We start from the raw sequence: 44,859 nt of genomic DNA, 5'->3' as shown, positions 1-44,859 counted from the left end.
AGAGCACTGTTTCGGCTAGGGGGTCATCCCGACTTACCAAACCGATGCAAACTCCGAATACCTGGAAGTGCCGAGCATGGGAGACACACGGCGGGTGCTAACGTCCGTCGTGAAAAGGGAAACAACCCAGACCGTCAGCTAAGGTCCCAAAGTCATGGTTAAGTGGGAAACGATGTGGGAAGGCTTAGACAGCTAGGAGGTTGGCTTAGAAGCAGCCATCCTTTAAAGAAAGCGTAATAGCTCACTAGTCGAGTCGGCCTGCGCGGAAGATGTAACGGGGCTCAAACCATGCACCGAAGCTACGGGTATCACTTAGGTGATGCGGTAGAGGAGCGTTCTGTAAGCCTGTGAAGGTGAGTTGAGAAGCTTGCTGGAGGTATCAGAAGTGCGAATGCTGACATGAGTAACGACAATGGGTGTGAAAAACACCCACGCCGAAAGACCAAGGTTTCCTGCGCAACGTTAATCGACGCAGGGTTAGTCGGTCCCTAAGGCGAGGCTGAAAAGCGTAGTCGATGGAAAACAGGTTAATATTCCTGTACTTCCGGTTATTGCGATGGAGGGACGGAGAAGGCTAGGCCAGCTTGGCGTTGGTTGTCCAAGTTTAAGGTGGTAGGCCGAGATCTTAGGTAAATCCGGGATCTCAAGGCCGAGAGCTGATGACGAGTTGCCTTTAGGCGACGAAGTGGTTGATGCCATGCTTCCAAGAAAAGCTTCTAAGCTTCAGATAACCGGGAACCGTACCCCAAACCGACACAGGTGGTTGGGTAGAGAATACCAAGGCGCTTGAGAGAACTCGGGTGAAGGAACTAGGCAAAATGGCACCGTAACTTCGGGAGAAGGTGCGCCGGTGAGGGTGAAGGACTTGCTCCGTAAGCCCATGCCGGTCGAAGATACCAGGCCGCTGCGACTGTTTATTAAAAACACAGCACTCTGCAAACACGAAAGTGGACGTATAGGGTGTGACGCCTGCCCGGTGCCGGAAGGTTAATTGATGGGGTTAGCTAACGCGAAGCTCTTGATCGAAGCCCCGGTAAACGGCGGCCGTAACTATAACGGTCCTAAGGTAGCGAAATTCCTTGTCGGGTAAGTTCCGACCTGCACGAATGGCGTAACGATGGCGGCGCTGTCTCCACCCGAGACTCAGTGAAATTGAAATCGCTGTGAAGATGCAGTGTATCCGCGGCTAGACGGAAAGACCCCGTGAACCTTTACTATAGCTTTGCACTGGACTTTGAATTTGCTTGTGTAGGATAGGTGGGAGGCTTTGAAGCGTGGACGCCAGTTCGCGTGGAGCCATCCTTGAAATACCACCCTGGCAACTTTGAGGTTCTAACTCAGGTCCGTCATCCGGATCGAGGACAGTGTATGGTGGGTAGTTTGACTGGGGCGGTCTCCTCCCAAAGAGTAACGGAGGAGTACGAAGGTGCGCTCAGACCGGTCGGAAATCGGTCGCAGAGTATAAAGGCAAAAGCGCGCTTGACTGCGAGACAGACACGTCGAGCAGGTACGAAAGTAGGTCTTAGTGATCCGGTGGTTCTGTATGGAAGGGCCATCGCTCAACGGATAAAAGGTACTCCGGGGATAACAGGCTGATACCGCCCAAGAGTTCATATCGACGGCGGTGTTTGGCACCTCGATGTCGGCTCATCACATCCTGGGGCTGAAGCCGGTCCCAAGGGTATGGCTGTTCGCCATTTAAAGTGGTACGCGAGCTGGGTTTAGAACGTCGTGAGACAGTTCGGTCCCTATCTGCCGTGGACGTTTGAGATTTGAGAGGGGCTGCTCCTAGTACGAGAGGACCGGAGTGGACGAACCTCTGGTGTTCCGGTTGTCACGCCAGTGGCATTGCCGGGTAGCTATGTTCGGAAGAGATAACCGCTGAAAGCATCTAAGCGGGAAACTTGCCTCAAGATGAGATCTCACTGGAGCCTTGAGCTCCCTGAAGGGCCGTCGAAGACTACGACGTTGATAGGTCGGGTGTGTAAGCGCTGTGAGGCGTTGAGCTAACCGATACTAATTGCCCGTGAGGCTTGACCATATAACACCCAAGCAATTTGCTGACGCAGATGGCGGTGGTGAAGACGCAACAGCCGAAGATTCGCAAGACCACAAATGCACATATCCGAATTGACTGGAGTGTCCAACAGGACGTTCTGGTAACAGAATTTCTTGACGACCATAGAGCATTGGAACCACCTGATCCCATCCCGAACTCAGCAGTGAAACGATGCATCGCCGATGGTAGTGTGGGGTTTCCCCATGTGAGAGTAGGTCATCGTCAAGATTCATTTCGCAAAACCCCTATCTGCGCGAGCAGGTAGGGGTTTTGTCTTTTCCGGGGTTTGAAGGGCAGGGCTGCACCCTCAGCTGCCGAGCTGGTCTGTCTCTGTGGGAGCGGCCTTGTGTCGCGATGGGCTGCGCAGCGGCCCCCTAGCAGGACATAAAAGCCTCGCGGCCCTGTCCATGGTCCGGTGGCGTAGAGCTCGCCCTACATTCGGGCGGGAGTCACCCCCGCGCCAGCTCCGTCAGATGCGCTGCCGCTTCCTCGCTTTTGAGTACCAGTACATCGCTCTCCAGCGAATCGAGCACCACCTCAGCGGTATTGCCGATCAAGGCTCCGGAAATGCCGGCACGTGCCACAGTGCCGATCACCGTCACCACGGCATCGTATTTCTTGGCGGTGAAGGGGATCAGCACGTCTGCAGGCCCTTCGGCGATATGCAAGCGTTCATCGCTGATATCGAACTCAGCCTGGAATGCGCTGCATTCCTCACGATAGCGTTGTTCGATGCTTTCCTTGAGCTGGTACACCGGGTCTGCTGACGAAAGCATGGGCGAGGGGTGGGCACTGATCACGTGCAACTCGCCCTTGGCCAACGCGGCTATGTCATAGCCATGGTCGATGATATTGGCATGCAGCAGACGATGGGCTTCATCATGGTTACCCACATCGATGGCTGCCAATATCACGCCACCGGTCCATGGGCGTTCGGTTTTGACCATCAGCACTGCGCACGGGCACTGGCGCAGCAGTTTCCAGTCGCTTGGGGTCAGCAATGCTTTTTTCAGCGGATTATCCGGGCGATGTTCCTTTATCACCAGTTCACAGCCTTCGGCTTGCTGCACAGCGACGATCGATTCGTGCAAGGTGTCATGCCAGGCCTGTTCCTGGGTGACATTGTCATAACCATCATCATGTAGCTGACTGCAGAGCAGGCTGAGCAGGGCGCTGTGGTCTTGCTTCTTGTCGCACATCAGCAAGTGCAGGCGTGCGCCGGTGACGCCCGCAATCAGTTTGGCCCTGGTCAGGGCACGGCTATGGGCGTGCTCGGGATCGAGGACGACGAGAATGCTGCGGACGGTTTGCATGGACGAGTGCTCCCTTTGGAAATGACGGCCAATGCCTGACTATAGTCGGCGCCCCTCTGAGCGTAGTTTGATACACATCAAAGCATAGCCACTGGTGATCGGCGTCGCCCCCGGTATAATCGCCGGTCCTGCCGATGGCCTGTGTTTGTGAGTTTATGTACCTGACTGCTGAAATCGACGCCTTCCTGGGTTGCCGCACCCCTGATGCCTGGATCGAGGCGGCGCTTGCCGACCAGGAAACCCTGCTGATTGACCACAAGAACTGCGAGTTCAAGGCGGCTAGCACGGCCTTGAGCCTGATCGCCAAGTACAATACCCATCTCGACTTGATCAACATGATGTCGCGCCTGGCCCGGGAAGAGCTGGTGCACCATGAACAGGTGCTGCGTTTGATGAAGCGACGCAAGGTCCCACTGCGTCCGGTCTCGGCAGGGCGTTATGCCTCCGGCCTGCGCCGACTGGTGCGCGCCCATGAGCCCGTCAAGCTGGTGGATACCCTGGTGGTTGGCGCATTCATCGAAGCGCGCAGCTGTGAGCGTTTCGCCGCGTTGGTGCCACACTTGGACGAAGAACTGGGCAAGTTCTACCACGGCCTGCTCAAGAGCGAGGCGCGCCATTACCAGGGTTATCTGAAGTTGGCCCACCAGTATGGTGACGAAGCGGACATCGCCCGTGTCGTGGAACAGGTAAGGGAGGCCGAAGCAGAGTTGATTTCGACACCGGACAACGAGTTCCGCTTCCACAGCGGTATTCCTGTCCTGAAATGAAGTAAAAGGAAGCGGGCGCAATGCCCGCTCCCTGTGATGTACCAGGGGACGTACTAGGGTTAGTTGCGCCGCCCCAGCAGCAGCCCCACCACCAGCCCGAGCCCTGCGGAAATGGCCACCGTTTGCCACGGATGATCGCCGATATACTCCTGAGTAGCTTCGACCACCGGTTGTGCCTTGCTGCGCACGCCATTGACCGCATCGCGGGCCTGGCTCAGTTTCAGACTGATCTGGGCGCGCAAGGTCTCGGCTTCTTCGCCGACCAGCGATGCACTGTCGTTCAGCAGCTTTTCCGACTCTTCGATCAACGCCTGCAACTCGCTGAACGCTTGATCCTTGATCTGTTCGCTTTCGGTTTGCACGGTGGTTTTCCTGGCCATGGACGCGTCCTCGTAGGGATGATGGTAATGAGCAGTGGATGCCGGCGGGTCTGGAAAGTTGCAGCGGCGTACCGAACGGTGACCGCTACAGTGTAAGATAGCCCCCATTTTCCAGCGGTAGGAACATCCCCATGAGTTTCAATCTGGCCAACAGGAGCTTCGCCGAACGCGCGCAGATCGAATCAGAGAAGGCCCGCCTGTTCGAGCTCTGGCAGAACAACCTCGGCAAGGCCAAGGGCGAAGCAGCCCGGCTGATTTCCGAGAAACCCCGGCGCAAAGGCAAGTGGGCCGAATGGGTCCGGGCTGAGCTGGACGGCATGTCCCCGCCCGAATACGCCAACATGGTGCGCAGTGAAGTCAATAAACTGATGGCAGCCGCGAACAACGCCAGCAGGTAGTTCAAGCAAACATCTCCAGGGCTGCTGCCCCAGACTTCACCACGTGGAACTGCCGCCTTGGGGCAGGTCCAGTTTTCCGCGGTCGGTGAAGCGTACGGTGCCCAAAGGGCCGCTCGCCAGCTTGCCCCGCAGCACGTAGGGCAGACCCTGCAGTGACTCCAGGCGACTCAGGCCATAGGCCTGGCGCAGCACGGCAAATGCCGTGACGCTCACCGGCACCACCAGCACCTGCTCGTCATAACGGTCGATACGCCCTTGCTGGTCGCTGACCCCAGCGGCCAGCTGTTGGCCATTAACTTCTAGATTGAGCGCGATGCCGTTGTAGTCGATCGGGGTTTCATTGGGGTTCTGTACGCGGATCTTCACTGCCATGCGCAACTCCAGTTCCTGGCCGGGCAGTGGCTCGATGCCGATCACGCTGATGTTCAGCGGATCACGGGCCTGGAACAGGGAGCAGGCATTCAGGCCGCCGGCCAGCAGCAGGAGCAGGCAGAAGCGGATGAAGCGGTGCAGTGGTACGGGCATGTGGGCAGGCCTTGACGAGAGGGGGACGTCGAGTGTGGCAAATGCACGGCGACGTTGAAAGTGCGGGCCATAATGAAAGATACTGTTTCTCATTAACGCCCGATAATTCCTCTTACTGGCCTTCCACTTATTCATGCTGACGTCCCCCGTGTCCGGTCTGCTGGCAAGCTTCCAGGAGCACTATGATGACCTGCTACAGTTCCTGACCCGGCGCATGAACGATCGTCAGCGCGCAGCCGACGTCGCCCAGGAAACCTACCTCAAGCTGGTCAAGATCGAGCAGCAGGCGGTACCGGTGCTGCATGCGCGCAGTTTCATCTTCCGTGTCGCTGGCAACCTGGCGATCGATGCCCTGCGCCGGGAGCAACGCCAGGCAGCCAACCTCGGCGACAGCGAGTTGGCGGGGGAGGTAGCCTGTCCGGCTCCGGCACCCGAGGCGGCATTACTGGCCAGCGAACGCCTGGAGATGCTCGACGAGGCCCTCCTGCAACTTTCCGACAATGCCCGCCAGGCCTTGCTGCTCAACCGCATCGAAGGCCTGACCCAGGCGCAGATCGCACAACGGTTGGGCGTTTCCGACAGCATGGTGGCAAAATACATCGGCCAGGCCTTGCGCCATTGCCGCGACTGGCTCAAACACAACCATGACTGATGCCCTTGCCATGTCCGTGCCGCAGCCGATGAGCGACTTGTCCGATGATGCCCTCGATTGGCAGGTGCTGCTGCACTCCGGCAGTGCCACGGCCAGCGACCGTGAGCGCTACCTGCGCTGGTGCCAGCTGAGCCCGGCCCATGGCGAGGCGGCCCGTGAGGCAGAAGCCTTGTGGCAGGATATCGGCCAGACCAACAGCGCCCATGCCTTTCGAGCACCTTCGGCACCGCGTCGGCGACGTTGGGGCACGGCGCTGGCTGCTTGCCTGGTGTTGGCGGTGGCAGGCTACAGCGGCTGGCAACAGGCACCGGCCTGGCTGGCTGACTACCACACCAGTGTCGGTCAGCGGCAGAGCATCACCCTGGCGGATGGTTCGCGGGTCACCCTCAACAGCGGCAGCGCCCTGTCGGTCGCCTTCAGCGACAGCCAGCGCAAGGTCGTGCTCAAGGCCGGCGAGGCCCTGTTCGAGACCGCCAGCGATCCCCGTCCCTTTGTCGTCGATGCGGGAGGCGAGCCCGTGCAGGGTGACATGGCTGTGTTCAGCGTACGTCGCCAGGCTCAGGGCAACACGGTGGTGCTAGCCCAAGGCGAGGCCCGGGTCGGCGAGCGGCGGCTGCAGGCGTCGCCCGATGCCCGGGCCTTGACCGCCTGGCAGCGTGGCAAGCTGATCTTCAATGGCAAACCGCTGGCCGAAGTGCTGGCAGAACTCGAGCGCTACCAGCACGGGCGCATCCTCATTTCCGATCCGAAGCTGGCGGCGCTGAAGGTCAGTGGCGTGTTCGATCTCAATGACCCCGAAGGGCTGCTGCGTACTTTGGAGCAGCGGTATGCCCTGAAAGTGACCTACCTGCCTTGGCTGGCAGTGGTCTACTGACACCCGGGGCTTGCAGTCTCAGCATCCACGCAGCGGTCCTGAAGTCGACATCCGAAAAATCTGAAAAAAATTCTAACCGGCACTGCAAGTTCCTAAGTGCCAGATCGTCGTAGTGAGACTGATCAGCAACCTATTCTCATTTACGACTTGTCTGGATGCTTATTGTGAAGGCTACGCTCAAGCCCCTGCACCGCTGTGGCGGTTATTTCAAACATGCCCTGTTGTCTTGCACTGCCGTTGCCACGCTGGCCGGTCCATTGCTGGTCCAGGCGGCCACGCCTGCCGTGGATGCCAGTGTTCAGGCGCGCCAGGTCCAGGTGGACCTGCCCGCCCAGTCCCTCGACCAAGCCCTGACCGAGTTTGCCGACCAGGCTGGACTGCACTTGCTGTACACCACCAGTGATGTGGCCGGCTTGCAGAGCCAGGCCCTGATCGGCAACTACAGCATCGAACAAGCCTTGCAGCAGCTGCTGGCCGGCAGCGGCATGAGTTGGCGCTTCAGCGACAGCAAGACCGTGATCTTGCGCAAGGCCCAGCCGGCGACGCAGAGCGTCAACCTCAAGCCGATCGAGGTCAGCGTGGCCTCGCGCACCAGCACCGCGATCAGCGAGATCCCCGGCACTGTCTGGGTGGTCGACCAGCAGCAGTTGCGTGAGCAGATCGACAGTGGCGTGAGTCTCAAGGAGGCCATCGGCAAGCTGGTGCCCGGTCTGGATTTGGCACCGGAAGGGCGTACCAACTACGGCCAAAACATGCGTGGCCGCAATGTCCTGGTGATGATCGACGGCGTCAGCCAGAACAGTTCGCGCGGCCTATCGCGCCAGTTCGACAGCATCTCGCCGTTCAACGTCGAGCGGGTCGAGGTGCTGTCGGGTGCCAGCGCTATCTATGGTGGCGGTGCCACCGGCGGCATCATCAACATCGTGACCAAGAAAGGTGAGGCTGGCCCTGCCCGGTTCGAGACCCAGTTGGGGGCCAGCAGTGGCTTCAACAACAGTGACGACCTGGCCACTCGCATTGCCCAGTCGATCAGCGGCGGCAACGAACGGGTCAACGCACGCCTGGGCATTTCGGCTGAACAGAACGAGGCCTTCTACGATGGGGCCGGGGATCAGATTTTCATCGACAACACCCAGACCGACCTGCAATACAACCGCACCATCGATGTGCTCGGCAGCCTTGGCATCAAGCTCACCGATGAGCAGAGCCTGGACTTCCTGGCCCAATACTATGACTCCGGCAACCATGGCAGCACCGGCATCTATTTTCCCAACCTGAACCACAACGCGCCTTCGGATCTGGAAGACGCCGAGCTGCGCAGCGGCTACTCCTCGGACCTGGAGCCGCGCACCCGGCGCCTGCTCCTCAATGCCAACTACCATCACGCCGACGTACTGGGCCAGGACTTCTACCTGCAGGCCTCGTACCGTAAGGAAGACGACAACTTCTATCCGTTCCCTTACTACAACAGCGGCACGCCGACCGGGTCGCGCGGGGTGTACTTCGCTGCCTCGCAGCAAAACTTCGAGGTCAGCAGTCTCAAGGCGCTGTTCGCCAAGCAGTGGGATACGCTCAAGCTGACTTATGGTGTCGACCTGGATCGTGAACGTTTCAATGCCGAGCAGACCACCTTCGACGCCCTGACTTCGTCCGAGAGCGGTGGCTTGGACCTGGTCAAGCAAAGCAAGGCGCCGCGTTATCCCAGCTACCGCGTTGACGGTGTTTCGGCCTACGCTCAGCTGGACTGGCGGGTGACCGACAACCTGACCCTGTCCGGTGGCGCCCGGCGCCAGCAGATGGACGTGGACGTCAGCGACTTCAAGGGCGTGCCGGGCGGGAGCAACGACTACCAGGTCAATCTGTTCAATATCGGCGCCATCTATGACTTCAAGAATGGCCACCAAGTGTGGACCAACTACGGCGAAGGTTTCGACCTGCCGGACCCCGCCAAGTACTACGGCAAGCCGGGCCTGAGCGTCGAAGACAACCCGCTGGCCGGGATCAAGAGCCGCCAGGTCGAGCTGGGCTGGCGCTATGCCGACCTGGACTGGGATGCCCAGGCGGCGGTGTACTACATCTGGTCGGACAAGGTCATCACCACTGATTCGGCGACCTTGACCATCGATGTCGAAGAGCAGAAGAGCCGTGACTTCGGCTTCGAGGGTGCCTTGACCCGTCACTTCCAGAGCGGCTGGGAGGCCGGCGGTAGCCTGCACTTGGTGCGTTCGGAAGAGGAAGATGCCGACGGTGACTGGATCAAGCGCGATGCTCGCTACGCCTCGCTGTCCAAGTCCACCGCTTTCGTCGGCTGGAAGGGCGATGGGCGCAGCGCACGCCTGCAGGCCAACCATGCCTTCACCTTGAAGGACGATGCCGACCACAAGATCAGCGGCTACACCACCTTCGACCTGTTGGGCAGTCAAGATACCCGTTTCGGCACCTTCAGCGCCGGTATCCAGAACCTGCTGGACAAGCAGTACAGCACTGTCTGGGGCCAGCGTGCGACGTTGTTCTATTCACCGACCTATGGGCCGGCCTACCTCTATGACTACCAGGGACGCGGGCGTACCTACACCCTGACCTGGAACCTGGCCTACTGATTCAGCTGAAGGCCGCCAGCAGGTCGTCATTGAATGCCTGCTGGGCCTCGCTCGGAACCTGGGCTCGGTGGCGGGCGAGGGTGAAGGGCACGCTGAAGTCCAGGGCGGGGTCGAGCGCGCGCAGCAATCCCCGCTCAACCCAGGGCTCGGCGGCGTGGCAAGGCAGGTAGCCGATGTGCCGGCCAGAGAGGATGAAGGTCAGGGCGCTGTCGATCTGTTCGGCCAGTGCCGAGCTCTGACGGCTCTGGAAGGGTTCGCCGCTTTTGAGGAAACGGTAGGGGTGGCGTACCTGGTCGGTATCGAGCAACTGCTCAGGGTCGATCTCGGGGCAGTCGAACAATGGGTGGCCGGGAGCGCAGAACAAGCGCTGGGTCTCCTCGAACAACGGTTGGTAATCGAAGGCCGCCTGGCTGCCGGAGAAGTAGCTGATCGCCAGGTCCAGGCGCTGTTCCAGCAGCAAGCGTTCCATCTCTGCCGGCGGCGCGCTGATCAGCTCCAGTTGCACTGACTCCTCGCGCTGGCGAAAGCACTCGATGGCCTTTGCCAGGCGCAGGGTGATCGCACTGTCCTGGTTCTCCGCGATGCCGATGCGCACCCGGCCAAGCAGGCGGCCCGCCACGCCATTGGCCTGGCGCCGGAAGCTCTCGATCTGCACCAGCAGTTCGCGGGTCGCCTTGAGCAGCACTTCACCCTTTGCTGTCAGACGGAATCCGCTCTTGCCCCTGCTGCACAAGCGGTACCCCAGGCGAGTCTCCAGGCGTGCCATCTGCTGGCTGATACTTGGCTGGCTCAAGCCCAGCACGCCTTGGGCGGCGCTGAAGCCACCGGCCTCGACTACAGTGACGAACAGCCGCAGCAGGTGCAGGTCGGGGTCGTGCAGTTGTCCGAGCATCACACATTGCTCCTGATGAATGTCAGCTTGAGTGACTTGCCATTTTTGTAATGTACCTCGCCAGGCATGCTGTCGGTATCCGCCCACTCAAGAGGTGTCCGATATGCGCCTGTCGCTGTGTGTTCTGTCCCTGGTGTTGGCCTTGCCGGCCATGGCCGAGGACAAGGTCGTCAACCTGTACAGTTGGGCCGATTACGTTGCCCCTGAAACCTTGCAGCGCTTCGAGCAGGAAACCGGCTACAAGGTGCGCTACGACACCTTCGACACCACCGAAGTCCTGGAAACCAAGCTGCTCACCGGCGGCAGCGGCTATGACGTGGTGGTGCCGTCCTCCACGGTACTGGCCCGAGCCCTGACAGCGGGGGCCTTGCAGCCCTTGAACGCCCAGGCCATGCCGGGTTATGCCAACCTCGACCAGGACCTGCTCGGCAAGCTGGCCGAGGTCGACCCCGGCAACCAGTACGCCGTGCCTTACACCTGGGGGACTCTCGGCCTGGGCGTGAACGTGGAGGCTGTACGCCAGCGCTTGGGCGATGTGCCGTTGGACAGCCTCGACCTGTTGTTCAAGCCCGAATACGCCAGCAAGCTCAAGGCCTGCGGGATCGCCATGCCCGACTCGCCCCAGGAAGTGATCGGCCTGACCCTGCATTACCTGGGCAAGGACCCCTACAGCCAGGACAAGGTCGACCTCGACGCGGCCCAAGCCTTGCTAAGGCAGTTGCAACCTTCGATCAGCTATGTGGCCAACGGTCGGCAGATCAACGACCTGGCCAACGGCAGCGTGTGTCTGGCGCTGACCTACAACGGCGATGCGGCGATGGCTGCCGACCAGGCCCAGCGTGCCGGCAAACCATTCGAGGTGGTCTATCGCATTCCCCGTGAAGGCACTCTGGTCTGGCAGGACAACCTGGTGATTCCCAAGGATGCGCCGCATCCCGAGGCGGCCCGGGCCTTCATCGCCTTCATGCTGCGGCCCGACTCGGTGGCGGCGTTGACCAACACGCTGTTTTTCGCCAATGCCAACCACGCGGCCACGGCCCTGGTGGATGAAGCGGTGCGCAACGACCCGGACATCTACCCCTCCGCTGAAGTACGTCAGCGCCTGTATGCCGACCGCAGCATGGCCCTGTCCGACCTGCGCCAGCGCAACCGCCTGTGGACGGCGTTCCGTAGCCGCCAGTAACCCATGACGCCAAAGACAAAAAGGAGCTAGACCGTGGAGCACGCCCAGAACAACGACCAGGCATTGACCCGCGACAGCCTGTACGGCACGGCTGCGGAAAGCACCTACGCCGGCATCACCAGTTTTTCCAGGCGCCGCTACAGCCGAGATCTGCGCGGTGTGGATGTGGTGGTGAGCGGCGTGCCGTTCGACACCGCCACCAGCAACCGCCCTGGAGCGCGCTTCGGGCCGCGGGCGATCCGCGCAGCGTCGGTGCAACAGGCCTGGGCCCGGCATTGGCCCTGGGATTTCGACCCATTCGACCATCTGGCGGTGACCGACTACGGCGATTGCGCTTTCGATTCGGGCCTGCCACAGACGGTTCCGGACAGCATCGAAGCCCATGCCTCGTGGATCCTCGACGCTGGTTGCGCGATGCTGACCTTGGGGGGCGACCATTTCATCAGCTACCCGCTGCTAAAGGCCCATGCCCGGCGCCATGGCCCCCTGGCGTTGATCCATTTCGACGCGCACAGTGACACTTGGCCGGACGAGGAGGGCAAGCGCATCGACCACGGCACCATGTTCTGGCATGCCGCCCGCGAGGGGCTGGTGGACCCTGCACGTTCGGTACAGGTCGGCCTGCGAACCACCAACGATGACAGCCAAGGCTTCGCCATCCTCGATGCGCGGCAGGTCCATCGCCAAGGCACCGAGGCGGTAATCGCGGCTATCCGCCAGCGGGTGGGCGACCATCCGGTGTACCTGACCTTCGATATCGATTGCCTTGACCCGGCGTACGCCCCCGGCACCGGCACGCCGGTGTGCGGAGGCCTGACTACGGTCCAGGCATTGGAAATCCTCGGTGGACTGCGGGGTATCAACCTGGTGGGCATGGATTTGGTGGAGGTGGCGCCGGCCTATGACCATGCCGATATCACCGCCTTGGCCGGGGCGTCCCTGGCGATGGAGATGCTCTGTCTGTATGCCGCGCGCCACAAGGTTGACCGGGCTGGCTAACGGCTATGCTGTAACATCAGGAATTATCTCCGGGGCAAATCGGGGTTTTGCTGCGAACCTGTCGCGCCGTAGGCTATCCAACGCTTGGATGCGTCTTTTCGCGCAGGAGGTGAAGCATGAATCCTACACTGCCGGCCTTTGTCATCGGACTGCTGCTATGCGCCAACGTGCAAGCGGCACCGCCAGCAGCGTCGCCGCCGCTTCTGGCGGCCAGCGACAGCAACAACCCCTACAACAGCCCGATCCAACGTGCCAACCCCAACAGCCGTCAGGGCAGCGTCCCGGCTACGCCGCCGGTACGGGGGCCTTCGACCCAGCCCAACCCGCGGCCACCGACCCTGGACAACCGCGGCATCGGCAATGGTGAAAATCTGCGCCGAGAACAACAGGCCCCACGCCTGGAACCCATCCGGCCGCCTCGCGACTCGCAACGCGCGCCGTGATCCTCGTCCTCCTACTGGAAGGAACCATGCATGATTCCACGTACCTGGTTGACCACCCTTGCCGCTGCGGCCCTTGTACCGGTGCTGGCGCAGGCGGCCTCTGAGCAGGTGTTTCCCAGCGAAGAGGGGCAACTGACCGTCAGCACCGTCGCCGACGGCCTGCGCAACCCTTGGGCCTTGGCCTTTTTGCCCGACGGGCAGGGCATGCTGGTAACCGAGCGCCCGGGCAACCTGCGAATCGTCAATGCAGAGGGCAAAGTCGGTCCAGCCATCAATGGCGTGCCCAAGGTCTGGGCCACGGGCCAGGGGGGCTTGCTGGATGTAGTGCTGTCACCCGACTTCAAGCGGGACCGCACGGTCTACCTGTCTTATGCCGAAGAAGGCGAGAACGGCAAGGCCGGTACCGCGGTCGGCCGTGGGCAACTGTCGGAAGACCTTGCCCGGCTGGAGAACTTCAACGTGATCTTCCGCCAGGAGCCCAAGCTCTCCGATGGCAACCATTTTGGCTCGCGCCTGGTATTCGATCGCGATGGCTTCCTGTTCATCGCCCTGGGCGAGAACAACCAGCGGCCGACCTCCCAGGACCTGGACAAGCTGCAGGGCAAGGTCGTACGCATTCTGCCCGATGGAGAGGTGCCCAAGGACAACCCTTTCGTCGGGCAGAAGGACGTACGCTCGGAGATCTGGTCGTTCGGCCATCGCAACCAGCAAGGTGCGGCGCTCAACCCCTGGACCGGCAAACTCTGGACCCACGAGCATGGTCCGCGTGGCGGCGACGAGATCAACATACCGGAGCCCGGCAAGAACTACGGGTGGCCGATCGCTACCCATGGCATCAACTACTCGCTGCTGCCGATCCCCGAAGCCAAGGGCAAGCATGTCGACGGTATGGTCGATCCGCACCATGTCTGGGAAAAGTCCCCGGCCATCAGTGGCATGGCTTTCTACGACAATCCCCGGTTCAAGGCCTGGGATCACAACCTGTTCATCGGCGCGCTGGCGACCCAGGAGTTGATTCGCCTGCAACTGGACGGTGACAAGATCGTGCACGAAGAACGCCTGCTGGGTGACCTCAATGCACGTATCCGTGACGTGCGGGTCGGGCCGGATGGATTCCTCTATGTGCTGACCGACGCCAAGGATGGGGCCTTGCTCAAGGTGGGCCTGCAGGAGGAATAAGGGCTTTTGAGGTGAGCCGATGACGCTGCCTCGGCACTGTCTGGTGAAAGGCGCTCAAGCGGCGTACCCTTGCCCCTTTTCCTTGGGCCCCGGCATGACCTCCACCCCCCTGTCCCTCTACCGTCAGGCCGTCGAACACGACGGTTTCGTCGCCGACCCCGCGCAGCGCCAGGCTGTAGAGGCGCTGCAGGCTTGCTTTCAGGCGCTGCAGCGGGGCGGCCCGGCGCAGGGTGTCTACCTCTGGGGCCCCGTCGGGCGCGGTAAGACCTGGCTGATGGACCAGTTCTATCGCTGCCTCGCCGTACCCGCCCGCCGCCAGCATTTCCATCACTTCATGGCCTGGGTCCACCAGCGCCTGTTCCAGCTCAATGGCACCGCCGATCCGCTGCAGGCACTGGCCCGTGAGCTGGCCGGGCAGATCCGCATTCTGTGTTTCGATGAGCTGTTCGTCAGCGACATCGGCGACGCGATCATCCTTGGGCGCCTGTTCAACGTGCTGTTCGAGCAAGGTGTAATCCTTGTCGCTACCTCCAACCAGCCTCCCGCTCAGTTGTACAGCGATGGCTTCAACCGCGAGCGCTTCCTGCCGGCCATTGCTGCCATCGAGCGCAACATGCAGGTGCTGCCGGTGGCCGGTGAGCAGGATCACCGCCTGCATCCGGGGGCGACGCGGCAACGCTACTGGGTGGCCGAAGCAGGGCAGCCCAGCGTCCTGGGGGAGGTGTTCCGGCAGTTGAGCCAGGCTGACCGCGGTACTGACCAGCCGCTGCTCATAGGCTCTCGCCAGGTACAGGTGGTACGGCGCAGCGACCAGGCTGTCTGGTGCCGTTTCGCCGATCTGTGCGAACAGCCGCTGGCGGCCATGGAGTTCATGGCCCTGTGTGATCGTTATCCAGCCATCTTGTTGGGCGAGGTGCCGGCCTTGGGCGGCGAGCAGCGGGCTGGCAAGATCGCCCGGGGCACCGAGGATGGCGCCCGCCGGGTAGAGGCCGGCGACCGTGAGTTGCCGGCCTTGTCGCCACGGGACGACAGCGTGCGGCGTTTCATCGCCCTGGTCGATGAATGCTACGACCGGCGAGTCGCCTTGTACCTGGAGGCCGAGGTTGCGCTGGATGCGCTCTACACTCAAGGGTATCTGGCGTTCCCGTTCCGGCGAACCCTGAGCCGGCTGCGGGAGATGCAACTGCAACGCTTCGCCTGAAGGAGTCGATCATGGAGCCGCTGTCGCATCATCTGCTTACCCAGGCCTACAACAATGGTTGGGCCAACCACCGCCTGTACAAGGCATGCCTGCAACTGAGCCAGGACGAGTTCGTCGCCCCGCGTTGCAGCTTTTTCCCCTCGATCAAGGCCACCCTCAATCACCTGCTGACGGTGGACTGGTTCTATTTGCAGGCGCTTGAGTGCGAACAGCGTGGCGAGGCGCCTGATCCGGACGGAGAGCGTTTCTTCAACCCCGAGCAGCCCTTCGCCACCTGTGCCGACCTGCATGCCGAACAGGCGCAGGCCGATCACCGGCTGATTGCCTATTGCCAGCAATTGCGCGATGACCAGTTGCAGCGCTATGTCAGCATCGTGCGTCCGGACCGCCTACAGCGCGAACAGCGCCTGCGCCTGCTGTCACACTTGTTCGAGCACCAGATCCACCACCGTGGCCAGGTCCACGCCATGCTCAGCGACACCACGGTGCGCCCGCCGCAGTTGGATGAGTTCTTCTGCGAGGAAGAGGCACACCTGAGGGCTGACGATTTCGCCGAGTTGGGCTGGACCGAGGCGCAGGTCTGGGGCCGTTAGCGGCTCAGCCAGTCGATCAGTGCCTGGTGGAAGCGCTGCGGTTCCTCGATCTGCGGCGCGTGTCCCAGACCTTCGAAGGTGACCAGTTGGCCCTGGGGGATCAGCTTGGCCACCTGCGGGCCGAGCAACTTATAGTTGCCCAGGCGTGCCTTGACCTCGGGCGTGGCGATGTCGCTGCCGATGGCCGTGGTGTCCTTGTCGCCGATCAGCAGCAGTGTCGGCATCTTCAGATCCTTGAACTCGTAGGCGACCGGCTGGGTGAAGATCATGTCGTAGATCAGTGCCGAGTTCCATGCTACCGCCTCGTGCCCAGGCCCCTTGTTCAGGCCCACCAGCATTTGTACCCAGCGTTCGTACTCGGGCTTCCAACGTCCGGCGTAGTAGGTGTTGCGCTCATAGTTGCGCACCCCCTCGGCGTTCAGCTTGAGCTCGCGCTCATACCACTGGTCCACGGTGCGGTAGGGCACGCCCAGGGCCTTCCAGTCTTCCAGGCCGATGGGGTTGACCATGGCCAGGCGCTCTACCTGCTGTGGATAGAGCAGGGCATAGCGGGTGGCGAGCATGCCGCCGGTGGAGTGGCCTAGGACGATGGCTTGCTTCACCCCCAGGTGCTCGAGCAAGGCGTGGGTATTGTGCGCCAGCTGCTGGAAGCTGTACTGGTAATGCGGGGGCTTGCTGGAGGTGCAGAAGCCGATCTGGTCGGGGGCGATGACCCGGTAGCCGGCCTCGCTCAGGGCATCGATGGTGCTTTCCCAGGTGGCGGCGCAGAAGTTCTTGCCATGCATCAGCACCACGCTGCGGCCATTGGCCTTGCCCTTGGCGGGCACGTCCATATAGCCCATCTGCAGGGCTTGGCCCTGGGACTGGAAGTCGAAATGTTCGAGCGGATGAGGGTAGTCGAAGCCTTCCAGTTGCGCGCCGTAGGTCGGCGCTTCGGCGGCGAAAACAGGGCTGGCGAGCAGGCAGGTCAGGGCCAGGGCGGTCAGGCGTGGCATCAGGTGCTCCAGGTAGGGGGCAAAGACCCGACTCTAGCAGCCTGGGCTCAGCCTTGCAGCCAGCCCAGGGTCAGCAGGGCCAGGACCAGGTAGCGTCCACCCTTGGCCAGGGTGACCAACAGCACGAAGCGCCAGAAGGGCTCGCGCATGATCCCGGCGATCAGGGTCAGCGGGTCGCCGATTATCGGCATCCAGCTCAACAGCAGTGACCATTGCCCCCAGCGCTGGTAGCGCTGTTGGGCGCGTTGCAGTTGCGCTGCGCTGAAGGGGAACCAGCGCCGCTCGCGCAGGTGTTCGATGGCCCGGCCCAGCAGCCAGTTGACGATGGACCCGAGCACGTTGCCGAGGGTGGCGACCAGCAGCAGGATCACCACGGCATCGGGTTGGCGCAGCAGCAGGCCGACCAGCACCGCCTCCGACTGCAACGGCAGCAGGGTGGCGGCGCCAAAGGCGCTGAGAAACAGCGCCCATAAGCTCAGCATCCGTGGCGGGTCAGTAGCTGGCCACCACTTCGTCCTTGCCATCCTCGGTCAAGCCAATGACTTGGTAAGGGTCCTTGTGGTCGCCCATCTCCATCCCTGGCGAGCCCATGGGCATGCCGGGTACGGCCAGGCCCTTGAGGTCGCTGCGCTGGGCCAGCAGCTTGACCTGCTCGGCCGGGACATGGCCCTCGATGAACTTGCCATCGATCACCCCGGTGTGGCACGAGGCCAGGCGCGGCGCCACGCCCAGGCGTTGCTTCACCTCACTCATGTTGGGTTCGACATGATCGTTTACGGTAAAGCCGTTGTCGCGCAGGTGGCTGATCCATTTCTTGCAGCAGCCGCAGTTGGGGTCACGGTAGACGTCGATGGTCTGGCCGGCCTGGGCCAGGCTGGCGATGGCCAGCAGGCCGAGCGCGATCAGTTTTTTGTACAGCATGCAGGATTCCTCTGGATACGCAGGTACCGGGCCAGCGGTGAGTGCCGGCAGCATAGCTTAACCGGCTGCCGGGTGGTGCGGGGGCTGTTGGTATTGTAGACGCCTACACCTGTCAGCCACCTGAGCCTGGCATTACAGTTCTGTCAGCCAGGCAACTCGTCCGGGGTCAGGTCGCGCATCAGCAGGCCATAGCCCAGCGGCACCTGCTCCGGGATCGGCAGGTACACCACATGACCGTCACCGGGCGCCACCTCGATCGCTTGCTGCTGGCGGTCGCGCAGATGGTCCAGGTCGAAATGGTAGTTGCCGTGAGGGGTCATCAGCTCCAGTTGATCCCCCAGGGCGAAACGGTTCTTGACCTTGACCTCGGCCAGTCCATCGACCCGTTCGCCGGTGAGCTCGCCAACGAATTGCTGGCGCCCGGACACCGAGTTGCCACGCTGGTAGTTCTGGTATTCGTCGTGCACATGGCGGCGCAGGAAGCCTTCGGTGTAGCCGCGCTGGGCCAGTGATTCGAGGTTGAGCATCAGGCTGTGATCGAACGGGCGCCCGACCACGGCGTCGTCGATCGCCTGGCGGTAGGCTTGGGTGGCGCGTGCGCAGTAGAAATGCGACTTGGTCCGGCCTTCGATCTTCAATGAATGCACGCCCATGCGCGTCAGCCGCTCGACGTGCTGGATGGCGCGCAGGTCCTTGGCGTTCATGATGTAGGTGCCATGCTCGTCCTCGAAGGCCGGCATCTCTTCGCCAGGGCGGTTGCTCTCCTGCAGCAGGAACACCTGCTCGGTCGGTGCACCGATGCCCAGGGTCGGTTCCACTTCCCGGACGATGTCGCCGGCAGCGTTCTCCGTGGCCGGGGTGGCCTGGTAGCGCCAACGGCAGGCGTTGGTGCAGGTCCCCTGGTTAGCGTCGCGGCGGTTGAGGTAACCCGAGAGCAGGCAGCGCCCGGAATAGGCCATGCACAGCGCGCCATGGACGAAAACCTCCAGCTCCATCTGCGGCACTTTCTGGCGGACTTCTTCGATTTCTTCCAGCGACAGCTCGCGCGACAGGATGATCCGCGTCAGCCCCTGGCTGCGCCAGAACTCGACGCTGGCCCAGTTCACCGTATTGGCCTGCACCGAGAGATGGATGGGCATCTGCGGGAAGTGTTGGCGCACCAGCATGATCAGGCCCGGGTCGGACATGATCAGCGCGTCTGGCGCCATTTCGATCACTGGCGCCAGGTCCTTGAGAAAGGTCTTGAGCTTGGCATTGTGCGGGGCGATGTTGACCACCACGTAGAAGCGCTTGCCCATGGCATGGGCTTCGTTGATGCCCAGGGCCAGGTTGGCATGATCGAATTCATTGTTGCGCACCCGCAGGCTGTAGCGCGGCTGGCCGGCATAGACGGCATCGGCGCCATAGGCGAAGGCGTAGCGCATGGTCTTCAGAGTGCCGGCGGGGGCCAGCAGTTCGGGCTTGGCAAGTGGGGTCATGATCGCACCGGGGCAAAAGGCGCGGATGCTAAGGGTAAACGGCCAGGGCGTTGTTGATCTGCATCAATGGCACTTTTGCCTGCGGCCCGAGCACTAAGCTGTTGAGCCTTCGAGGAATGCCCATGAACGAAACCGCACTGCAAAACAAAGCCCTGGCTGTGCTTCTGGCACTGGTCACCGTCGCCTTCATCTGGATCCTGCTGCCGTTCTATGGCGCGGTGTTCTGGGCCGTGATCCTCGGGATCCTGTTCGCCCCTCTGCAACGCCACCTGGTGCTGCGCTTTGGCCGACGGCGCAACCTGGCCGCAGGTATGACCCTTCTGGTCTGCCTGCTGATCGCCATCCTTCCGGTGATCATCATCAGCGCCCTGCTGGTGCAGGAGGGCGCGGCCCTGTACCAGCGCATCGCGAGCGGCCAACTGGACATCGCCGGCTATATCGAAAGTTTCAAGAACATGTTGCCGGCCTTCGCCCAAAATGGCTTGGAGCGCATGGGCGTGAGTGACCTGGAGGGCTTGCGCGACAAGATCGCCAAGGGCGCCATGCAGGGCAGCCAGTTCTTCGCCAGTCAGGCGTTCAGCTTCGGCCAGGGTACATTCGACTTCCTGGTGAGCTTCGGCATCATGCTCTACCTGCTGTTCTTCTTCCTGCGTGAAGGTGCCGAGCTGACGCGCAAGATCCGGCTGGCCGTGCCGCTGCCCGAACACCAGAAGCGCCGCCTGCAGCAGAAGTTCAGCCGTGTGGTGCGTGCCACAGTCAAGGGCAACCTGCTGGTGGCGATCACCCAAGGCGCCTTGGGTGGCCTCATCTTCTGGGTGCTGGGCATCCCCAGCGCGCTGGTCTGGGGTGTGCTGATGGCCTTCCTGTCATTGCTGCCGGCCGTTGGCGCGGGGCTCGTCTGGGCACCGGTGGCGGTTTACTTTCTGGCCACCGGGGCGATCTGGCAGGGCATTGTGCTGATCGCGTTCGGCGTGTTGGTGATCGGCTTGGTCGACAATCTGTTGCGGCCGATCCTGGTGGGTAAGGATACGCGTATGCCCGACTACCTGATTCTGATCTCCACCCTGGGTGGTCTGGCGGTGTTCGGTCTCAACGGGTTCGTCATCGGGCCCTTGATCGCCGCATTGTTCGTTTCCAGCTGGGCGATCTTTGCCGATACTCAGCCGCAGGTGCAGTTACCGTCTTAGCGGAAGGTATAGGAGACCCCGGCATACACGCCGAAGCCCTCCCCAGGAGTGGAGCGGGCGATATCCTGGCCGTTGTCGTTGTAACCCGGGGTCACGGTAGCGGCGTAGCGCTTGTTGGTCAGGTTGCGCAGGTCGAGCCAGGCCTGCCAGTCCTGTTTCGGTGCGTTGTAGCCCAGGCGGGCGCCGAGCAGGGCGTAAGCATCGGCCGGGTAGCTGTTGGCGTAGTCGACCTGGACCTTGGACGCCATCTGCGTGTTGATGCCGGCATAGAGGCCGCTGGGCAGGTCCAGGCGCAGCTCGGCCTGGTAGTAATGCATGGGAATGCCGGGCAGTCGGTTGTCACCGAAGGCGTCGTCGTCGCGGTAGTGGAAGTCGCTGAAGGTGTAGGCCTGGCGCAGCGACAGCTTGCCAACCCCTGCGCGTTCCCAGAGCAGGCTGTCCAGGCCAGCCTCGATACCCTGGTGCACGGTGGGGCTGGCATTGAATTCCGCGGCGGGGTTGCCAGGGACGATTTCCACCGCCAGCAGTTCGTGGCGCACCGCCGAGTAGTACCAGGCCAGGTCCCAGCGGCCGATGGCCGAGTCGCCACGGGCACCCAGTTCGAGGGTGGTGGCGGTCTGGTTCTGCATCTCGATGGGTTGGGTCTGCAGGCCAGCAATCGCTGGCGAGCTCCAGATCAGCGCCCAAGGGTGCGGTGGCTCCACCGAGCGGCTGAGGTTGCCGTACAGCTGCAGGCCAGGATTGAGGTCGTAGCGCAAGCCCAGGCGCGGAGCGTAGTCCCAGTCGTGTTGGCTGACCTTGCCGCCTCCGGCCGGGTAGGTCACGGCGCTTTCCCGTCGGGTGTAGATCATCGCCAGGCCGCTGGTGAGCCACAGGTCCGGCATCAGCTCCAGCTCGTTGCCAATGTGCACGACGCTGTCGGAGCCCTGGTAACTGAAGTCCCGGGTACGGGTGCCGATGGGCATGTCGGGGCGTGATTGCACGCGCACGAACTCCGAGGCGCCGCTGTTGGGCAAGTGCTTGGTAGTGCGCCAGCCGAGAGTGGTCTTGCTCTCACGGCCGAACAGGGTGTCGCGACGCAAGTAGTTGAGCGTGCCGCTGACATCGGTGTAGGCGACCTTGAGGCGGTTGGGGCCTTCGCGCAGGTCCATCGGATAGTCGTGATAGACCAGGCCGGCTTCCAGGCGCGAGTCGTCGTCCAGGTAGAAGGTGGTCTTATTCGCCAGCCAGGTGCTGCCCGGTTGTGGCCGACTCGCATCGCGGCTCAGGTAGAGCGGGTTGGCTGCCCGCGGATGGTGTTTGATCTGCTCCTTGGTCAGGCGCCCGGCCAGGTCGTTCTCGGTTTCCCGGTAGCGCAGGTAGAAGCGGGTTTCCAGGTTAGGGTTGAAGCGATAGCCGATGTTCGCGGCCACACCCTTGGCGCTGCCGCTACTGTGCTTCTGGTAGCCGTCGTACTCGGCGTCGGTGAGGGCAACGTAGTAATCCAGGTCGCCCAGCACTTGGCCACTGCTGATGTGCCGGCGGGCATAGCCACGGCTGCCGGCTTCGTAGCGCAGTTGCAGGGGCGCGGCATCGTAGCCTGTGTGGGTCACATAGTTGATGGCGCCACCCAGGGCCAGGGCGCCCTGGTCAAAACCGTTGGCACCCCGCAGTACCTCGGCGCGGCTCAGCCACAAGGGCTCGAACAGTTCGTAGGGGGTGCCGCCGGGGCCGGTCAGCGGCAGGCCGTCGAACATCGTATAGACCCCCGAACCATGGCTGCCTGGCGCCCGGTTGATCCCGGAGCCACGGATCGACAGCTTGATGCCATCGTTGCCGGCCGATTGGGCGAATACCCCGGGTTGGTAGGCCAGGACGTCTTGGTTGCTGGCTACACGGCCCTGTTCGACCTGTTGCAGGTCCACCAGATTGCTGGCGCCTGGCACCTGGCGCAGACGCTCCCGGGCCGCATCCAGTTCGCTCTGTGTCTGCTCCTCGATGAGCACCTGCCCTAGCTCCACGGGGGCAGCCTGTGCCGGCTGGGCTGCGAGGATGAGGCCGAGCAGGCCGAGCGAGGAAGGGAAGGGCGGAACGGGGCGCATCGAACGACTCCAGGATCTATGGCCAGTAAGTAGGCAATGGAGCTCAGACGAACGAAGTGTCGTTCAGAGCACGCCGAGGGGGTTTATCTCTTGGCAGATGCTGTTTTACCCAATCGACGACTTGCAGTGCCGGGCACGGATCGCTGGTAATAGTCACCTTCAGGAGTCGCACGTGAGCACTTACAAGCTGGTATGCCCTCATTGCAACAGCCGCCTGCGTATTCGTACCAGTGAAGGATGGCATATCTTTCTACGGGTGGCTTACCTGCAATGCACTACTGAAGCCTGTGGCTGGGCCGTGCGTGCGGAGTTCGAGATGACCTATGAACTGTCGCCCTTCCCAAAAAAAACACCCCGCCTAAGCGGGGTGCTTATCTTTCTTCGCGGAGCTATCAGCCGATCAGTTGCAACCCTGCCTGCTGGACCAGCTCCAGCAGAGGTTGCGGATAGACGCCGAGGACGAAGGCGAGGATGGCGATAGCTAGCAGCATGACGCCGCCGGTACGTTGCTCCCACTTCAGCGGGGCGTCGTGACGACGCAGGTTCGGCTCGATCAGGTACAGAGTGACCATGACGCGCAGGTAGTAGTACACGCCGATGGCACTGCCGATCACCAGCGCGCCGACCAGCCACCACAGCTGCGATTCGACGCCGGTGGCGATGATGTAGAACTTGCCGATGAAGCCGGCGGTCAGTGGGATACCGGCCAGCGACAGCATCATCACGGTCAGCACCGCAGTCAGGTATGGACGGCGCCAGAACAGGCCGCGGTACTCGTACAGGGCATCGGCGTCACGGCCACTGTAAGGCGAGGACATCAGGGTGATGACACCGAAGGCGCCCAGGCTGGTGATCACGTAAGTGACCAGGTAGACCCCGATCGCCTCGGTGGCCAGGCCCTTGCTCGCCACCAGGGCGATCAGCAGGTAGCCGAAGTGGGCGATCGACGAGTAACCGAGCAGGCGTTTGAGGTTGCTCTGGGTCAGTGCCAGCAGGTTGCCGATCAGGATCGAAGCGACCGCGATTACCGCCAGGACAGTGCTCAGCACGCCGCTGCTGGCGGCAGGGGAGAGCATGAACAGGCGAACCACCACGGCGAACACCGCGACCTTGGCGGCGGTGGCCAGGAAGGCGGCGACCGGTGCCGGGGCGCCTTCATAGACGTCTGGGGTCCATAGGTGGAAGGGAACCAGCGACAGCTTGAACGCCAGGCCGACCAGCATCATGCCCAGACCCAACTGCGCCAGCAGGCTTGGCATGCCGGTAGCAGCGAGGGCCTGGCCGATGCCGTCGAAGCTCAGGCTGCCGGCATCGGCGTAGAGCAGGGCCATGCCGAACAGCAGGAAGCCCGAACCGGCGGCCGACAGCACCATGTACTTGATACCGGCTTCCAGCGACCGCTTGTTGAAGAAGGCGTACGCGATCAGGCCGTAGACCGGCACCGACAGCAGCTCCAGGCCGATGAACAGGCCGGCCAGGTGTTGCGCGCTGACCAGCACCAGGCCGCCCAGGGCGGACATCAGCAGCAGCAGGTACAGCTCTTCGCGGTTGCCTGGGTAGCCCTTGGCGCCGTCACCCAGGTAGGCATGGGCCAGGGTTACGCAGGCCAGGGTAGCCACGAGGATCAGCGCCATGTACAGGCAGGCGAACTTGTCGATGGTCAGCAGCGGGGTGACCGCCAGGGGAGCCACTTTAAGTGCCGGCAGGATCGACAGCAGGGCCAGGTTCAGCCCCACGGTGGACAGCAGGAAGGTTTGCGAGTGGTTGCGGCGCCATGCGATCGCCAGCATCACCACGATCGTGGTGATGGTGGTGATCAACAGCGGCGCCAGCGCGATAAAGTGTTGAATCGTGAATTCCATAGCGCTCTTACCGGGCCGAAGCGAGTTGAGTGAAAGCGGAACCGAGCCACTGCTGCACACCGCTCATGGTGGCGGCAGAGGTGTCCAGGAACGGCTGCGGATAGACGCCCAGCACAATCAGCAGGACCGCCAAGCCCAGCACCATGATCAGCTCGCGGCCGTCCATGCCAGCCAGTATGGTGTCGGACTTGGCCGGGCCGAAGTAGGCACGGTGGATCATGATCAGCGAGTAGACCGAACCGAAGACCAGGCCACAGGTGGCGATCACGGTGATCCATGGCACGCTGGCGAAGCTGCCGATCAGGATCAGGAACTCACCGACGAAGTTGCCGGTACCTGGCAAGCCCAGCGAGGCGGCTGCGAAGAACAGGCTGATGGCCGGCAGGTAAGCGATACGGTGCCATACACCACCCATCTGGCGCATGTCACGGGTGTGTAGGCGTTCGTACAGCTGGCCACTCAGGATAAACAGCGCGGCGGCCGACAGGCCGTGGGCCAGCATCTGGATCACCGCGCCTTGCAGGGCCTGCTGGCTGCCGGAGTAGATGCCGATCAGCACGAAGCCCATGTGCGAGACGCTGGAGAAGGCGATCAGGCGCTTGATGTCGGTCTGCGCGAAGGCCAGGAAGGCCCCGTAGAAGATACCGATCAGGCCCAGGGTCATGGCGACTGGGGCGAACTCGGCCGAGGCGTTCGGGAACAGCGGCAGGGCGAAGCGCAGCAAGCCGTAGGCCGCAGTCTTCAGCAGGATGCCGGCCAGGTCGACGGAGCCTGCGGTCGGCGCCTGGGCGTGGGCGTCAGGCAGCCAGGAGTGGAACGGCACCACCGGCAGCTTCACCGCGAAGGCGATGAAGAAGCCGAGCATCAGCAGGTACTCGGTGCCGGCCGGCAGTTCGGCCTTCAGTAGGTCGGTGTAGTTGAAGGTGATGATACCGGTGTTGCTGTAGTTGACCAGGACCAGGCCAAGGATCGCCACCAGCATGATCAGGCCGCTGGCCTGGGTGAAGATGAAGAACTTGGTCGCAGCGTAGATCCGGGTCTTCTTGCCGTCCGAAGAGCTGTGACCCCAGAGCGCGATGAGGAAATACATCGGCACCAGCATCATTTCCCAGAAGAAGAAGAACAGGAACAGGTCCAGGGCCAGGAACACACCGACCACTCCGCCAAGGATCCACATCAGGTTGAGGTGGAAGAAGCCGACGTGGCGCTGGATCTCTTTCCAGGAGCAGAGGACCGACAGCACACCGAGCAGACCGGTGAGCAGGATCATCAGCAGCGACAGGCCATCGAGGGCCAGGTGCAGGCTGATGCCGAAGCGTTCGATCCACAGGACCTTGAATTCCAGGGTCCAGTTCGGGTCGACGCCCGGGGCAGGGGCCAGGGTGTAGTCCCCGTTGGCCCACAGCCAGAGGCCGATACCAAGCAGCAGGGACATGGTCAGCAGCGCGATCCAGCGTGGCAGGGTGGCGCCGAAGCGCTCACCCAGCCAGCACAGCAGGCCGCCGATGAAGGGGATCAGGATCAGCCAAGGCAAAATCATGACGGGCTCAATTCCTTTCGCAAAGTCGCAAGGTTCATAGTCATACCGCAGCCATCAGTACGGCACCGAGCACGAGCACGGCACCTACGGCGATCGAAGCGGTGTACCAGCGCAGCTGGCCGGTCTCGGTCTTGCTCATGGCGACGTGTCCGCCGCGAGCCATCCGAGGAATCAGGCCGATGCTGCGGTCAACCGGATCCTTGCGCAGGATGTGGCTGATCAGCAGGTAAGGTTTGACGAACAGCTTGTCGTAGATCCAGTCGAAGCCCCAGGCGGCGAACCACCAGGCCGAGAGGATACGGCCGATGCCGCTGTTGGCGATGGCGGTGACCAGGCGGCGCTTGCCCAGGAACAGCACTGCGGCCAGCAGGATGCCGGCGATGGCGATGGCGCCCGAGGCGATCTCCAGGCTGTGCTTGGCTTCGCCACCGGCATGGCCGGCGCTCTGCGGCAGGACACCCGCCAGTGGCGGATGGATCCAGGCGCCGACGAAGGTCGACAGCACGATCAGCACGCCCAGTGGCAGCCAGTGGGAGATGCCGTGGCCAGCGTGGGCTTCGGTCTTGGCTTCGCCGTGGAAGGCGATGAAGATCAAGCGGAAGGTGTACAGCGAGGTCATGAAGGCACCGAGCAGGCCGGCGTACAGCAGATTGCTGTGGCCGCTGGCGAAGGCTTCCCAGAGGATCTCGTCCTTGGAGTAGAAGCCGGCGGTGAGGATCGGCAGGGCAGCCAGGGCAGCGCCACCGACCACGAAGCTGGCATAGGCCAGCGGCAGCTTCTTCCACAGGCCGCCCATCTTGAAGATGTTCTGCTCGTGGTGGCAGGCGACGATCACCGCACCGGAAGCAAGGAACAGCAGGGCCTTGAAGAAGGCGTGGGTCATCAGGTGGAAGATCGCGCCTTCCCAGGCACCGACGCCCAGGGCCAGGAACATGTAGCCGATCTGGCTCATGGTCGAGTAGGCGAGGATACGTTTGATGTCGGTCTGGACCAGCGCGGCGAAGCCGGCCAGGACCAGGGTCACGCCACCGATGATGCCCACCAGGTGCAGGATGTCCGGCGCCAGCAGGAACAGGCCGTGGGTACGGGCGATCAGGTAGACACCGGCGGTCACCATGGTCGCGGCGTGGATCAGTGCCGAAACCGGAGTCGGGCCCGCCATCGCGTCGGCCAGCCAGGTCTGCAGCGGCAGTTGGGCGGACTTGCCGACCGCGCCACCGAGCAGCATCAGGGTCGCCAGGACCATCCAGGTGTCGCCAGCCTGGAATTTCTGCGGCGCCAGCACCAGCAGCTCTTGGATATTAAGGGTGCCCAGCTGGACGAACAGGATGAACAGGCCGATGGCCATGAACACATCGCCGATGCGGGTGACGATGAAGGCCTTGAGTGCCGCGTTACCGTTGTTGCGGTTGCTGTAGTAGAAACCGATCAACAGGTAGGAGCACAGGCCCACGCCTTCCCAGCCGAAGTAGATGAACAGCAGGTTGTCGCCCAGCACCAGGAACAGCATGCTGGCGATGAACAGGTTGGTGTACGCGAAGAAGCGCGAGTAGCCGGCTTCGCCGCGCATGTACCAGGACGCGAACAGGTGGATCAGGAAGCCCACCCCGGTCACCACGCCGAGCATGGTGACCGACAGGCCGTCCAGGTACAGGGTAAAGTTCGGCGCGAAGCCGTCCACCGACATCCACTGCCACAGCAGCTGGCTGTACGCGCCGCCTTCAGGCGGAGCGACATTGAACTGCCAGATCACGTAGGCGGAGACCGCGGCCGAGAGGCCCACGGAGCCGACGCCGATCAGCGCGGACAGGTTCTCCGAGAACCGACCGCGGGAGAACGACAGCAGCAGGAAGCCGATCAGGGGGAAGACGAAGGTCAGAAAGAGAAGGTTCATCCGCGCATCTCACTGGCAGCATCGATGTCGAGAGTGTGGAAGCGGCGATATAGTTGCAGCAGGATCGCCAGGCCGATACTGGCCTCGGCCGCCGCGAGGCTGATCACCAGGATGAACATGACTTGTCCATCCGGTTGCACCCAGCGTGCGCCAGCAACGACGAACGCCAGGGCAGAGGCGTTCATCATGATTTCCAGGCTCATCAGCACGAAAAGAATGTTGCGCCGGACCATCAGGCCGACCAGACCGAGGCTGAACAGGATGCCGGCGACAGCCAGGCCATGTTCGAGAGGAATTGCAGACATGTGATTACTCCTTCGCCTCGTTGCGGCCGAGGTGGAACGCCGTCACCGCTGCGGCGAGCAGCAGCATCGAGGCCAGTTCAACCACCAGCAGGTAAGGACCAAACAGGCTGATGCCGACGGTTTTGGCGTCGACGGTGGTGCCGCTGATGGCGGCGCCGCTCGGTTCGGCGAACAGCACGTAGAGCAGTTCGAGCAGCAGCAGCGCGCCCAGGAACACCGGGCCTGCCCAGATGCCTGGCTTGAGCCAGCCACGTTCCTGGGCGACCGCAGCCGGGCCCAGGTTGAGCATCATCACCACGAAGACGAACAGCACCATGATGGCGCCAGCGTAGGCGATCACTTCCAGGGCGCCGGCAAACGGCGCGCCGAGGGCGAAGAAGGTCATCGCCACAGCGATCAGGGAAATGATCAGGTAGAGCAGGGCGTGCACAGGGTTGGTGTTGGTGATCACCCTGAGGGTGGACACCACCGCGACACCGGATGCGAAATAGAAAGCGAATTCCATCTTTCTTCCTTATGGGAGCAAGCTCTTCACGTTGATCGGCTCGGCCTCGTTCTGCGCGGCGCCTTTCGGCTTGCCGGCAATGGCCATACCTGCAACACGGTAGAAGTTGTAGTCAGGGTTCTTGCCGGGGCCGGAGATCAGCAGATCTTCTTTCTCGTACACCAGGTCCTGACGCTTGAACTCGGCCATTTCGAAATCCGGAGTGAGCTGGATCGCGGTGGTCGGGCAGGCTTCTTCGCACAGGCCGCAGAAGATGCAGCGCGAGAAGTTGATGCGGAAGAACTCGGGATACCAGCGGCCGTCCTCGGTCTCGGCCTTCTGCAACGAGATGCAGCCGACCGGGCAGGCTACGGCGCAGAGGTTGCAGGCAACGCAGCGCTCCTCGCCATCGGGGTCGCGGGTGAGGACGATGCGGCCGCGGTAGCGCGGCGGCAGGTAGACCGGTTCTTCCGGGTACTGCAGGGTGTCGCGTTTACGGAAACCGTGGGAGAACACCATCACCAGGCTGCGCAGCTGGGTGCCGGTGCCCTTCACGATGTCGCCAATATATTTGAACATGGGTCAAATCCTCACTGGGCCGCAACAGCTGGCGTGTTGTAGAGCACAACAGCAGCGGTCACCAGCAAATTGATCAGGGTCAGCGGCAGGCAGAACTTCCAGCTGAAGTCCATCACCTGGTCATAGCGTGGGCGCGGGATCGAGGCGCGCAGCAGGATGAACAGCATGATGAAGAACGCGGTCTTGAGGGCGAACCACAGGAACGGAACCTGTGGCAGCAGGCCGAACGGGCCATGCCAGCCGCCGAAGAACAGGGTCACCAGCAGCGCCGAGATCAGGATGATGCCGATGTACTCACCGACGAAGAACATGCCCCACTTCATGCCGGCATACTCGATGTGGTAGCCGTCGGCCAGTTCCTGCTCCGCTTCCGGCTGGTCGAAGGGGTGACGGTGCGTCACGGCCACGCCAGCGATGAAGAAGGTGCAGAAGCCGAAGAACTGCGGAATGATGAACCACAGGTTCTGCGCCTGGTAGTCGACGATGTCGCGCATGTTGAAGGAGCCCACCTGGACCACCACGCCCATCAGCGCCAGGCCCAGGAACACCTCGTACGACACGGTCTGCGCCGAGGCCCGCAGGGCGCCGAGCAGGGCGTACTTGTTGTTCGAGGCCCAACCGGCGAACAGCACCGCGTAGACCGACAGGCCGGCCATGGCGAAGAAGAACAGCAGGCCGATGTTCAGGTCCGCGACACCCCAGGTCGGGGTGATCGGGATGACCACGAAGGCGATCAGCAGGGCGCTCATGGCCACGACCGGTGCCAGGGTGAAGATCACGCGATCGACGAAGGGTGGGTTCCAGTCTTCCTTGAAGAACATCTTCAGCATGTCGGCAGCGATCTGGAACATGCCGAACGGGCCTACGCGGTTAGGACCATAGCGGTCCTGCCACCAGCCCAGCAGGCGGCGCTCGACGAAGCTGAGCAGCGCGCCGCACACCACCACCGCCAGTAGGACCACGATGGCCTTGACGACAGAGAGGATCACTTCGATCACTTCGGGGGTGAACCAGCTCATTGTGCTGCCTCCTGCAGGCCTTCGACGGATGCGCCGAAGATGGCTGGCGGGATACCGGCCAGGCCTTTCGGCAGGGCGACCAGGCCTGCGCCCAGTTCTTCATTGACACGCAGTGGCAGGCGCAGGGTCTGGCCGGCCACGCTCAGGCTGAGCATGGCGCCGTCGTTGACGCCCAGGCGGTCCGCCTCGGACTTGGCCAGGGCCACGTAGGCCTGCGGGATGCGCTCCTGCACCGGAGCGGCGCGCGAGGAGTTCTCCTCACTGCCGAACAGGTGGTAGAACGGCACGGCCTTCCAGGTGCCGCGAACCGGGTTGAAGGCACCCGGAATGGCGCTGAACCAGCCCAGGCGATCGCCTTGGGACTCGATCAGGCGTACGCCTGGATCGCCAGCACGCAGGTGGCCGCCGACCTCATCCTGAAACTTGTTCCAGGCCTGGGGCGAGTTCCAGCCCGGCGACCAAGCGAACGGCACCTGCTGGCGCGGTTCGGCCGAGCCCGAGTAGCCTTCCATGGAGAAGGAGAACGCGGTGTCCTTGTCTTGCGGGGTGCGCGGCTCGTGCACGCTGATGTTGGCGCGCATGGCGGTACGACCGGAGTAGCGCAGCGGTTCGCGGGCCAGTTTCAGGCCCTTGATGCGGAACGCGGCCGATGGCGCGGCGTTGACGATGCCGGCCAGTTGCGGCGCGGCTTCGGCGCAGGCGCTGGTGACGTGGTCCAGCTGGGTCCAGTCGACCGGCTTGTTCAGCAGAGTCGCACGCAGGGCGTGCATCCAGCGCCAGCCTTCGTGGACCAGGATGCTGGCGTCCAGGTAGGTCGGATCGAAGACCTGGAAGAAACGCTGGGCACGGCCTTCCTGGCTGACCAGGGTGCCGTCGCCTTCGGCGAAGGAGGCGGCCGGCAGCACCAGGTCGGCGCGGTCGGTGGTGGCGGTCTTCTGGTGGTCGGCGACGATCACCACCTTGGCTGCGGCCAGGGCGGCGTCGACCTTGGCTGCGGAAACACGGCTGTACAGGTCGTTCTCGAGGACGACGATGGCGTCGGCCTTGCCGCTGATCACAGCGTCGAGAGCGTCGTCGATGGACTCGCCACCGAGCATGGCCATACCGAGGCTGTTGGCTTCAGGCACCACCAGGCTCAACGAACCGTTCTTCTCACGCAGTTTCAGGGCTTTGGCGATGTTCGCCGCAGCTTCGATCAGTGCTGGCGAGGCCAGCGAAGTACCGGAGACGATCAGCGGACGCTGGGCGGCGACCAGGGCATCGGCGATGCGCTTGGCCAGTTCCAGGGCCTCGGCATCCAGGCCTTCGACGGCCGGGGCGCTCGGGTCGATGGCGTGGGCCACGGCGAAGCCGAGGCGGGCCAGGTCGTCCGGCGCGGCGTGCACGCATTCTTCGGCGACGTCATCGAGCTTGGTCTCGGCCAGGCTGGCGATGAACAGCGGGTACATGGCGTGCTGGCCGATGTTCTTGACGGCGGCGTCGAGCCAAGGCTGTACGCGCATGGCGTCGGCCATGGCCTCGGCCTTGCCCTTGACCGACTGGCGCAGGGCCAGGGCGACGCGGGCGGCGGTCTGGGTCAGGTCTTCGCCGAGGACGAACACGGCGTCGTGGTCTTCCATCTCGCGCAGGGTCGGGACCGGCAGCGGGCTGTCGTTCAGCACCTGCAGGGCCAGGCGCACGCGGGCCAGCTCACCGGCCTCCATGCCCGAGTAGAAGTAGTCGGCGCCGACCAGCTCGCGCAGGCCGTAGTTGCTTTCCAGGCTGGCGCGTGGCGAGCCGATGCCGACGATGGTGCGGCCGCGCAGCATGTCGGCGGCCTTGTCCAGGGCAGCGTCCAGGCTCAGCTTGGTGCCGTCGGCCAGCAGCGGCTGGCGTGGGCGGTCCTTGCGGTTGACATAGCCGTAGCCGAAGCGCCCGCGGTCGCACAGGAAGTACTGGTTGACCGAGCCGTTGAAGCGGTTCTCGATCCGGCGTAGCTCACCGTAACGTTCGCCCGGGCTGATGTTGCAACCGCTGGAGCAGCCATGGCAGATGCTCGGGGCGAATTGCATGTCCCACTTGCGGTTGTAGCGCTCGGAGTGGGTCTTGTCGGTGAACACACCGGTCGGGCAGACCTCGGTCAGATTGCCGGAGAACTCGCTCTCCAGGGCACCGTCCTCGACGCGGCCGAAGTACACGTTGTCGTGGGCGCCATAGACACCCAGGTCGGTGCCGCCGGCATAGTCCTTGTAGTAGCGCACGCAGCGGTAGCAGGCGATGCAGCGGTTCATCTCGTGGGCGATGAACGGGCCGAGGTCCTGGTTCTGGTGGGTACGCTTGGTGAAACGGTAACGGCGCTCGTTATGGCCGGTCATCACCGTCATGTCTTGCAGGTGGCAGTGACCGCCTTCCTCGCACACCGGGCAGTCGTGCGGGTGGTTGGTCATCAGCCATTCGACGACGCTGGCACGGAAGACCTTGGCTTCTTCGTCTTCGATGGAGATCCAGGTGCCGTCGGAGGCAGGGGTCATGCAGGACATGACGATACGACCGCGGGTGTCGTTTTCGTCGGTGTACTGCTTGACCGCGCACTGCCGGCAGGCACCGACGCTACCAAGCGCCGGGTGCCAGCAGAAATAGGGGATGTCGAGGCCGAGCGACAGACAGGCCTGTAACAGGTTGTCTGCGCCGTTGACTTCGAGCTCTTTGCCGTCTACGTGGATAGTGGCCATGGTTCAAAGTTCTTCGTTGGCCCGCGTGGGCGGGCGTGGCTAATGGAAATCTGTGTGCCTGCGGCCCGCGCCGGCAATTCCGGGCGAGCTGTCGAGGCAGCGGGCGGCACGGACCACCCGCGTTTCATTTGTTATGCGCCGACCACAATCGGCTTGGCCAGGTTCGGGCGCAGGGCGGCGCTGCCAGTGGCAGCGATGCCGGCCTCGAACTCCGGACGGAAATACTTGATGGCGCTGCCCAGTGGCTCGACGGCGCCTGGGGCATGTGCACAGAAGGTCTTGCCTGGGCCGAGGAAGCCGACCAGACCCAGCAGGGTCTCGATATCGCCGGGCTGACCTTGGCCTTTCTCGAGGGCGCGCAGGAGCTTGACGCTCCACGGCAGGCCATCGCGGCACGGGGTGCAGAAGCCGCAGGACTCGCGGGCGAAGAACTCTTCCATGTTACGCAGCAGCGACACCATGTTGATGCTGTCGTCCACTGCCATGGCCAGGCCCGTACCCATACGGGTGCCGACCTTGGCGATGCCGCCGGCGTACATCTGGGCGTCCAGGTGCTCGGGCAGCAGGAAGCCGGTACCGGCACCGCCAGGCTGCCAGCACTTGAGCTTGAAGCCGTCGCGCATGCCACCGGCGTAGTCTTCGAACAGCTCGCGGGCAGTGACGCCGAAAGGCAGTTCCCACAAGCCCGGGTTCTTCACCTTGCCGGAGAAGCCCATCAGTTTGGTACCGTGGTCTTCGCTGCCTTCACGGGCCAGGGACTTGTACCAGTCGATGCCGTTGCCGACGATGGCCGGCACGTTGCACAGGGTCTCGACGTTGTTCACGCAGGTCGGCTTGCCCCACACGCCCACGGCAGCAGGGAAGGGTGGTTTGGAGCGTGGGTTGGCGCGGCGGCCTTCGAGGGAGTTGATCAGTGCGGTTTCTTCACCGCAGATATAGCGGCCGGCACCAGTGTGGACGAACAGCTCGAAGTCGAAGCCGCTGCCGAGGATGTTCTTGCCCAGCAGGCCCGCGGCCTTGGCTTCCTCGACCGCGCGGTTGAGGTTGCGAGCTGCGGTGGTGTATTCGCCACGCAGGAAGATGTAGCCGCGGTAGGCCTTCAGCGCACGGGCGCTGATCAGCATACCTTCGATCAGCAGATGGGGCTGTTGCTCCATCAGCATGCGGTCTTTCCAGGTGTTCGGTTCCATCTCATCCGCGTTGCACAGCAGGTAGCGGATGTTCAGGGACTCGTCCTTGGGCATCAGGCCCCATTTGACGCCAGTCGGGAAGCCCGCGCCGCCCCGCCCCTTGAGGCCGGAATCCTTGACGGTCTGGACGATATCGTCCTGGGACATCTGCGCCAGGGCCTTGCGGGCGGCGGCGTAGCCGTTCTTGGCCTGGTACTCCTCGAGCCAGATCGGCTCGCCGTCGTCGCGCAGGCGCCAGGTCAGCGGGTGGGTCTCGGCGGACCGCGCAATGCGGTTGGCCGGGCCGAAGGAAGTGATGGTCATGCGTAGCCCTCCAGCAGTTTGGCCACGCCGGCAGGTTGCACGTCGCCAAAGGTATCGTCGTCGATCATCAGTGCCGGGGCCTTGTCGCAGTTACCCAGGCAGCACACTGGCAGCAGGGTGAAGCGACCGTCCGGGGTGGTCTGGCCCAGGCCGATGCCCAGCTCGTTCTGGATCTGGCTGACGACGGACTCGTGGCCGCCGATATAGCAGACCATGCTGTCGCAGACGCGGATGATGTGCCGGCCGACCGGCTGACGGAAGATCTGACTATAGAAGGTGGCCACGCCTTCGACGTCGCTGGCGGGAATCCCCAGCACTTCGCCGATGGCATAGATGGCGCCGTCCGGCACCCAGCCGCGTTCCTTCTGGACGATCTTCAGGGCTTCGATGGACGCCGCGCGCGGGTCCTCGTAGTGATGCATCTCGTGCTCGATGGCCGAGCGCTCGGTTTCGCTCAGGACGAAACGGTCGGTTTGGATAAGCGTGCTGTTCATGCTTAGCGGTCCACGTCAGCCATAACGAAGTCGATACTGCCCAGGTACGCGATGAGGTCGGCGACCATGCTGCCGCGGATCACCGAAGGGATCTGTTGCAGGTGCGCGTAGCTCGGGGTACGGATCCGGGTGCGGTAGCTCATGGTGCCGCCATCGCTCGTCAGGTAGTAACTGTTGATGCCCTTGGTCGCCTCGATCATCTGGAAGGACTCGTTGGCCGGCATGACCGGGCCCCACGAGACCTGCAGGAAGTGGGTGATCAGGGTTTCGATGTGCTGCAGGGTGCGCTCTTTCGGTGGCGGCGTGGTCAGCGGGTGATCCGCCTTGTACGGGCCTTCCGGCATGTTGCGCAGGCACTGGTCGATGATACGGATACTCTGGCGCATCTCTTCGACACGGACCATGCAGCGATCGTAGGCATCGCCGTTGTGGGCCAGCGGTACTTCGAACTCGAAGTTCTCGTAGCCGGAGTAGGGGCGGGCTTTACGCAGGTCGAAGTCCAGGCCGGTGGAACGCAGGCCGGCACCGGTGACGCCCCACTCCAGGGCTTCCTTGGTGTTGTACTGGGCAACGCCGATGGTCCGCCCTTTGAGGATGCTGTTCTGCAGGGCGGCCTTGGTGTATTCGTCCAGGCGCTTGGGCAGCCACTCGACGAAGTCCTTGACCAGCTTGTCCCATCCGCGTGGCAGGTCGTGGGCAACGCCCCCGATGCGGTACCAGGCCGGGTGCAGGCGAAAGCCCGTGATGGCCTCGATCACGGTGTAGGCGCGCTGACGGTCGGTGAAGGTGAAGAACACTGGCGTCATGGCGCCGACGTCCTGGATGTAGGTGCCCAGGAACAGCAGGTGGCTGGTGATGCGGAAGAACTCGGCGAGCATGATGCGGATCACGTCGACCTTCTGCGGCACCTGGATGCCGGCCAGCTTCTCCACCGCCAGCACGTACGGCAGGTTGTTCATCACCCCGCCGAGGTAGTCGATGCGGTCGGTGTAGGGGATGAAGCTGTGCCAGGACTGGCGCTCGGCCATCTTTTCGGCACCACGGTGGTGGTAGCCGATGTCCGGGACGCAGTCGATGATCTCTTCGCCGTCCAGTTGCAGGACGATACGGAAGGCGCCGTGGGCCGAAGGGTGGTTCGGGCCCAGGTTGAGGAACATGTAGTCTTCGTTGGCGCCGTGGCGCTTCATGCCCCAGGCTTCAGGGTTGAAGCGCGCGGATTCTTCTTCCAACTGCTGCTTGGCCAGGTTCAGGGTGAACGGGTCGAACTCGGTGGCGCGGGCAGGGAAGTCCTTGCGCAGTGGGTGGCCTTCCCAAGTCGGCGGCATGAGGATGCGCGACAGGTGCGGGTGGCCGGCGAAGTCGATGCCGAACATGTCCCAGACTTCACGCTCGTACCAGTTGGCATTGGGCCACAGGCTGGTCACGGTGGGCAGGTTCAGGTCGTTCTCGCTCAGGGCGACCTTGATCATCACGTCGCTGTTCCGTTCCACCGAGAGCAGGTGGTAGAACACGCTGAAGTCGGCACTTGGCAGGCCACGGCGCTGGGTGCGCAGGCGCTCGTCGACGCCGTGCAGGTCGTACAGCATGCTGTACGGTTTGGCGACGTTGCGCAGGAAGGTCAGGACTTCGATCAGCTTGGCACGGGTAACCCAGAGCACCGGCATGCCGGTACGGGTCTCTTGGGCGACGAACGCCTCCGGGCCGAATTTGTTGTTCAGTTCGACGACCACATCTTGGTCGTCAGCCTTGTAAGGCGGAATATAAATAGCGGTGTCCGCTGTCATGGTCTCGGTCGCTTTCGGTCAACGTAGAGAATGAAGCCAGGCCGCCGGTTCGCTGGAACGGGCGGCAGGTCGCTGGATCAGACTTCGTCGGGGCTGCGCAGGTTGGTGACCTGGATGCGCTGTTCACGACGCAGATCTTTCTGGGCAGGCATCTCGGCACGGTAAATGCCTTGATCACCAACAACCCAGGAAAGCGGGCGTCGCTCCTGGCCAATCGACTCCTGCAGCAGCATCAGGCCTTGCAGGAAAGCTTCAGGGCGAGGCGGGCAGCCAGGCACGTAGACATCCACGGGGAGGAACTTGTCGACCCCCTGAACGACCGAGTAAATGTCGTACATGCCACCGGAGTTGGCGCACGAACCCATGGAGATCACCCACTTCGGTTCGAGCATCTGCTCGTACAGGCGCTGGATGATCGGCGCCATCTTGATGAAGCAGGTACCGGCGACGACCATGAAGTCGGCCTGGCGCGGCGAAGCCCGGATGACTTCGGCGCCGAAGCGGGCGATGTCGTGGGGCGCCGTGAAGGCCGTGGTCATTTCCACGTAGCAGCAGGACAGGCCGAAGTTGTACGGCCAGAGGGAGTTCTTGCGGCCCCAGTTGACCGCGCCACGCAGCACATCCTCAAGCTTGCCCATGAAGATGTTCTTGTGGACCTGGTCCTCTAGCAGCGAGTCGGAGACGGTTTCCCGGTCCCCGACTGGATACTGCTCGTTGGGCGCATCCGGATCGATTCTGGTGAGATTGTATTGCATTGCCAAAGCCTCATTGTTTCAGCTTCGCTTGCCGCTTGCGACGACCCACGGGAGCCCAATCGAGCGCCCCGACCCGCCAAAGGTAGACAAGACCAGCCAACAGAATTGCTATGAAAACGAGTGCTTCGACGAATCCGGTCCAGCCGCTTTCGCGGACGGACACAGACCAGGCAAAGAGAAAGAGGGCTTCGATATCGAAGATCACGAACAGCATCGCGACCAGATAGAATTTGGCGGACAGGCGCAGGCGGGCGCTGCCGACGGGCAGCATGCCCGATTCGAAGGGCTCGTTCTTGCTGCGGCCCCATGCCTTGCTACCGAGCAGGCTGGACAGACCGAGCATGAAGGCGCAAAGGCCGACGACACCCAGAAGGAAGATGGCAAGGCCCCAGTTGTGGGCGATCAGTCCTGTCGAATCGGACATGCTAGAAATCCTTATACAGAGACCCAGCTCTGCAGTCTGAAATAAGTAATGCAGTGACGAAATGTCGCAGCGGAATCTATCGCGCTGATTTTATGGGTAAACCCGTAGCAAGTAAAATTTCTGCAGCAAATTTATTCGTAGGATTAAGAACAAAAATCTTTCGTAACTGGCTGTAGCCCTTGAAAAATGGGCATTCCGCCGGCTTTTGTTAATTATGTTTCTTGCCTGGCGTAATGAATCCTTACTTCCTCAATGATAATTAGTCTCATTACGATTTGATCATTGGTCTTACTTGTACCAGGTCCTCTAAGGCTCATTGTGTACCCCTCGCAGTACTTGCAAAGAAACTGCGCAGGTTCTAGCAGTTTTTGGCCACCTGCGAACCGCTCTGGGTCAATACTTTATCGATTGAGCTGTGATTCGCTGAGGTGGCGATCGCCCATTGGCCAGCCCAGTAGGTCAGGATGATCAGGTACTGTGCCGCAGCGAAGGCGGACACGAAACGGTCGATGCCGATCAGGCTATCGGACAACACGAATGCACAGGCGCCCAAGGCTGCCAGTCCGCCGCAGGCCAGGGCGCGCCAGAGCATGGCGCTGATCGCCAGGGCGTACAAGGCGACGGGGATCATCAGTGGTCCCAGGCCATGGCTGGCGAGCAGGCTGAACAGGACTACGCCGCTGGCGGTGGAGAACAGCAGAGCCGCAATGGCAAGCCGTCGGGTCCTGACGCAGTAACCGCGCAGATAGGCCAAGTGTGCGCAGAGGAACGCCGCTAGGCCGAACACGAACAGGTCTCCAGGGACCGCCAGCAGGATATCGCCCAGTACCGAGAAGCCTAGGCCAATCATGATCCAGTGGCGATAAGGCGTGGCCGGTGTAGCGCGCAGCCAGAGGATCAGGACCAGTACCGGAACGGGTTTGGCCAGTAGGCAGAGGATGGCATTGCCGCTGGTCAGTGCATATAAATAGAGGGCAGCGGCGACCAGGGCCAATACGAACAGTCTGGTTGGGCGGGACATGGAGGGTCCTTGCTGGTGTCGTGGCCCAAGCATAGACGTATATATCCCGGGCCGCGCAGCACCTTGGAGCCGGCCGCGCCGCGCGTATGCGCGACACCCAGAATGCTGTCGCTGCGCGACAGGTCGTGGGCAAGCCCGCTCACAGGGTAGGCGCCGTGCTTGTGACATTTGTTCGCTGCACGACAGCGCGGACCAAAGGGGGGCGGTTTCCTAGGGGATTGCGTGCAACCAATAAAGAAGGCCCGGGCACCCTCACGGGCTCCGGGCCTTCTTTACTTCAGCAGCAAACCGCTATCAGTGGAACTGCTCTTCCTCAGTCGACCCGGTCAGGGCGGTCACCGACGAAGCGCCACCCTGGATCACGGTGGTCATGTCATCGAAGTAGCCGGTGCCCACTTCCTGCTGGTGCGCTACGAAGGTGTAGCCTTTGTTGGCGTCGGCGAATTCCTGCTCCTGCAGTTTGACGTAGGCGGTCATGTCGTTGCGGGCGTAGTCGTGCGCCAGGTTGAACATGCCGTGCCACATGTTGTGGATGCCGGCCAGGGTGATGAACTGGTGCTTGTAGCCCATGGCCGACAGCTCGCGCTGGAACTTGGCGATGGTGGCGTCGTCCAGGTTCTTCTTCCAGTTGAAGGAAGGCGAGCAGTTGTACGACAGGATCTGGTCCGGGTATTCCTTTTTGATCGCCTCGGCGAAGCGGCGGGCTTCTTCCAGGTCCGGCTTGGCGGTTTCGCACCAGATCAGGTCGGCGTAAGGGGCGTAGGCCAGGCCGCGGGAGATGGCTTGGTCGAGGCCAGCACGCACTTTGTAGAAGCCTTCGCGGGTACGCTCGCCGACGACGAACGGCTGGTCGTACGGGTCGCAGTCACTGGTCAGCAGGTCAGCGGCGTTAGCATCAGTACGGGCCAGGATGATGGTCGGCACACCGGCTACGTCTGCGGCCAGGCGGGCAGCGACCAGCTTCTGCACGGCTTCTTGGGTCGGCACCAGTACCTTGCCACCCATGTGGCCGCACTTCTTCACCGAAGCCAGCTGGTCTTCGAAGTGCACGCCAGCGGCACCGGCTTCGATCATGTTCTTCATCAGTTCGTAGGCGTTCAGCACGCCGCCGAAGCCGGCTTCGGCATCGGCCACGATCGGGGCGAAGTAATCGACGTAGCCGTCATCGCCCGGGTTCTTGCCGGCTTTCCACTGGATCTGGTCGGCGCGACGGAACGAGTTGTTGATGCGCTTGACCACGGTCGGTACCGAGTCGACCGGGTACAGCGACTGGTCGGGGTACATGGACTCGGCCGAGTTGTTGTCGGCGGCAACCTGCCAGCCGGACAGGTAGATGGCCTGGATGCCGGCCTTGACCTGCTGAACTGCCTGGCCACCGGTCAGGGCACCCATGCAGTTGACGAAATCTTTTTCTGGGCGGAAGGACGGGTGGGCACCTTCGGTGACCAGCTTCCACAGTTTTTCTGCACCCAGGCGGGCCAGGGTGTACTCCGGTTGTAGGGAGCCACGCAGGCGAACGACATCAGCGGCGGTGTAGGTACGGGTCACGCCTTTCCAGCGCGGGTTCTCGGCCCAGTCTTTTTCGAGGGCTGCAATTTGCTGTTCGCGTGTCAGTGCCATGGAAATAAACCTCGTCGCATCGATCTTGGGTAAATGTGCTCGTGCTCGTGACGCGGATCAGAGGCCTTGGCGGCTGTCCTGTCTGGCGAGATGGCGGCGGCGAACGAGGAGGCTCGAAGGGGAAGGGGTGCAGGCCAGGCGAAGGTGTGTTGCTGCAGGCAGGCTCGTGGATGCCGTACTGCGGTTCAACAGGGATTGCCAAGTACTGCGGTGATGCGCTTCCGTCCCTCGGGACAACTTCTTCGTTGCAGTCGCAATCCCATCAAACTGCCTTGTGGGCCGTATAGACACGAGACGCCTCCAGGGGTAGGGAGGAGCGCGTCTCGAAGGCCCTTGCCAGGGCCTCTGATTAGCGGGAGCGGGGCCATCATGCCTCTGCTAAACAGGACTCGTCAAATGTTTTGTAGTGTTTTTTCATGCTCACTACATCTTTCGTCTAATGCGACTCGCCAGTCAGTTTCAAGGCCTTTGGTCGAGGCCTTGATTTGTCTGGGATCAGTCCAGGGCGTCGACTTTGACACGCAAAGTCATGTTTTCACCCAGCTGGGTGCTGTAACTGAGGCTTGACGCACTGCGTTCGGTCTGGCTCTGCTGATTGAACCCCGCCAAGGTGATCCACTCGCCGAGCCTGCCAGTGATATTTGTGTCGGTGCTTTGTACTTTCACTACATCGGCACGTTCCCCGCTCATTCGATCATTATTGGTGCTGATCGCCAGATGAACCGTGTCACCGCTGAGGCTCGCCGTCACGTAGAAGCCCTGGGTGACATTGCGGTATTCGGTGTCGCTCTGCACCCGGCCGTAGCCGTCGGTGCTGGTGCTGGTGACTGGCACGCTTTGGCCGATCTGGATCAGCGCCGGCTTGCCTTCGCTGGCCTGCACCTGTTGCAGGCCGCCGTCCCGGTTGGCCGTGCCATAACGGATGACCCGCGCATTGCCGCGGTTGTCCTGGACGTTGCTGTCATCGTTGTCGACGCTGATCAGCAGGCGGCGAGGGACGGTGTCCAGTTGCTGCAACAGGGTGCGCAGGTCATCGATGCGTTCGGGGCTGGCATTGACGATCAGCTTGTTCTCGAAGCTGCTGACCGTGCCGTCCTTGCCGAGGAAGGATTGGACGGTGGGCAGCAGCTCGGCGCTGGTACGGTGCTGCAGCGGCAGTACTTCGGTGGCGGCCTGGGCGCCTAGGCTGGCAGCCAGCAACAGGGAAGCGAGGAGGGGGCGTAGCGGCATGTCCATGATCTCCGCGGGTGGAAAGGCCATGATGGCAAATTTGCTCGTGTTTCGCTGGTCACAGCTCAATTCTCTCGACAATCCTGTACTGAACCTTTGTTTCGCCACCCCGGTCGGATTGGCAATAGAGGGTATGGAGGGTCGCTCCCCCATGAAAACCTGCCTGGGTATGCTGCTTTGCCTGCTGCTGAATACAGCGGTGGCGTCGGACGGCATGCGCATCAAACAGTTGCAACGTTGCGGCGACCTGCTTGCCCAAGAAGTGCAGCATTGGTGTTTACGCGTCGAAGGCTTGGGCCAGGGGGCGCCGACTGTCTGGCTGGATGACAGGCCATTGCCAGCCGAAATCATCCAGCGCAAAGGCGACACCCTGCGGGTGAAACTGGACAAGCCCGCCCAGCGCAGCGCTCCGCTCTGGCTGGAAGCGAGCGGCCAGCGCAGCAATCCGGTATGGCTGACCCAGCGGCGCAGCCACGTCGTCGCGGCTGGCCCTGATGAAGTAGCGAAGAATATGGACGGCCTGACGACCTACCTGGACCTGGTCAGCCTGCTGATCGAAGAGCAGCACGACGGACTGAAGGAAGCCCGACGCATCGCCGGCAAGTATGGCGCCAAGGTGGTCGGTGCGATCCCGCCCTTGAATGTCTACCAGTTGCGCCTCCCGGTCCGTGGCCTGGTCCAGCGCGATGCCCTGATCTTGCGCATGGGCAGTGAAGCCAGTGTCGACGCAATGATCATCGAGGAGTCGGCCCCGGAGGGTGGCGAAGAGGGTGCTGCCGGCCGGGCAGCGAAGGCGACCAGTCAGGCGGACGAATGGGCGTCGAACCGCTTCATGGACGCCCTCTACTACTACCAGCGGCGCATTCCCGCTTCAAAAATCCCGGTACAGCCCATTCGGGTCGGGGTGATCGAGCGGGAGGTGGATTTCGATACGCCCGGCTTTTCAACCTACCGGGGGCGTTGCCAACCTGGGCACACTTGCCTGTATGCCCGTGATGGCGACCGTGCCGAGAGCCATGGCAGTTATGTCGCCGGCATCCTCGCGGCCAGAGGCAAGGGTGCTCAAAGTGGTTTCCTCACGGGGTTGGGCGCTTCCAGTCCGGGGTTCGACGTCATCGTCGAGCGCAACTCCGATGCTGGCATCACCGCCAATATCGCCGCGTCGGTCAACCTGGTGGAGGACGGTGTGCGGGTGCTGAACTGGAGCTGGGGCATCCATCGGGTCGGGGCCAAGGACATTGCCGGGGACGAAGTCGATTCGCTGGTGCGTTCGGGCCTGGCGATGAGCGGCTACGAGGAACTGTTGGAAGAGTTCTTCCTTTGGTTGCGCAAGGAGCATCCTGACGTGGTGGTGGTCAATTCGGCTGGTAACGGGGCTTCCTGGTCCGGCACCGACGAGTACCGTCTGCCGTCTTCCTTCATTACCGAGCAACTGCTGGTGGTCGGTGGCCATCAGCGCAGTGAGCGGAACACGCCGGTGGAGAACCCGGCCCACGTGGTCAAGCGCGACAGCTCGAACATCGACATGCGCGTGGATGTCAGCGCCGCCGCCTGCATCCGGACGGGCGCTGGCAAAGAGGCGCACTGTGGCACCTCCTATGCCACGCCGCTGGTCACCGCGACCGTGGCCACCATGTTGTCGATCAACCCGTCACTGACGCCGGAGCAGGTGCGCATGCTGCTGCGCCGCAGTGCTCTGACCTTGGGGACAGAGCAGGACTTCGAGGCCATGGATGCCGAAGACCTGACCGCGCCGATCCTGCCCTCCGAACGCAATGGCCAACTGCATCACCCTGACCTGGGGCGCTCGGCCAGGCTGGACATGCAACGTGCCCTGGACCTGGCAGTGCAGAGCCTGGACCGGGTGCGCTGACACGCGCCGTGGTGGCCGCTGCCAGACAAATTTCGTAACATCGCTCCTCGTTTTTTTTACGCTTCGGCCAAACGGGGCCTGGACGGTAGATTTGGATGCGCCGCCGTCCCTGCGGGAGCGGTGGTGTGTGTGAGTTCACCGCACGGTCCAGTGGCCGGACAAACCACAGGAAACCCATGAAACCAGCCCGCCTTCGCGCCGACGTGCTCGCCGGCCTGACCACGTCGTTCGCCCTGGTGCCCGAGTGCATCGCCTTTGCCCTGGTCGCCCACCTCAACCCACTGATGGGCCTGTACGGCGCTTTCATCATCTGTACCCTGACGGCTTTGTTCGGCGGCCGCCCTGGCATGATTTCCGGTGCAGCCGGATCGATGGCGGTGGTGATCGTCGCGCTGGTGGTGCAGCACGGCGTGCAGTACCTGCTGGCTACGGTGTTGCTTGGCGGGTTGCTGATGATCCTGTTCGGCGCACTGCGCCTGGGCAAGCTGGTGCGGCTAGTGCCGTACCCGGTGATGCTCGGGTTCGTCAACGGCCTGGCCATCGTTATTGCCTTGGCTCAGATGGAGCACTTCAAGGCTGGCGGGCACTGGCTCAGCGGCCCTTCGCTGTATCTGATGCTGGGACTGGTGGCCCTGACTATGCTGGTGGTCTACCTGCTGCCGCGCCTGACCCGTGCCGTACCGCCAGCGCTGATCGCCATCCTCGGAGTCGGCGTGCTGGTGTACCTGCTCGATCTACCGACCCGTACCCTCGGTGACATGGCCCAAATCGCCGGTGGCCTGCCGCAGTTGGCCTGGCCGGAGGTGCCCTGGAGCCTTGAGACCTTGAGGATCATCGCCCCCTACGCGGTGCTGATGGCCATGGTCGGCCTACTGGAGACCCTGCTGACCCTCAACCTCACCGACGAGATCACCGAGAGCCGTGGCTTCCCTGACCGCGAATGCATGGCTCTGGGCGCGGCCAACATGGTCTCCGGGCTGTGCGGCGGCATGGGTGGTTGCGCGATGATCGGCCAGACCGTGATTAACCTCAGCTCAGGTGGCCGTGGTCG

Annotated in this window: 39 protein-coding genes, 2 rRNA genes and 1 pseudogene (2 of these 42 cut by a window edge); 17 read left to right on the top strand and 25 right to left on the bottom strand. The window is 62.6% G+C overall.

Going from position 1 to position 44,859, the window contains the following annotated elements; translation table 11 throughout:
• Positions 1-2,041: ribosomal RNA gene (locus ACYU03_RS16895) — 23S ribosomal RNA — on the top strand (it extends 850 nt beyond the left edge of the window).
• Between the two features lie 130 nt (positions 2,042-2,171).
• Positions 2,172-2,287 (top strand): 5S ribosomal RNA (gene rrf, locus ACYU03_RS16890).
• A gap of 221 nt (positions 2,288-2,508) precedes the next feature.
• On the opposite strand, the gene ACYU03_RS16885 is transcribed toward rrf, so the two are convergent.
• The gene (locus ACYU03_RS16885) at positions 2,509-3,372 is read right to left on the bottom strand and encodes a universal stress protein (protein ID WP_461885784.1); all 864 of its coding nucleotides are present in this window, start codon (positions 3,370-3,372) and stop codon (positions 2,509-2,511) included.
• Between the two features lie 155 nt (positions 3,373-3,527).
• Between ACYU03_RS16885 and ACYU03_RS16880 the strand changes: the two genes are divergently transcribed.
• Complete coding sequence (locus ACYU03_RS16880; protein ID WP_461885783.1) at positions 3,528-4,139, top strand: MiaE family protein; 612 nt, start codon at positions 3,528-3,530, stop codon at positions 4,137-4,139.
• A 59-nt stretch (positions 4,140-4,198) separates the two neighbouring features.
• Here ACYU03_RS16880 and ACYU03_RS16875 read toward each other — a convergent pair whose 3' ends face one another.
• Positions 4,199-4,519, bottom strand: a complete 321-nt coding sequence (locus ACYU03_RS16875; protein WP_461885782.1) for an ElaB/YgaM/YqjD family protein — start codon at positions 4,517-4,519, stop codon at positions 4,199-4,201.
• A gap of 131 nt (positions 4,520-4,650) precedes the next feature.
• Here ACYU03_RS16875 and ACYU03_RS16870 point away from each other — a divergent pair, with 131 nt between their 5' ends.
• The gene (locus ACYU03_RS16870) at positions 4,651-4,917 is read left to right on the top strand and encodes a hypothetical protein (protein WP_461885781.1); all 267 of its coding nucleotides are present in this window, start codon (positions 4,651-4,653) and stop codon (positions 4,915-4,917) included.
• Positions 4,918-4,953: 36 nt separating this feature from the next.
• Here the strand turns inward: ACYU03_RS16870 and ACYU03_RS16865 are convergent, their stop codons facing one another.
• Positions 4,954-5,442 carry an LEA/WHy family protein gene (locus tag ACYU03_RS16865; protein WP_461885780.1) on the bottom strand — a complete coding sequence of 163 codons (489 nt, stop codon included), beginning with the start codon at positions 5,440-5,442 and terminating at the stop codon, positions 4,954-4,956.
• A 133-nt stretch (positions 5,443-5,575) separates the two neighbouring features.
• Here ACYU03_RS16865 and ACYU03_RS16860 point away from each other — a divergent pair.
• The 3 genes and pseudogenes from ACYU03_RS16860 to ACYU03_RS16850 all read left to right on the top strand — a co-directional run.
• Positions 5,576-6,082: pseudogene (locus tag ACYU03_RS16860) on the top strand (RNA polymerase sigma factor); the annotation flags it as partial.
• A gap of 4 nt (positions 6,083-6,086) precedes the next feature.
• Positions 6,087-6,968 carry a FecR family protein gene (locus ACYU03_RS16855; RefSeq protein WP_461885779.1) on the top strand — a complete coding sequence of 294 codons (882 nt, stop codon included), beginning with the start codon at positions 6,087-6,089 and terminating at the stop codon, positions 6,966-6,968.
• Between the two features lie 155 nt (positions 6,969-7,123).
• Complete coding sequence (locus ACYU03_RS16850) at positions 7,124-9,568, top strand: TonB-dependent receptor (RefSeq protein ID WP_461885778.1); 2,445 nt, start codon at positions 7,124-7,126, stop codon at positions 9,566-9,568.
• A gap of 1 nt (position 9,569) precedes the next feature.
• Here ACYU03_RS16850 and ACYU03_RS16845 read toward each other — a convergent pair whose 3' ends face one another.
• On the bottom strand, positions 9,570-10,460 hold the full coding sequence (locus ACYU03_RS16845; RefSeq protein ID WP_461885777.1) for a LysR family transcriptional regulator: 891 nt from the start codon (positions 10,458-10,460) through the stop codon (positions 9,570-9,572).
• Positions 10,461-10,563: 103 nt separating this feature from the next.
• Between ACYU03_RS16845 and ACYU03_RS16840 the strand changes: the two genes are divergently transcribed.
• From ACYU03_RS16840 to ACYU03_RS16815, 6 genes are all read left to right on the top strand, one after another.
• Positions 10,564-11,643, top strand: a complete 1,080-nt coding sequence (locus ACYU03_RS16840; protein WP_461885776.1) for an extracellular solute-binding protein — start codon at positions 10,564-10,566, stop codon at positions 11,641-11,643.
• A 33-nt stretch (positions 11,644-11,676) separates the two neighbouring features.
• Positions 11,677-12,642, top strand: coding sequence for an agmatinase (gene speB, locus ACYU03_RS16835; protein WP_461885775.1), 966 nt, complete (start codon positions 11,677-11,679; stop codon positions 12,640-12,642).
• Between the two features lie 116 nt (positions 12,643-12,758).
• The gene (locus ACYU03_RS16830; protein ID WP_461885774.1) at positions 12,759-13,085 is read left to right on the top strand and encodes a hypothetical protein; all 327 of its coding nucleotides are present in this window, start codon (positions 12,759-12,761) and stop codon (positions 13,083-13,085) included.
• A gap of 30 nt (positions 13,086-13,115) precedes the next feature.
• Positions 13,116-14,264 carry a PQQ-dependent sugar dehydrogenase gene (locus tag ACYU03_RS16825; protein ID WP_461885773.1) on the top strand — a complete coding sequence of 383 codons (1,149 nt, stop codon included), beginning with the start codon at positions 13,116-13,118 and terminating at the stop codon, positions 14,262-14,264.
• Between the two features lie 94 nt (positions 14,265-14,358).
• Positions 14,359-15,465 carry a cell division protein ZapE gene (zapE, locus tag ACYU03_RS16820; protein ID WP_461885772.1) on the top strand — a complete coding sequence of 369 codons (1,107 nt, stop codon included), beginning with the start codon at positions 14,359-14,361 and terminating at the stop codon, positions 15,463-15,465.
• An 11-nt stretch (positions 15,466-15,476) separates the two neighbouring features.
• Positions 15,477-16,058, top strand: coding sequence for a DinB family protein (locus tag ACYU03_RS16815; protein WP_461885771.1), 582 nt, complete (start codon positions 15,477-15,479; stop codon positions 16,056-16,058).
• On the opposite strand, the gene ACYU03_RS16810 is transcribed toward ACYU03_RS16815, so the two are convergent.
• The 4 genes from ACYU03_RS16810 to trhP all read right to left on the bottom strand — a co-directional run bounded on the left by ACYU03_RS16810 (position 16,055) and on the right by trhP (position 19,452).
• A complete protein-coding gene (locus ACYU03_RS16810) occupies positions 16,055-17,053 on the bottom strand; it encodes an alpha/beta fold hydrolase (protein ID WP_461885770.1) in 999 nt (332 codons plus the stop codon). The two genes, ACYU03_RS16815 and ACYU03_RS16810, sit on opposite strands and share 4 nt — an antisense overlap.
• Positions 17,054-17,100: 47 nt before the next feature.
• Positions 17,101-17,535, bottom strand: coding sequence for a YqaA family protein (locus ACYU03_RS16805; RefSeq protein WP_461885769.1), 435 nt, complete (start codon positions 17,533-17,535; stop codon positions 17,101-17,103).
• Positions 17,536-17,545: 10 nt separating this feature from the next.
• The gene (locus ACYU03_RS16800) at positions 17,546-17,974 is read right to left on the bottom strand and encodes a DUF411 domain-containing protein (protein ID WP_461885768.1); all 429 of its coding nucleotides are present in this window, start codon (positions 17,972-17,974) and stop codon (positions 17,546-17,548) included.
• 143 nt (positions 17,975-18,117) lie between these two features.
• The gene (gene trhP / locus ACYU03_RS16795) at positions 18,118-19,452 is read right to left on the bottom strand and encodes a prephenate-dependent tRNA uridine(34) hydroxylase TrhP (protein ID WP_461885767.1); all 1,335 of its coding nucleotides are present in this window, start codon (positions 19,450-19,452) and stop codon (positions 18,118-18,120) included.
• Between the two features lie 122 nt (positions 19,453-19,574).
• Here trhP and ACYU03_RS16790 point away from each other — a divergent pair, with 122 nt between their 5' ends.
• A complete protein-coding gene (locus ACYU03_RS16790; RefSeq protein WP_461885766.1) occupies positions 19,575-20,639 on the top strand; it encodes an AI-2E family transporter in 1,065 nt (354 codons plus the stop codon).
• Here the strand turns inward: ACYU03_RS16790 and ACYU03_RS16785 are convergent.
• Entirely contained in the window at positions 20,636-22,720 is a 2,085-nt protein-coding gene (locus ACYU03_RS16785; protein WP_461885765.1) for a TonB-dependent receptor family protein, read from the bottom strand. The two genes, ACYU03_RS16790 and ACYU03_RS16785, sit on opposite strands and share 4 nt — an antisense overlap.
• A 172-nt stretch (positions 22,721-22,892) precedes the next feature.
• On the opposite strand from ACYU03_RS16785, the gene ACYU03_RS16780 reads away from it, so the two are divergent.
• Positions 22,893-23,201 (top strand): Ogr/Delta-like zinc finger protein, encoded by a 309-nt coding sequence (locus ACYU03_RS16780; RefSeq protein WP_461885764.1) that lies wholly within the window; start codon positions 22,893-22,895, stop codon positions 23,199-23,201.
• Here ACYU03_RS16780 and nuoN read toward each other — a convergent pair.
• From nuoN to ACYU03_RS16700, 16 genes are all read right to left on the bottom strand, one after another.
• Positions 23,113-24,582, bottom strand: coding sequence for an NADH-quinone oxidoreductase subunit NuoN (gene nuoN / locus ACYU03_RS16775; RefSeq protein WP_461885763.1), 1,470 nt, complete (start codon positions 24,580-24,582; stop codon positions 23,113-23,115). The two genes, ACYU03_RS16780 and nuoN, sit on opposite strands and share 89 nt — an antisense overlap.
• A gap of 7 nt (positions 24,583-24,589) precedes the next feature.
• Positions 24,590-26,122, bottom strand: coding sequence for an NADH-quinone oxidoreductase subunit M (gene nuoM / locus ACYU03_RS16770; RefSeq protein ID WP_461885762.1), 1,533 nt, complete (start codon positions 26,120-26,122; stop codon positions 24,590-24,592).
• 40 nt (positions 26,123-26,162) lie between these two features.
• On the bottom strand, positions 26,163-28,016 hold the full coding sequence (gene nuoL, locus ACYU03_RS16765; protein WP_461885761.1) for an NADH-quinone oxidoreductase subunit L: 1,854 nt from the start codon (positions 28,014-28,016) through the stop codon (positions 26,163-26,165).
• Positions 28,013-28,321, bottom strand: a complete 309-nt coding sequence (gene nuoK / locus ACYU03_RS16760) for an NADH-quinone oxidoreductase subunit NuoK (RefSeq protein WP_461885760.1) — start codon at positions 28,319-28,321, stop codon at positions 28,013-28,015. Before nuoK ends, nuoL begins: the two co-directional genes overlap by 4 nt.
• A gap of 4 nt (positions 28,322-28,325) precedes the next feature.
• Positions 28,326-28,826 carry an NADH-quinone oxidoreductase subunit J gene (nuoJ, locus tag ACYU03_RS16755; RefSeq protein ID WP_461885759.1) on the bottom strand — a complete coding sequence of 167 codons (501 nt, stop codon included), beginning with the start codon at positions 28,824-28,826 and terminating at the stop codon, positions 28,326-28,328.
• A gap of 9 nt (positions 28,827-28,835) precedes the next feature.
• The gene (gene nuoI, locus ACYU03_RS16750) at positions 28,836-29,384 is read right to left on the bottom strand and encodes an NADH-quinone oxidoreductase subunit NuoI (RefSeq protein ID WP_043209143.1); all 549 of its coding nucleotides are present in this window, start codon (positions 29,382-29,384) and stop codon (positions 28,836-28,838) included.
• An 11-nt stretch (positions 29,385-29,395) separates the two neighbouring features.
• Complete coding sequence (nuoH, locus tag ACYU03_RS16745) at positions 29,396-30,403, bottom strand: NADH-quinone oxidoreductase subunit NuoH (protein WP_461885758.1); 1,008 nt, start codon at positions 30,401-30,403, stop codon at positions 29,396-29,398.
• Positions 30,400-33,114 (bottom strand): NADH-quinone oxidoreductase subunit NuoG, encoded by a 2,715-nt coding sequence (gene nuoG, locus ACYU03_RS16740; RefSeq protein ID WP_461885757.1) that lies wholly within the window; start codon positions 33,112-33,114, stop codon positions 30,400-30,402. The genes nuoH and nuoG overlap by 4 nt, the downstream gene beginning before the upstream one ends.
• 131 nt (positions 33,115-33,245) lie before the next feature.
• On the bottom strand, positions 33,246-34,607 hold the full coding sequence (gene nuoF / locus ACYU03_RS16735) for an NADH-quinone oxidoreductase subunit NuoF (protein WP_461885756.1): 1,362 nt from the start codon (positions 34,605-34,607) through the stop codon (positions 33,246-33,248).
• Positions 34,604-35,101 (bottom strand): NADH-quinone oxidoreductase subunit NuoE, encoded by a 498-nt coding sequence (gene nuoE, locus ACYU03_RS16730; RefSeq protein WP_461885755.1) that lies wholly within the window; start codon positions 35,099-35,101, stop codon positions 34,604-34,606. Before nuoE ends, nuoF begins: the two co-directional genes overlap by 4 nt.
• 2 nt (positions 35,102-35,103) lie before the next feature.
• Complete coding sequence (gene nuoC, locus ACYU03_RS16725) at positions 35,104-36,885, bottom strand: NADH-quinone oxidoreductase subunit C/D (protein WP_461885754.1); 1,782 nt, start codon at positions 36,883-36,885, stop codon at positions 35,104-35,106.
• Positions 36,886-36,962: 77 nt separating this feature from the next.
• Positions 36,963-37,640, bottom strand: coding sequence for an NADH-quinone oxidoreductase subunit B (locus ACYU03_RS16720; RefSeq protein ID WP_461885753.1), 678 nt, complete (start codon positions 37,638-37,640; stop codon positions 36,963-36,965).
• 10 nt (positions 37,641-37,650) lie between these two features.
• Complete coding sequence (locus ACYU03_RS16715) at positions 37,651-38,064, bottom strand: NADH-quinone oxidoreductase subunit A (RefSeq protein ID WP_461885752.1); 414 nt, start codon at positions 38,062-38,064, stop codon at positions 37,651-37,653.
• A gap of 358 nt (positions 38,065-38,422) precedes the next feature.
• On the bottom strand, positions 38,423-39,085 hold the full coding sequence (locus ACYU03_RS16710; protein ID WP_461885751.1) for a lysoplasmalogenase: 663 nt from the start codon (positions 39,083-39,085) through the stop codon (positions 38,423-38,425).
• Positions 39,086-39,379: 294 nt separating this feature from the next.
• The gene (gene aceA, locus ACYU03_RS16705) at positions 39,380-40,705 is read right to left on the bottom strand and encodes an isocitrate lyase (RefSeq protein WP_461885750.1); all 1,326 of its coding nucleotides are present in this window, start codon (positions 40,703-40,705) and stop codon (positions 39,380-39,382) included.
• Positions 40,706-41,200: 495 nt separating this feature from the next.
• On the bottom strand, positions 41,201-41,965 hold the full coding sequence (locus tag ACYU03_RS16700; protein ID WP_461885749.1) for a secretin N-terminal domain-containing protein: 765 nt from the start codon (positions 41,963-41,965) through the stop codon (positions 41,201-41,203).
• Between the two features lie 121 nt (positions 41,966-42,086).
• Here ACYU03_RS16700 and ACYU03_RS16695 point away from each other — a divergent pair, with 121 nt between their 5' ends.
• Together ACYU03_RS16695 and ACYU03_RS16690 are read left to right on the top strand one after the other, a co-directional pair.
• Complete coding sequence (locus tag ACYU03_RS16695) at positions 42,087-43,808, top strand: S8/S53 family peptidase (protein WP_461885748.1); 1,722 nt, start codon at positions 42,087-42,089, stop codon at positions 43,806-43,808.
• A 176-nt stretch (positions 43,809-43,984) separates the two neighbouring features.
• Positions 43,985-44,859: the 5' portion of a SulP family inorganic anion transporter gene (locus ACYU03_RS16690; RefSeq protein WP_461885747.1), read on the top strand. The gene runs 571 nt beyond the window's last position; the window shows 875 of its 1,446 coding nt (coding positions 1-875); the start codon lies at positions 43,985-43,987; the stop codon falls past the right edge of the window.

Source organism: Pseudomonas sp. X10 (assembly GCF_054889225.1).
Note: the sequence above shows the minus strand (reverse complement) of the source record. Positions and strands in the feature narration are given on the sequence as shown.

What these genes read in the sequence shown, in the direction of transcription:
- ACYU03_RS16885 (WP_461885784.1), bottom strand. Translation starts at nt 3,372, where the DNA reads ATGCAAACCGTCCGCAGCATTCTCGTCGTCCTCGATCCCGAGCACGCC.
- ACYU03_RS16880 (WP_461885783.1), top strand. Translation starts at nt 3,528, where the DNA reads ATGTACCTGACTGCTGAAATCGACGCCTTCCTGGGTTGCCGCACCCCT.
- ACYU03_RS16875 (WP_461885782.1), bottom strand. Translation starts at nt 4,519, where the DNA reads ATGGCCAGGAAAACCACCGTGCAAACCGAAAGCGAACAGATCAAGGAT.
- ACYU03_RS16870 (WP_461885781.1), top strand. Translation starts at nt 4,651, where the DNA reads ATGAGTTTCAATCTGGCCAACAGGAGCTTCGCCGAACGCGCGCAGATC.
- ACYU03_RS16865 (WP_461885780.1), bottom strand. Translation starts at nt 5,442, where the DNA reads ATGCCCGTACCACTGCACCGCTTCATCCGCTTCTGCCTGCTCCTGCTG.
- ACYU03_RS16855 (WP_461885779.1), top strand. Translation starts at nt 6,087, where the DNA reads ATGACTGATGCCCTTGCCATGTCCGTGCCGCAGCCGATGAGCGACTTG.
- ACYU03_RS16850 (WP_461885778.1), top strand. Translation starts at nt 7,124, where the DNA reads ATGCTTATTGTGAAGGCTACGCTCAAGCCCCTGCACCGCTGTGGCGGT.
- ACYU03_RS16845 (WP_461885777.1), bottom strand. Translation starts at nt 10,460, where the DNA reads ATGCTCGGACAACTGCACGACCCCGACCTGCACCTGCTGCGGCTGTTC.
- ACYU03_RS16840 (WP_461885776.1), top strand. Translation starts at nt 10,564, where the DNA reads ATGCGCCTGTCGCTGTGTGTTCTGTCCCTGGTGTTGGCCTTGCCGGCC.
- ACYU03_RS16830 (WP_461885774.1), top strand. Translation starts at nt 12,759, where the DNA reads ATGAATCCTACACTGCCGGCCTTTGTCATCGGACTGCTGCTATGCGCC.
- ACYU03_RS16825 (WP_461885773.1), top strand. Translation starts at nt 13,116, where the DNA reads ATGATTCCACGTACCTGGTTGACCACCCTTGCCGCTGCGGCCCTTGTA.
- zapE (WP_461885772.1), top strand. Translation starts at nt 14,359, where the DNA reads ATGACCTCCACCCCCCTGTCCCTCTACCGTCAGGCCGTCGAACACGAC.
- ACYU03_RS16815 (WP_461885771.1), top strand. Translation starts at nt 15,477, where the DNA reads ATGGAGCCGCTGTCGCATCATCTGCTTACCCAGGCCTACAACAATGGT.
- ACYU03_RS16810 (WP_461885770.1), bottom strand. Translation starts at nt 17,053, where the DNA reads ATGCCACGCCTGACCGCCCTGGCCCTGACCTGCCTGCTCGCCAGCCCT.
- ACYU03_RS16805 (WP_461885769.1), bottom strand. Translation starts at nt 17,535, where the DNA reads ATGCTGAGCTTATGGGCGCTGTTTCTCAGCGCCTTTGGCGCCGCCACC.
- ACYU03_RS16800 (WP_461885768.1), bottom strand. Translation starts at nt 17,974, where the DNA reads ATGCTGTACAAAAAACTGATCGCGCTCGGCCTGCTGGCCATCGCCAGC.
- trhP (WP_461885767.1), bottom strand. Translation starts at nt 19,452, where the DNA reads ATGACCCCACTTGCCAAGCCCGAACTGCTGGCCCCCGCCGGCACTCTG.
- ACYU03_RS16790 (WP_461885766.1), top strand. Translation starts at nt 19,575, where the DNA reads ATGAACGAAACCGCACTGCAAAACAAAGCCCTGGCTGTGCTTCTGGCA.
- ACYU03_RS16785 (WP_461885765.1), bottom strand. Translation starts at nt 22,720, where the DNA reads ATGCGCCCCGTTCCGCCCTTCCCTTCCTCGCTCGGCCTGCTCGGCCTC.
- nuoN (WP_461885763.1), bottom strand. Translation starts at nt 24,582, where the DNA reads ATGGAATTCACGATTCAACACTTTATCGCGCTGGCGCCGCTGTTGATC.
- nuoM (WP_461885762.1), bottom strand. Translation starts at nt 26,122, where the DNA reads ATGATTTTGCCTTGGCTGATCCTGATCCCCTTCATCGGCGGCCTGCTG.
- nuoL (WP_461885761.1), bottom strand. Translation starts at nt 28,016, where the DNA reads ATGAACCTTCTCTTTCTGACCTTCGTCTTCCCCCTGATCGGCTTCCTG.
- nuoK (WP_461885760.1), bottom strand. Translation starts at nt 28,321, where the DNA reads ATGTCTGCAATTCCTCTCGAACATGGCCTGGCTGTCGCCGGCATCCTG.
- nuoJ (WP_461885759.1), bottom strand. Translation starts at nt 28,826, where the DNA reads ATGGAATTCGCTTTCTATTTCGCATCCGGTGTCGCGGTGGTGTCCACC.
- nuoI (WP_043209143.1), bottom strand. Translation starts at nt 29,384, where the DNA reads ATGTTCAAATATATTGGCGACATCGTGAAGGGCACCGGCACCCAGCTG.
- nuoH (WP_461885758.1), bottom strand. Translation starts at nt 30,403, where the DNA reads ATGAGCTGGTTCACCCCCGAAGTGATCGAAGTGATCCTCTCTGTCGTC.
- nuoG (WP_461885757.1), bottom strand. Translation starts at nt 33,114, where the DNA reads ATGGCCACTATCCACGTAGACGGCAAAGAGCTCGAAGTCAACGGCGCA.
- nuoF (WP_461885756.1), bottom strand. Translation starts at nt 34,607, where the DNA reads ATGACCATCACTTCCTTCGGCCCGGCCAACCGCATTGCGCGGTCCGCC.
- nuoE (WP_461885755.1), bottom strand. Translation starts at nt 35,101, where the DNA reads ATGAACAGCACGCTTATCCAAACCGACCGTTTCGTCCTGAGCGAAACC.
- nuoC (WP_461885754.1), bottom strand. Translation starts at nt 36,885, where the DNA reads ATGACAGCGGACACCGCTATTTATATTCCGCCTTACAAGGCTGACGAC.
- ACYU03_RS16720 (WP_461885753.1), bottom strand. Translation starts at nt 37,640, where the DNA reads ATGCAATACAATCTCACCAGAATCGATCCGGATGCGCCCAACGAGCAG.
- ACYU03_RS16715 (WP_461885752.1), bottom strand. Translation starts at nt 38,064, where the DNA reads ATGTCCGATTCGACAGGACTGATCGCCCACAACTGGGGCCTTGCCATC.
- ACYU03_RS16710 (WP_461885751.1), bottom strand. Translation starts at nt 39,085, where the DNA reads ATGTCCCGCCCAACCAGACTGTTCGTATTGGCCCTGGTCGCCGCTGCC.
- aceA (WP_461885750.1), bottom strand. Translation starts at nt 40,705, where the DNA reads ATGGCACTGACACGCGAACAGCAAATTGCAGCCCTCGAAAAAGACTGG.
- ACYU03_RS16700 (WP_461885749.1), bottom strand. Translation starts at nt 41,965, where the DNA reads ATGGCCTTTCCACCCGCGGAGATCATGGACATGCCGCTACGCCCCCTC.
- ACYU03_RS16695 (WP_461885748.1), top strand. Translation starts at nt 42,087, where the DNA reads ATGAAAACCTGCCTGGGTATGCTGCTTTGCCTGCTGCTGAATACAGCG.